This window comes from Brevibacillus dissolubilis (genome assembly GCF_006170445.1).
Classification (GTDB): Bacteria; Bacillota; Bacilli; order Brevibacillales; family Brevibacillaceae; genus Brevibacillus_B; species Brevibacillus_B dissolubilis.
This window is the reverse complement of record NZ_VCNA01000012.1, coordinates 115,343-156,046: the sequence shown is the minus strand read 5'-3', so window position 1 is coordinate 156,046 and position 40,704 is coordinate 115,343. Positions and strand designations below refer to the sequence as shown.

The following is a 40,704-nucleotide window of genomic DNA, read 5'->3' as shown; positions in this document are numbered from 1 at the left end:
CCGCCAGCGTTCGTCCTGAGCCAGGATCAAACTCTCCAATAAAGTTGAAGTTGATCTAGGTCAAAAACTTGTTGCTTGGCTGAATTATCATTTGCTTTCGCTGTTCAGTTTTCAAAGAACATTTGTTCCTGTCGCTTCAAGCGACTTTTATATACTATCATACCGACTTGATCAAATGCAAGTGGTATTTTTTATTTATTCGCTTCAGTTTTGTTGTCCCGAAGCGACGTTTACAAATATAGCACGTTGATATTTATAAAGTCAATACCTTTTTTAATCGAATAGATTTCTTACCAACAGAACAAAAAAGTGTTGCCGAAGGAAATCATCCGGCAACACTCTCATCATTATTTTTTAGCCTCTTGTTGCAGTTGGACCTTTTCTTGGTCTTTCAATTGGTTCTGGCCGTAGATGACCAGCTGCTCCCCTTCTTTGATGCCTAAGAGAACTTCTTGGTTGGTTTCGTTGAGACGGCCCAGCTCCACTTTGCGTTTTTCTACGTGGTCGCCGACAAGGACGAAGACATAGGTGATGCCGCCTTCGCGGACAATGCTGAGGGTTGGGATGGCTACGACGACTTCGTCTTTTTCCTCGGTGAGGAGGATTTGGGCTTTGGAGCCTGGTTTGAGCTTGCGGTCTTTGTTAGGGACTTCGAGCTCAAGCGGGAAAGTTTTGGTGGTGCTGTTCATAACATCAGCGAGATAGGTGACTTTGCCTTTTTGCACTTGGCCGGAGCCGGATACATAGAAGCTGAGCTCCTTTTTGCCGCGGACGAGGTTGGCGGCGGTTTCGGTCAGTTCGGCTTGGATTTTTACCGGGTCAAGCTGCTGGACTTGGCCTGCGGAGGCATCTGCTTGGATTCTCATGCCTTCCTTGATGGTCAGGTCGGTGAGAATCCCGTCGACTGGGGATTTGACTTCCATATTGGAGAGGGCACGTTCGGCTTCTTTGATGTTGAGGTTGGACATTTGCAGTTGGACTTCGAGCGAATCAAGAGATGTGGTGGTTTCGAGGGATTGGTATTCCTTTTTGAGTGTTTCTACCTCGAAACGGGCATTGTTGAGCTGATTGAGAGATTGGTCAAAGGTGTTTTTCGGGATGGCACCAAGCTCGTATTCATATTTGATATTGTTGTGGGTCCGCTCCACTTCCCGCAGGTTGCGTTCGGCTCGCTCGATGGAGTTTTTCAGGTCACGCTTGCCGTTGGTGAGGTCTTCGCGGCCTTTGGAGAGCTGGGCTTGGGCGCTGCGGACACCGAGGACGCCTTTGTCGCGTTGGATTTGCATGTCGGTGGGGTCAAGGCGGTAAATGACTTCCCCTTTTCTGACGGTGTCTCCGCGTTTTTTGAAGACTTGCAAGACGTCGCCGCCGACTTTGGCGATCAGATCAAGCTGGGTGGATGAGACGATGTCGGCGACCTGCTCCAGAGGCTCGCTGATTTGTTGTTTGGTGACGCTGATGACTTTGACCGTTTTGATCTTGGTTTCTTGAGTGGTGGCGGCTGGTGTGGCGGCCGGTTCTGCTTGTGTGCAACCAGCGACAACCGCCGTGCTGAGCAAGAGAATCATCATTGATTTCGACCATTTCATAGTACGTTCTCCTTTTCCCATTAATGAGGGTTGGCGTTACACGACTGGTTTGACGTCGGTTACTGATTTTCGTTTGAACAGGCGGGAGATGCGGTTGCGGGCGGCATAGATCATCTCATAGACGATCGGGACGATCAGAAGGGTAAGGAAGGTAGAGGTAGTGAGACCACCGATTACGACAACGGCCAAACCTTTGGAAATGATGGTTCCTTTGGACAATCCGAGAGCGAGCGGCATCAGGGCGAGAATGGTGGCACCCGCGGTCATGATGATCGGGCGCAGACGGGTCATCCCCGCTTCGACGAGCGCATCACGGACACTATATTCTTTTTCTCTCAGCTGCTGGACGCGGTCAACAAGTACGATGGCATTGGTTACGACAATCCCGATCAGCATGAGGAAGCCGATCAGCGAGGTGATGTTGAGCGATTCATTGGTGAGGAACAGACCGAGCAAGCCACCGATGGCTGCGAGCGGCAGGGAGAAAAGAATCGCAAATGGAGCGCTGGCGTTGCCGAATGCAAGCACCATGATCAGATAGACGATAAAAATAGATGCCCCCATCGCGACGAACATCTGCATGAAGCCTTGATTGATGTCGTCGGATACCCCTTTGACTTGGCCGGTGACTCCTGGCGGCAGTTCGAGCTTGCTCAGTTCAGCGGCGACTTTGTTGCTGATGCCCCCTTTGTCCGCACTGTCGATGTTGGCGGTAACGGAGATCGCCTGGACTTGGGCATCACGGTCGATTGTGGCTGATGCCTCTACTTCACGGACTTTGGCGATATCCTTGAGTTGGATGACCACGCCAGACGGGGTATGCAGGCTGAAGTTTTCGATGGCGCTGATGGTGTTTTTGTACTGGTCATCGATCTCTACTTTGGTTTCGTATTGCACGTCGTCCAAGCGTTTTTTGCCGAGGTCGGTCACATTGATCCATGATGCAACCATCGCTTGGACTTGACCTGAGGTAAGGCCATAGATTTTGGCTTTGGTTGGTTCGACGACGATCTCTACTTCTGATTTCTGATCACCGAGACCATCTTTGATCTCAACCAAATCCGGGAATTCGGTCAGTTTTTCACTGACAAGCAGAGCGGCTTGTCGGAGTTGATTGATGTCCTCCCCTTTTAGCTGGTAGGAGAAGTCCGTTGTTGCGGCACCAGCGCCGCCCGCGATCAGCATGACCTCTGCTTTTGATCCTTGCGGCAGCAGGTAGAGGATTTTTTCCTGATAATCTTTGACTGCCTGCTTGTTATCCGTTCCTTGGGCAAAAGCGAGGTACATCATGGTTTTGTTGGCAATCCGTTCGGTATCGGTCTGGCTGTAGCCGACGAGCGATTGGATGTAGTCGAAGACCGGTTTTCCTTGTGCATCTTTTTCGGAACGCATCATTTGCTCAATTTCTAAGACTTTGGCATCCATCGTCTCAAATGAGGTTCCGAGCGGCATGGTGATCATCCCGATGGCACGTGTGTCCGAATCCTGATCCGGCATGAAGGAGACGGCCAGCTGCGGGGTCACCATCGCGAAGGTCAGGACGAAAATAAGTGCGGCGACTCCCATCGTTTTGAAGCGGTTGTTGAGCGACCAGACGAGTACTTTTTGATAAAAGGCGGCAGACCAGCCGACTTTGGACTCATCGTGGTAAGGGATGCGGCTGTTCATGACGAGCAGCTTGGCAAGCATCGGAATGACGGTAACCGCCACGAGCAATGACGAAAGCAGCGCGACAGCGAGAGTGATGGCAAATGGGCGGAAGACCTCTCCCACCGTCCCGCTGACCATGGCAATCGGTCCGAAAACGCCGACTGTGGTAAGTGTAGAAGAAGTGATCGCAGAGGAGACCTGCTGGGTAGCCAGCTTAATGACGGATTCTCCGCGCTGTTGGGCACGCTGCAGCTGGACATAGATATTCTCGATAACAACGATACTGTCGTCGACGACACGGCCGATGGCGATGGCCATACCGCCAAGCGTCATGATGTTGAGCGAGATTCCGAGTGGGCCCATGAATAAGAGTGTGGTGATGATGGATAACGGAATAGAGACCAGCACGATCAGCGTCATGCGCAGGTTACGGAGGAAAAACAGGATCATCCCGGAAGCGAGAATCGCTCCAAGTGCGCCTTCCTGAAGCATTCCGTGAATGGACTGCTTCACGTCGGCTGCGTCGTTGTAGAACTTGTAGACACTGACGCCCGACATGGTTTGCTCCCATTTGGCGATCTTTTTGTCTACTTCTTCTGCGAATTCGACGGTGTTGGTACTGCGGGCTTTGTATAGATGAACACTGATAGCGGATTGACCATTAAGACGGGAATAAAAATCGGATTCCTGAATCGCTTCGATCCGCCCCACATCACTGAGGCGAAGCACATCGCCGTCCGCCGTGGTGAACTCCAGATTTTCTAGTTCATAGACGGTATTGATGTTGCCTTTGACCCGTACCATCTGGGTGGTGGACATCAGATCAACAGAACCGGCAGGCGCCGAGACGAGGCCCGCCTGAACGTATCCAGTCACTTGCTCTGGAGTGAGGCGGTAGTTGTTGAGTGCATTGACATCCAATTTGATCGAGAGGACTGATTCAGAGTTGCCAATCGATTCGGCCTTGTCGATGCCTTTGATCGAGTTGAGTTCAGGCAGCATGACATCACGGTAGAGCTTGTCGAGCTCGTCTTGGTTCATTCCGTCTTTGCCATAGATCGCCATGTAATAGACAGGCATACTGCCAAACGATTGCGTAATGACTTGCGGGTTGTCTGCGGCATCCGGCAAGTCGACGTTGGAAATCAGACTTTCCACATCGCGCTTCATTTCCTTGGGGTCTTTGTCCTGCTCAAACTCCAAGGTGATGCGGGAGAAGTTGTCACTGGAGCTGGACGTTAGATTTTTGACCCCTTCCATCCCGGAAAAGGCTTTTTCGAGCGGCTTGGTGACATCTTCAAGTACGTCCTTCGGCGGTGCCGGGTAGGTCGTGATGACAGATACAATCGGCATCGACACGTCAGGCATATTCTCTACCTTGAGCGTAGAGGCTGAGTAGGCGCCCCCGCTGAGTAACAGCAGGATGATAATAAACAAAGCCGTGATATTCTTCATCGAAAACTCGGTTAACTTGCTCATCTGCTGGATCCCTCCTATCCATCGAGTATTTGCTGGTACTGGATTTGTTCCTAATTACGCTTGTTGCAGGGCCGCTCTGATCTTCTCCAGATTCTTCACATCCTGGTGGAACATCGTCATGATTGGGAAAATCGTTGATTGATTTGGATCGATATGATACTTGGCAAAGGTAGCAAGCGTTCCGGACGGGCTGATGTCAATATAGGTACCGCCCCCACGGCTCTCTACACTGCGAATCGATTTGGGAAATTCCATCGGCTGACGGGCTACATCCCAGAGATATTGACCAGGTACTGCCTGAATGATTTGCCCGTACAGACCGGATACAACAGGGATCTGCGGGGTGCGGAAGGTCAGTCGGGACAGATAATCACGATACAGCGGTGCAGCAGGATCGATCACGGCGGAGTGGAAGCCTTGGGTGATCGCCAGAGCCTGATGGGTGATGCGGTTTTCCTTGAGATACGCTTCGATCTCCCGCAGTTTCTCCGTCTGACCGGCGATAACAAAATGGGACTCGAAGTTGATCGCCGCAATCTCGCTGTTGCGGTAGAGCAGCGGATTCTCCCGGTACAGGCTTGGATCATGCAAAATCGCGGTCATCGTACCGCTCGCACAGTTAGCCTCCAGCACCCGGGCGTGTGTGATGACGGCATCCAGCCCCTCTTCCAGCGTGAGAACCCCTGCAATCACCAGTGCTGCGAACTCGCCGAGACTGCTCCCCAGCACATAATCGGGACGAATTCCCTCTTCGATCAAGGTCTGTGCCAGCGCAATCTCCACCATAAAAATGGCTGGATGGGTGTACAGGGTGCGGTCGAATGAATCCGTCAACCTTTTCTCCTGATCATAAATACGGTCGATTAACGATTCCCCCAGCCGCTGCTGGATCATCCTGTCGAGCCCATACATCCAACGGTGAAACACCGGATTGTTTTTGAGCAGTTCCTTGCCCATATGAAAGTACTGTGATCCTTGACCTGCAAACATAAAAATGATTGGGTTGCTGCTGCTCATCGTTACAACTCCTCTATATTTTCGGATAATTTAAATAATTTTACTTGAACGAAAATAAATTCTGCTGATTCCTTCTCGTACGGAACGACACAAAGTGATTCGGATCGTCCAGTTGAAAATAAATATTACACCTATACAGATAGCTCAGCTTATGGCCCGGCTGCTGGCCAAACGAGTGACCCGGATAAATATAAACGTCTGGATGAACCCTGCGCTTGATCCGCTGAAAACTGTGATACATGCTGAGCGCCGCCTGTTCATTCGCGCAGATCCCGCATCCCTCGATAAAAACCGTGTCACCGGTAAACATGCTGTTGGAAAGCAGATAGCAGCATCCTCCCGGCGTATGCCCGGGCGTCACCAGACATGTGACCGCTGTCTTGCCTACCCAGATCACATCCTCATCCTGCACAGCATGGAGGTTGGGGGCGGTAAACCCATAGGCGTCAATCTCTTGGGCCGACATATAGACGTTGCAGTTATATTTGTGAGCCAAAGGGGCTGCCAGATTCACATGATCCTCATGCGAGTGGGTCAGCAAAACAGCGGTCAACCGCGCTCCCAGCTCTTCCAGACGGGATGTAATCAGTCCAAAATCCCAGGCAGGGTCCACAATCGCCGCTTCGCGGGTAGCCTGATCAACGATGATGTAGTTGTAGTTGATGATTTGAGCAAACTGAACCCTCAGCTGGTAGACCTCATATGTATTGTTCATCCGTTTCCTCCGTCATTCTCCTACGCTAGAAACATCTTGGGTGCGTATATAACAAAAAGGCACATTACTCCCCTTTCGTGTATAGACAATATACACTCCGAAAGAGCCGGCCTTTTTTCACTTTACACAATGTTTAGGAGATGTTTCATTTATCTACGCTATATATCCATCTAAATTATAAGGTGACAAAATTATCCTTGTCAATTGATGTATGTAAATCGATATCGAATCTTGTAACAAAATGAAAAACGTGTAAAAAGAAAAACAGGTTGCCATTCCAATCAGCGGGTTTTATCGCGGGGACGGTCTCGGATCTGATCGGGCGGCGCAAGGTGATGATGGCGGCCTTGTACTCTTCCTCACTGATCCTGCTAGGGTTCGCGGTGACAACAGAGCCGCTGTGGCTGATGGGCAGGCAGGGCGATCAGAAGCGGCTTGAGTTCTCATCTGCCACTCTCATGCTGCACGGTGATGACGACATTCCCCTTTTTATGTCCAGTCTCTACATATCGGTACGCTTCCGGAATCTGTTGCAGCGGATAGCGTCTGTCTATGACGGATGTGATCTTCCCTGCTTCCATAAGCTCTTTGAGAAAAATCAAATCTTCTGCAAATACCTTGGCGATCCCCTGCCCGTCGACTGTCACATAGGTCCCGGTGGAGGTCAGTGCTTTTTTGCAATGAGATTTGGAGCTTTTCCCAACCGCGTCAAAGATGATATCATAACGCTCTTCTCGGCTCGTAAAATCCTCTTTGGTGTAATCGATGACCTGATCAGCTCCCAGAGACTTCACCAATTCAAAATTAGCGGCACTGCATACCCCGGTCACCTCTGCCCCAAAATACTTGGCAAGCTGAATCGCGGCAGTCCCGACGGCTCCGGACGCCCCATAGATCAGAACTCTATATCCGTTCTGGATATTCGCTTTTCTTAGAAAATACAAGGCGGACGTTCCCCCGAAAGGAATGGCTGTGGCTTCCTCATAGGTCGCATTCTCCGGCTTTAAGGCCACGGCTCCGTCCTCGGGCACACAGGTGTACTCGGCATGTGCACCAAAACGCATGCCATTTAATGCGAAGACCTGATCACCTATCTTAAATTTCGTTACATCTTTGCCTACTGCTTCGATTTGTCCGGCCAGCTCCACCCCAAGTATCGGCTGTCTTGGCTTTCTGAGACCTAAGACGATTCGCATGGGAACCCATAATAGGGGTGGACTATGGAACCCGCGAACCCGGCAGTCCCCTGTGGTTACAGTCGTCGCGTGAATTTTAATCAGTACTTCATTGCTCTTGGGGGTTGGTTTTTCTACCTCTTGAAGCTCCAGCACATCCGGTGATCCGTATTTGGTACAGATGATGGCTCTCATCAGCTTCCTCCTACTCTTTATTTGACAAGGAGTATGGCTGTAGTACGGCACGCTCCTCCTCAACGAATCCTAAGAGAAATTATTCGCCGCAGACTTACGTTATACTTCAATGAAAGATTAATTTTCGATTAAATAAAGAAGGAGCAGCCGCAAAGAATGATCCGTTCTTTGCAGCTGCTCCTTACCTATGGTTACATGTGTGCCGGTGTATGGGTGTTTTTCAGTCCGGCTCCTTTTTGACCGTCTGGATTGTTGCGGTGAAAGAGCTTGGTGAGAAGTGGCATCAGATAGTAGTCGACCCCGAATCGGCCTGCATTCGTACCAGCCACCAGAATAATCCCGCCGATGAGAATAAACCATGGGTTCGTGCTGACTGTACCGGCGAAGAGGAACATGAAGTTCATCAAGAGACCAAAGAAGGCAGCAGCGGTTGTAAGGGCACCAAGCATCAGGCCGAGTCCGACCAGTGTCTCTCCGAGTGGGATCAGGAAGTTGAACAGCTTGGCGTTCGGCAGGGCGAACTGTTCCAAAAAGGCCACGAAGTTCGGGTAAATCAATTCATTCGTTGCTTTATCGAGGACGGGTTTGGCAATCGCCCCGTTGAGGAAGCCTGTCGCATCGAAGGTTCCTCTCAGCTTGTCGATACCGTGGTGGAACCATTCCCAGCCCAGATAGATTCGCAGAAGGAAAAGTAGTCCGGCAGCATATACGTTATTTCGTAACCAATTCATCATGGTAACCATCTCCTTGGATTCAATCATTGAGAGCAGATCCGTTTTTTGGGGTGTAGCGTGTTCTCTCTTGATGTCTTGATCATAACACGGTGAAACCAATATGGTTGTGAAAAAAATCACATGCGACTTGTCCATAAAGATACCGCCCTCTCCTCCCTCATAAGGTTGGAAGTTAGGGCGGTTGTTCTTTTCCTAACGCTCAATATATTCGTACAAAAATGATTCACCGTTCCGCACAAATCTCGGGTCATAAATCCCCAGACGTTGGCCGTCATCAACTACGACCAGCATCGGTGACCAGCGGGAAAGTGTCTTGGCCTCTGGATTCTTGGCAAACAGCTCGGTCAGGTCAGCCTGATCAGCAGATGGAATCGACATCAAAAGCTTGGGCGCTCCCCCGTTCCAGACCGACACCTCGGAGATCTCGACGAGTCCTTCTTTTTTCCCGATCAGATGAAACTGTCCCGGCACGAAACGGGCAAAGAGGACGACCGAATCATAGGAAGCCTTATTGGCCTGATACAACCAAGCCCCTTCTGCCGACTGGATTGCCACATGGGCAACCAACAGAGCGGCTACCGTTCGAAAGATCGTATGCCGTCTCCATTTTTTGAGCCGGAGTGAAAGGTAGCCTCCCAGAATGATCAGCCACATCATCGGATCGACAATCGATATTGTGCCAAAGGTTACCCGCGTCTCGGAAAACGGCTCCAGATAGCCAGTCCCCCAGGCATTAAAATTGTCGATGGTATCATGCACGAATACGGCCAGCAATCCGATCCAGAAAAGCCGTCTGTCACGTACCCGCCAGAACAGATACGCCAGCAGAGAAATCAAAAAAGCCCAGATCGGAACCAAAAATACCGAATGCGTCAGCCCCCGGTGCCACATCAGGTACAAGCCTTCTGTATCCCATGCTTGGGAGATGACATCGATATCAGGAATTTGGCTGCCGACCAGTGAAGTGAAGAGAAAAGCCCGCTTCATCGGTTGAGACATCTCTTCTGTCTTGAGCGTGTTGTAGATAACCAGACCGAATAATGTATGGGTGATCGTATCCATGGTTCCACTCCTATGCTCTGTATACTCTCTTTCCTTCCTTATACTCTAGCTCCATTATCCTGTTCGATCAACCGTTTGACTCGCTTGCGCTCATAGTAGGCAAACCAAAGTAAACCATACAGTGGAAAGATCCCGATGACCCAGCCCGTCCAGTACGGGATGCCCGGCGGCGGAAGTACCTTGAATTGTGGGAGACGTCCAGTCGCTTTACCTTTGGGGCCGTCGATCTCAATCTCCCATGTCCATTGCCCTTCATACGGCAGTCCCGGATGCTGGAGCACCCATGCGTCATCGATCCCCGGGTAAGGAAGCAGATTGCGTTGGTAGAATTTCTCTGCCACACCTGCTGGCGGGATCAGACGGTATGTAGCTTTTTTGCCCGGATAGCCATCGATTGGTTCGACGAAGACCTGCAGGCTTTTTTTCGCGGGGATCGGGTATTCATTAAAACCCATGTCCACCGTGTATGGCCCGACCTGTATCGTCTGGACGTAGACGATCCCCCGTGCTTTGACATCGTGAGCCAGACCTGTACCAGCCGGAAGCAGGACGAGGCAGATGGCAATGCTGATCAACATTCGTAGTAGCATGATGTCTCCCCCCTCCTATCTGTCCGTATAGCGGAATGCAATGCCGATTCGCCAGCCCAGCCATGCTACTATGGCGGCGATGACGGCCGATACCGCTGCGGTCAGCCAGAAGCCCTGCTGGATCGCAGCGAGTATCGTCTCGGTCTGCTCCGGTTTGCTTGTGTTGAGGTAGAGCGTAAATTTGCGGATCCAGTCGGTATCAATCAGACTGCTCGTGAACATACCAACTGCTCCCGCCAAGCTGACTGCTGTGCGGCGCGACCAGCCGAATTTTTCCCCCAGATATAAAATCACATCCATGATGATTGCCACGACCACGATGTACTCCAGCATAAAGCCCGTCACCAGCGGCAAAAACAAAGCATCTTCCTTGTACGGTAATTGCAGCTCGTTGGCCAGCCATTTGACCGACCAGATCGAGTAGGACATCCCCGTCCATTTGAGCGTCAGCACGCACAAGCCTGTCAGTGTGACTGCCCCTGTCCGGCGGATAAAGGAAGCCGCCAGCATCAAGCCGAGCGGCACCACCACAGCCCCCAGCATCGTATAGGTAGACAGGCCGGCGAGCTGCGGAACCTCATCGAGACAGACGACCATGAATACCATCGACGTAGACAGCGGAATCCCGATCTGCAGGATGAATCCCAGTGTCGCTAAGCGTTCGTACAGCTTCAGCCCATGCACCCTCGCCCGATTGACCTCGGAGGCATAGACATACGCCCCGCCTACTCCGTACAACAATCCGCCAAAAATCAAACCAAAATGCGGTGGCGAAAACAATGTCACATCAAATCCGTAAATCTCGTGCCACCACAGGTCATAGCACCCCCCGATGAATACCGAAAGCGAACCAAAGCCTGCGAAGAAAAAGCCCATCGGAGCATGTCCACCGATAAACGGGGTGGTCGTGTTCTCATCGACACCCTCTACCTTCCGCCGAAACTTGCGGGTAGTGGCCATCACCATAAACAGGCTGATAAATCCAGCGCCCCCCATCCCCGAATAGATCAGGGCATGCGGCTCCGTCCAAAAGGTATCTGGTCCCACATCTGCGTGCCATTCTGTATCCCAGCCAAAGCCATAAAACGTGGCAAGACATGCCAAGGTCAGGATGAATGCACCGATCAGGCGAAACCGCGATTCGCGGCGCATCGCCACAAGTGCTTGCTCATTCATGTTGTCTACCATCCTTTTTTTCCAAATAGTGCAACAACATTATACATTTTTAATCAGAAAGAAATAAAGTAAAAAGAAACAGGAAAAGCTGCCCGCCTCTTTTGATGGAGGAGAGCAGCTTTTTCGTTGATTACAGGCTGATCAGCATACCGATTTGGCGGTCGCCAAGGGAGACGACTTCCATGTTGTCTGCTTTGTCATAGGAGACGGTGTTGAGCAGAACGTTTTCACGGAGGACTCCTTCGAAGGACTCAAGTGCTTCTTTGAGCTCGGCATCTACATCGAGGACGATGTTGACACGCGCTTCGATCGGCAGGTCTTTTTTCTTGCGGTAGTCTTGGATCGCACGCACTACTTCACGCACGAGACCCTCTTGCTCCAGCTCACGGGTGATCGTGGTGTTGAGCGCAACGGTCATGTTGGCGTTGGATGCGGAAGCGAAGCCTTCTTTTGCTGTTTTTTCGATCAGCAGGTCTTCTTTTGGAATCGTCAGGGTCTCACCTGCCGGAGTGGTCAGGGTAAGCTCGCCGCTCTCCACAACCGCTTTAGCCCCTGCTGCATCCAGACCTTTGAGGTGGCCTTGGATCGCGCCGACGTTTTTGCCGTATTTCGGGCCGCCGACTTTGAGGTTGAGCTTGAGGGAGAAGTTGACGAAGCCTGCATCATCGTTTTCGATGCGGATTTCTTTGACGTTGATCTCGTCTTTGATGATGTCTTGGTAGCCTGCAAGGTTGAAGTCAGCATCGAGGGAGACGATCAGCTCAGAGAGTGGCTGACGGGTCTTGATACCTGTCTCGTTGCGCACGTTACGCGCCAGCTCAACGATGGAGCGTGCAGTAGCCATTTCTTTTTCCAGTGCTTCATCGATCGCGGATTCGTCTGCCTGCGGGAAGTCAGCGAGGTGGACGCTTGTGCCGTTGCCAGTCAGGTTGCTGTAGATTTCTTCGGAGATGAATGGCATGAACGGTGCTACCATGGTGCTTACTTTGACCAGTACTTCGGTCAGAGTCATGTAAGCGGAGACCTTGTCTTCGGTCAGGCCGCTGCCCCAGAAACGGTCACGGGAACGGCGGATGTACCAGTTGGACAGCTCGTCTACGAAGTCTTCAATTTCTTTTGCAGGGTTCAGGAAGTCGTTGGCGTCGAGGCCTTTTTTGACTACCTTCAGCACGCTGTTGAGGCGGGAGAGAATCCAGCGGTCGAGATAGTTGTTGGACGGCTTTTTCTCGTGTTCAGCCGGGTTGAACTTGTCGATGTCAGCATACAGTGCGAGGAACGCATGGGTGTTGTTGAGCGTATCCACCACTTTGGACTTCGCTTCTGCTACGATGCCTTTGGAGAAACGCTTGGAGTTCCAAGGAGCAGAGTCAGAGAGCAGTGCCCAGCGGAATGCGTCTGTCCCATACTCTCCGATGATTTCCCATGGGTCGATTACGTTGCCTTTGGATTTGGACATCTTTTGTCCGTTTTCGTCCAGGACGTGACCTGTGGAGAGAACTTGTTTATATGGAGCTTTACCTGTGTAGAGGGTAGATACCGCAAGCAGCGAGAAGAACCAGCCGCGTGTCTGGTCGACACCTTCACAGATGATATCTGCCGGATATTGTTTTTCGAAGGTTTCTTGGTTCTCGAATGGATAGTGGTGTTGGGCAAATGGCATGGAACCGGAGTCGAACCATACGTCGATCACCTCGGAGGTGCGCTCCATGGTGCCGGAACATTTGTCACACTTGAGTTTTACTTCATCTACATATGGTTTGTGCAGCTCAAGGTCTGCCGGTACATCACCGATCGCATGGGCACGCAGATCTGCATGGCTGCTCGGTGAATACTCATGGTTGCAGTCTTGGCAGATCCATACGTTGAGCGGAGTACCCCAGTAGCGGTTACGGCTGATGTTCCAATCGACGAGATCTTCGAGGAACTTACCGAAGCGGCCGTCGCGCAGGTGACCTGGGAACCATTCAACGGTTTGGTTGTTGGCGATCAGCTGATCCTTGATCGCAGTTGTTTTGATGAACCAGCTCTCCATTGCATAGTAGAGCAGTGGAGATTTACAACGCCAGCAGAATGGATAGCTATGCTCATATTTCTCTTTGGAGAAGAGCAGGTTGCGTTCTGCGAGGGATTTGACGATATCGACATCACAGTCTTTAACAAAACGGCCTGCGAACGGAGTCACTTCCGCTGTGTATTTACCGGACAGGTCGACGACGTTCACGACGTTGATGCCGTGTGCTTTGGCTGCTTTGTAGTCGTCTTCACCGTGCGCCGGGGAGATGTGTACGATACCGGTACCGCTGGTGTCGCTGACATAATCAGCATCGATGACGCGGTGACCGTTGTTGAATTCTACATATGGGAATGGCGCCTCATAGCTCATGCCGACGAATTCAGAACCTTTGTGGGTGGATACCACTTCGTATTCGCCTTCGAACAGCTTCTCAACGAGCGCTTTCGCTACGACATAAGTCTCACCGTTTTGCTTCACGCGTGCGTACTCGATGTCATTGTTCATCGCAAGTGCTGCGTTGGCAGGAAGCGTCCATGGTGTGGTCGTCCATGCGATGAATACATCGTCAGAGTCTTTGCTGCGGAATTTGGCTGTACAGCTGAGGTCTTTGACATCCTCGTAGCCTTGTGCCACCTCGTGGGAGCTGAGCGTAGTCTGGCAATCCGGGCAGTACGGGCTTACGCGGTGACCTTTGTAGAGCAGACCTTTTTGGTGGATGGTGGAGAGGATGTTCCAGACGCTCTCGATGTAGTTGTTATCGAGGGTGACATATGGATGATCCATGTCGGTCCAGTACCCGATCGCTTCGGTCAGCTCGCGCCATTGTTTTTCATAGGCGAATACGCTGTCCTTACACTTCTCAACGAATTCACGCACACCATATTTTTCGATCTCTTGCTTACCGGAGATGCCCAGCTCTTTTTCTACGCCGAGTTCTACCGGCAGACCATGTGTGTCCCAGCCTGCTTTACGCAGAACCTTGTAGCCGTCCATGGTTTTGTAGCGGCAGATGAAGTCCTTGAGTACGCGGCCCAGTACGTGACCGATGTGTGGGCGTCCATTGGCAGTTGGGGGGCCTTCATAAAATACGAAGTGCGGCTTGCCTTCGCGGTTCTCGATTGATTTGGCAAAAGTATCTTCGGTGCGCCATTGTTCCAATACGCGCAGTTCTCTGTCGCGTGCTTTTTCTTTGACATCAATGCGTTTCATGCAGAGCGTCATCCTTTCGAACTGATATATTAATGAAATGATGGCAATAAAAAAATCCCGCCCCCCATAAGGGACGAGATGTGCTTTCTCGCGTTACCACCCTTGTTCCACAGCTCTAATCCCTATTACCATGCTTGACAAAACCGCTGTCAACCAAACATAGAGCAGCCGTGGCACTCGACCAACGTACGACTTCATACGCGTTCCCTGTAACGGGGGACAACCGGTAAAGCTTACTTGCGGCATGCCAGCATGACGGGTTCGGCCTTACTTCTCAGAGATGATTTTCCGTTAGGGCTTGAACATTGGCTTTCAGCGGGGTGCCAACTCTCTTGGGATCAGGCACATAACGTACTCGTTCTCTTCACAGAATGTAAGTCGGGTATCCAATTACTATTCTTTATATCCTATCTGTCGGAAAAAGTCAATTATGACGCGAATTCCATTCTTTTAGTACTATATACCCACATGAAACTTCTGCCTAACCTAATAAAAAAGTACTAAAAAATTTTATAAATATGCCGATAATGGTAGTAACATCCTTTCCAAACATAAGGAGCCATAATGAACGAGAACCAACAAACGGAAATGCTGTTCCCCACTGCGTTCAATGAAGCGGTAGAGGCGTTCCACCTCCTCAAACAACAGCATCAACAGACGAAAATCGGAATTTTTGTGCTGCACCTCGGTGGCTTGACCCGGATTCACAGTACCTACGGGTTTTCTGTCGTTCGCCAAGCCTTCCAGAAGGTGAACAAGCGCTTAACGGCATACACCACCGGATTGGGACATTACTTCTCGATCCAAGAGACCAAGTACTATCTGTATTATGCAGAACAGGACGGCCTCACCCTCCAGCAGTTTGCCGAGGGGGTCATCAATCTTTTCGCGGAGCCGCTGCGGTTTGCCGCTTATGAATTTTATCTGCAGGCAAAAGTCGGGCTGTCCGTCCTCCCTGACGACGGTTCTGACCTTGAAACCCTGCTCAAAAACGCGGAGGCTGCCAGCTATTATCTCAAGAATGAGAAAATCAAGCGGGTCGGTGTCTTCACCCCCGAAACAAATGCACTGCTGTTCAAGAAGGTTTTCTATGAAAACAACCTGATTGACGCCGTGAAAAATAAAGAATTCCTGCTCTACTATCAGCCCAAGATCTGCGCCCACACTGGACGGATCATCAGTCTAGAAGGCCTCGTCCGCTGGGATCACCCGCTGATGGGCCTCGTCCCTCCCGGCGAATTCGTCTCTCTCGCTGAAGAGAACGGACTGATTCACCTGCTCGGCGAGATTGTTTTGGAAAAAGGGGTTCGTTTTCTCAGCCTCCTGCAGTCCAAGAATCTCGACATCTCGATCACCATCAACGTCTCGGCAGAGCAGCTGCTATCCGGCAATCTGCTTCCCTACATACAGAACCTGCTCGCAGCCAATCCGATTCCGACTCACCGGCTGGGCTTGGAGATCACGGAAAACATCAACCTCTATGATCTGGAATATGTGATCGAACAGCTTCATACATTGCGTGACATGGGCATCAAAGTCTATCTCGACGACTTCGGCACTGGTTACTCCTCCCTGCAATATCTGCAGCAGCTGCCGCTGGATGTCTTAAAAATCGACCGTGCCTTCGTGATGAATCTGGAGGAACGCGAGGTAGACCAGCTCATCATCCGCTCCATCGTCGGGATCTCCAAAAAGTTGGACCTCGAAATCGTCGCAGAGGGTGTAGAAAATCCCCGCCAGCTGGAAATCCTGCGCAGCCTCGGATGCAGCCAGCTCCAAGGCTATCTGTTCAGCAAGCCTCTGCCCGAAGACGATATCCTGTCCTTCATCGAAACCTACTCCCCCGTCTACTTTAGCTGAAAGGACATACGGAATGAGAACGAACACCCTCCACATGAGCTTTCATGATCTCAAAGGATATCAGGTGACACGTGACTGTATGCAAATCTATCTGGAAGCGTACGCGGGTGAGCAGGCCAGCCTCGTCTTCATCGCTGCCAATGAAGCCATCTACAATGCGCTCGTCCACGGCTGCCGTATGGACCCGGCCAAAAGGGTAGAGATCAAGCTATCGATTCAAAACCAAAAAAGACTCCTGTTACGGATTCAAGACGAAGGGACCGGCTTGCAACGCATCGACTTCGCCTCACTTCAGAAGGATGACTATACCCCGGACGATACCGCGCTCTACGGCGAATCTGGCCGGGGTCTGCTCATTATCTCCAAGGTGTTTGATCGTGTGCTTGTGGGAAGAGAGTCCAACCAGCTTTTGCTGATCAAAAATTTCCCTAATGGTTAGGAGACCACCCCTCATGATTGAGATCGTTTATGATCAAGAAACGACGATCATAAAAATATGCAAGGAGAGAATCTACATTGAAGAATCCACCATCCTGCGGAATGCACTGTTAGGCGAGTTGGATAAAGGAAACAACAAGATTACGGTTGATCTGTCCCACGTGCAGTATATGGACAGCTCCTGTCTCGGGGTGCTGGTTGGTGTATATAAACGGGCGAAGGAACGCGGCGGGTACCTGAATCTGCGGGCGATTAATCAGACGATCTCGGATTTGTTGGAGATTACGCATTTGAACCGGGTGTTTGCGGTTACGGAATAGGTGGGGTCTCCGGCGGGGGAGTGTGAGAAGCATCTGTTTTTCAGTCGCCTTTCCCCCTCGTGCGAGGGGCCGGTCTCCTTACAAACAGATGCTTCTCACACTCCAGGCGGACACACAACCTCTTCCGTTGAAGGATTATGTAATAGATGAAGAGACCTAAATAATGAAAAAAGAATGCCCTTGATCCCAGCTATTTCGTACTGGAATCAAGGGCTTTTTGCTTTATACACCGTAAGAGGCCTGAATTCATTTTAAGTCCCTATCAGCTTCATAAACATTGTTGTAACGCTATTCCATCGGTTTGGCCCTCTTTATTACTATGGTCTGACTGTGGAAGAGCGTGAGAGGAAACTGTTTGTAAGGAGACCGGCCGAACGAAGAGAGGGAAAGGCGACTGGAAAACAGTTCCCTCTCACGCTCCTGCCAGAGCCACCTCCCAAATAAAAAGGCTGCCCACTAATGGACAGCCCCTTGCATCAAGCTTACTTAAAACTGCATTTTCTCTTGGATATAAGCCTTCAGCTCGCTAATTGGCAGACGAACTTGTTCCATAGTATCGCGGTCACGCACAGTCACTTGCTGGTCTTGCTCGGAATCGAAGTCATAGGTGATGCAGAATGGAGTACCGATCTCGTCGTGGCGGCGGTAACGTTTACCGATGGAGCCCGCATCGTCGAAGTCTACCATGAAGTCTTTGGAGAGGTCTTCGAACACCTTAGTTGCAGACTCAGACAGCTTTTTGGAGAGCGGGAGGATCGCTGCTTTGAACGGTGCGAGTGCCGGGTGGAAGTGCAGCACGGTACGGCTGTCGCCTTCGCCGAGTTCTTGCTCTTCATAGGCATCGATCAGGAAGGAGAGCGTCACGCGGTCAGCACCAAGGGATGGCTCGATGCAGTATGGGATGTAGCGCTCGTTGGTTTCTGGCTCGATGTATTGGAAGTCTTCACCAGAGTGTTCTGCGTGCTGTTTGAGGTCGAAGTCAGTACGGTCTGCGATACCCCAGAGTTCACCCCAGCCGAACGGGAATTTGTACTCGATGTCAGAAGTTGCGTTGGAGTAGTGGGACAGCTCGTCTGCTTCGTGGTCGCGCATGCGGATGTTTTCTTCTTTGATACCAAGCTTGAGCAGCCAGTCAAAGCAGGTGTTTTTCCAGAACTCGTGCCATTTGAGGTCTTCGCCTGGTTTGCAGAAGAATTCAAGCTCCATCTGTTCGAACTCACGGGTACGGAACGTGAAGTTACCAGGGGTGATTTCGTTACGGAAGCTCTTACCGATCTGGCCGATACCGAATGGAAGCTTTTTGCGCATGGTGCGCTGTACGTTCTTGAAGTTAACGAAAATACCTTGTGCCGTCTCAGGACGCAGGAAGATTTCGTTGGTGCTGGATTCGGTTACACCTTGGAAGGTTTTGAACATCAGGTTGAACTGACGGATTTCGGTGAAGCTGTGGCTGCCGCACTCTGGGCAAGCGATGTTGTGCTCTTGGATGAGGTTCGCCATCTGGTCAAAAGAAAGACCGTCGACGATCATCTCGATGCCTTTAGCCTGAAGAGCATCTTCGATCAGTTTGTCTGCGCGGTGGCGGGCTTTACATTCTTTACAGTCGATCATTGGGTCGTTGAAGTTGCCGACGTGACCAGATGCGACCCAAGCGCGCGGGTTCATCAGGATCGCTGCATCAAGACCTACGTTGTATGGGGATTCCTGGATGAATTTTTTCCACCAAGCTTTTTTGATGTTGTTTTTCAGCTCAACGCCGAGTGGGCCATAGTCCCATGTGTTGGCGAGACCGCCGTATACTTCAGAACCCGGGAAAACAAAGCCGCGGTGCTTGGCGAGTGCTACGATTTTGTCCATAGTGACGCTCATGATTCATTCTCTCCTTTTGTGTATGTAGTGAATCTAGCAATAATAAAAGCCCTCACCCCTAAGGCAAGTGAGTGACTTGCCTAGGGACGAGAGCTTGTGCTCACGCGGTTCCACCCTAGTTGATGCACACTGTAGACCTCGCGTCCGTCTGTTACAAGCCGATACGCGCTTCGTGCATCCCCTTTTCCAAAAGGTACAGCTCCAGATTGCCTTTTCCCTGATCCTTCGTCCGGGCTTTCACCATCCCCGGTTCGCTATGTCGAGTGGGTCATCAGGTACTATTGATCCTTCATTGCCGATTCCTTATTCCATTTGGCTATATAGTACCGAAGTGTCTTGGAAAAATCAAGTCTGGAAAAAATCGAGCCAGATTTTCACCGCTGTCCCGAGGATCAGGGCAGCCAGCACGCCTTGGAGGAAGCGGGTGTTAAGCTTTTTGCTGACGATAGCTCCCAAGGGGGCGGCGAGGATGCTGGCGAGAACCATGACGGCGGACGGCCAGAGCAGTACTTCTCCCGCCATGAGCTTGCCAGTGGTAGCCCCGATCGAAGAGATGAAGGTGATCGCAAGCGACGATGCAATCGTGATCCGGGTCGGGATGCGCAGGATCAGCAGCATGATCGGCACGAGGATAAAAGCACCTGCGGCTCCGACGATACCGGAGGCAATCCCGACGAGCAAAGCGGAGAAGACAGCGATGGGGCGGTTAAAGGTGAGATCTGTGAGCGGCTTCTCTTCACAGTTCTTTTTCGGGACAAACATCATCACGGCGGCCAGTGTGGCGAGGATCGCGTAGACCAGATTGATCGTGTCTGCGGACAGGTATGTCCCGCTGTATGCCCCGGCGAAGCTGCCGATGATGATCGCTCCGCCCATATAGCCGACCAGTGGATAGTGGATCAGATTGTCCCGGCGCAGGGCCCAGACTCCGGAGATGGTAGCGAAGAAGACTTGTACCGCGCTGATCCCGGACACATCATGGGCCGAGTAGGCAGCTACTCCGAGCAGCGGTGGGATGTAGAGGAGCATCGGATACTTGATGATCGAGCCGCCGATCCCCACGAGACCAGAGATAAACGACCCGACAAAGCCGATGGCAAACAAGGTGACGAATAGAGCGAGTGACATCCTCTCCCCTCCTTTTTGGTACAAAAGGCGATGTCTGTGTGAATCAAACAGGACTTAAAAGGCCAGATCCAAGTATTTATTTTTGATCGCGTACTGGATCAGCTCGCGTTTGGATGTGAGCCCGAGCTTTTGCATGATGTTGGTTTTGTGGTTCTCTACGGTTTTGACACTGATGGAGAGTTCATCTGCCATCTCTTTGTTGGAGAAGCCGAGCACGGTCAGGCGGACGATCTCTTTTTCGCGGTCGGTCAGCTGGGACGGAATCGTTCTGGATTCTTGTTCGTGGGCGAGGGACATCCATTCCTTGATCTTGTCGTCAGCAACAGACGTCTTGTAGAAGTGCTGTCCGCGAAAAACGGCTCGGATGGCATCGATCAGGGTCTCGCCGTGGCTGTTCTTGAGAATATAGCCGTCGATGCCCTGTGTGAGCGCCTGTTGGACATAGATTTCTTCGTCATACATGGTGAGCAGGACGATTTTGGGCTGGGGGGTGTTTTTGCGGATTTCCTTGGAGGTCGCAAAGCCATCCAGTCCACCAGGCATAGACAGATCGAGGAGAATCACGTCAGGGGTGAGCTGATTGGTTTTGATAATCGCATCGTTGCCGTCCGCGCACTCCCCTACGATCTGGATATCGCTGTACGCCTGCAAAAGCATGCGGATTCCCTTGCGCACCATCGTGTGGTCATCGACCAACAGCACTTTAATCAAAGGGCTTCCCCCTCTTTATACGGAATTACGGTCTGAATGCGGGTGCCGCGACCGGGCTTGGACTCTAGCTGGAACTGGCCGTTGATCTGATGAACCCGCTCCTCCATATGCTTGAGGCCAAGCCCCTCCTCGACATCGTCTTTTGCAAAACCGAGACCGTCATCCTCGATGGTGAGGGTAAGCACGTCTTCGGTAGCTGCCAGCTTAATCGAGATATGGCTGGCGTGCGAATATTTCAAGGCATTGTGCAGAGCTTCTTGGATCACGCGGTAGAGATTGATCTCGATGACGGGTGACAGCCGGGTGGTATCCGGAAGTTCATCTCGGCTAAACGAAAAGTGAATGTCGCGGTGGGTCTTCGCCAATGTCCCGACGAGATGATTTACTGTCGGGATCAGTCCCAATCGGTCAAGGGAATGCGGACGGAGCTGGAGCGAGTACAGCTTCACGTCCTGAATGACTTTGTCCAATTCGTCTACAATCTCGCGGACATATTCTTTGAACCGCTCATCCTGCTGGATCTGGGCCTGAATCGCTTGGAGGCCGACGGAGATGGAGTAGAGCGACTGCCCCACTCCATCATGCAGCTCTTGGGCTAGGCGTTTGTGTTCGTTCTCTTGGCATTCCAGCGTTTTTTGCAGAACCAGCTTGGAGATGCGGGCCTCTTCTTCTTTTTTCTTGACGGTCAGGTCTTTGAGGACGAGCAGGACTTCATGCTGGCTGCCCTCTTCATTCTCATAGATGACGGCAGTGCTCATCTCCATGTCGATGTATTGTCCTTCGTAGGTAGGCATCGCGGAGAGAAAATACGGGACTTCCCGCTTGGCCATCAGGTAGCAGCGGTCTTCTCCCGGCATGATCTCACGGGTCTGACAGTAGGAGCAGTAAGGGACATGGCCGCCTACTCTCCAGCCTGTCATGCGCTCTGCGGACGGATTCATCACGAGGATTTCACGTTCGTGGTTCATGATGATGATGCCGTCTTGGATATAGTCAAAAATCTGCTTGAGATATTTGGGCTCGGTCTGGCGTTGCTCTCTTTTGCGGAGCAGCTTGGTACGAAAGCGGCATTTGCGCTTGTTCATGTGACGACACTCCCTGCTGATCGATCCTTTTTCCTGTATTTTACTATAGCGTCAGCATCGTCGCATGGCGGTACCGATTCGATCCAGATTAGACGAGGATCAAGCCTTCTTTTTCCCAAGCGAGGTAGCCTCCGGTCAGGTTGGTTACGTTCTTGATTCCGTTGGCTTGGAGGATGCTGGCGGCAATCGCAGAACGTGCGCCGGAGCGGCATTGGACGACGATTGGTTTGTCTGTAGCGATCTCATCGAGGCGGGATGCGAGAGTGCCCAGCATGATGTGTTGAGCGCCCGGGATATGGCCTTCCTCCCATTCTCCTTGGTTGCGGACATCGATGAGGGTGACTTCACCGGATGCGATCACGTCTGCGACTTCGCGCGGCAGAGCGGTTTGGTAGGTTTCGGTCAAAAGGTCTGGTGACTGCGCAAGCACAGCGAGGTCCATGTAGCCAGCCACATTGTCGATGCCGATGGAGCGCAGATCCCGCAGGATAGCAGGTATGGTGCCGGCATCAGCGAGCAGGTAAAGCGGACGGTTATAGTCGACGATCCAGCCTGCCCAGCTGACGAAGGATTTGTTATACGGGATGTTGATCGTTCCTTCGGCGTGGCCCTGTGCGAAGGCTTGAGTGGTGCGGGTGTCGATGATTTGTTCACCCTGATTGATCAAAGCCTGCAGGTCAGCGGCGGATGCGATGGACACCGGGGTGGCAAGCTGTTCGAACAAGTTCGGGCCTGTTTTGTTCACCTGTTTCATCACGGCAAAATACTTCGGTGGCTCAGGCTGGCCTTGGAGCAGAGCCTGTACGAATGCTTCCTCCTCGGTGTATTGCAGGGCCCAGTTGAACAGCTTCTCGTAGCCGACCGTGGTTGACGGCACAGCACCGAGCGCCTTACCGCATGCGCTGCCTGCCCCGTGAGACGGCCAGACCTGCATGTAGTCAGGAAGTTGTTTGAAACGGTTGAGCGAGTGGAACATCTGACGGGCACCGATATCGGCTGTACCGTGTACGCCTGCCGCTTTTTCCAGCAGGTCAGGACGGCCTACGTCTCCGACGAACACGAAGTCACCGGTAAAAATCCCCATCGGTTTATCCGCCTGTCCGCCACGGTCAGTGAGCAGGAAAGAGATGCTCTCTGGTGTGTGACCCGGTGTGTGCATGACGCCGAACACGAGGTTGCCGATGGTGAATTGGTCGCCGTCCTTGAGCAGCTGGTGGCTGACGGAGTCGAGATAGAGGTATTTCCAGTTCTCATCACCTTCATCAGAGAGATAGAGCTTGACTTGGTGCTCCTCAGCTAATTGACGTGCACCGGAGACGAAGTCAGCATGGATGTGGGTCTCGGTGGCGGCTACAATCTTGAGCCCCTCTGCTTTTGCTGTCTGCAGATACGGTGTGATATCGCGGCTAGGCTCGATGACGATCGCCTCGCCTGTACGTTGGCATCCGACGAGATAAGAAGCGTGGGCCAGTTTTTCATCATAGAAGTAACGAAGCAGCATAATGGTAGATCCCCTTTCTATATCTACTGCAAAAGTTGGTTGGTTTACATCAGACCTTTGAGCATTCCGTTCCAGTACATGATGGGCAGCAGGTCTTTTTTCACGACATACATGCTCCAGCGCTCCTTGGACTGGTCGATCGGGAAGGTCTCCTGCGGTTGTTGGTTATAATCGAATTCCGCCATCACCAGTCGGTTATAGCCTGTTACCAGTGGGCAGGAGGTGTAGCCATCGTACGTGGCGGTCAGCGGACTGCCTTGCATATGGGCGAGCAGGTTCCTCACCACGACTGGTGCTTGCTTGCGGATCGCCGCTCCGGTCTTGGAGGTAGGCAGATTGCTGCAGTCGCCGAGGCTGAATACATTGGCGTATCGCTTGTGCTGAAGCGTATACTTGTCGACATCCACCCAGCCTGTTGCGTCTGCCAGCGGGCTTTCTTTGAGAAAAGCTGGCGGCCCCATCGGTGGTGTGACATGGAGCATGTCGTATTGGACGATTTTTTGCTCCTTGGTATCTACGTGTTCGAAGACGGCTTCCTTGGTGGCTGACCGAACCTCGATGAGATGATTACGAAAATGCGGCTGGATGTTCTTGCGCTTCACTACCTCACTGAGTGTCGCGGCATAGCGTGGAACCTGAAAAATCGATGCATTCGCGGAGAAGAACTGTACCTCTGCCTGATCGCGTACGCCTGACTTGCGGAAATAGTCATCTGCCAGATACATGATCTTCTGTGGTGCACCCCCGCACTTCACTGGGCTGTTGGGGTGAGTGAACAGGGCTGTGCCTCCCTTGAAGCTTTGGATACACTGCCAGGTATAATCTACGGTATTGTAATCGTAGTTGCTGCACACGCCGCCTTTGCCGAGAGCGTCCTTGAGTCCTTTGACGCCGTCCCAATTGATCTGGATCCCGGCAGCCACGACGAGGTATTCATAGGTTAGCTTTTCCCCAGAACTGGTGATGACGCTGTTCTCTTCCGGGTGAAAGGTGCTGACGGCTTCTTTTCTCCACACGGCTCCATCTGGGATCAGCGAGGCCATCTGGCGGCCTGAGGTTTCTTTTTTCACCGCTCCGCCTCCTGCCAATGTCCATAGCGGCTGGTAATAATGCATCGTCGCCGGATCGATCACCGCGACTTGCCCCCGCAATTCCCCAGACGCTCTCACCAGACGGGCCGCTACCGAGATACCGGCCGTACCTGCTCCGACAATCACAACTTTATAATGGGCTGACATGAGATCCCCCTTTTTCTCCATCAGGTAACGTTTGTTGATAACGTATGTGTTATGGGCTTCGGTGTTGATATGTACATTTTACATACGAGTAGGGGTATGTATAATAGGGGAATTTCCCTATCTTGAGCATACGAGTGGAGCGGGTGATGGAAAAACCATAGAAAAATGCAAAACAGACCCCTCGCCGCGTTAGCAAAGGGTCCGGGTTGGATCTCATGTAACCTAATAGCAAGGCATTGCGTGTAACAACAAGCATAGCGCACAGCTCTATCCCTGCATGCTGTACCAGCTTTCGTAGAGCTGCTCTACTTTCTTTTCACACGCATCATATTCGGCTTGGAGCTGCATCAGTGCTTGGTAATCCTGACCTCCGTCGGCTAATTGCTGTGCCAGCTCCTCGCGTCTTGCTTCGAGGGTGGCGATCTCTTGCTCCAGCTGTTGCAGCTTGAATTTGTTGATTTTTTTCTCGGGAGCGGGTTTGGCCGTATTGGCAGTTGGTTGGTTGGGGGCTGTTTCAGCTTTGGTCTGTGGAGTCATCCCGTCGGTTGATTGGACGGCTGCTGATTTCCCCGTCTCCACTGCCGATCCCGAGCCGCTCCGCATCTGTCGCTGCTTCTCTCTTGACTCCTCATAGGTCCCTTCATAGCGGACGATCTGATTGTTCTCAATCCAGAAGACGCCCTTCACCGTTTTTTGCAGGAAATAACGGTCATGCGAGACGATGAACAGCGAGCCTTGGTACTCCGCGATGGCTTCCTCCAGTGTCTCACGTGCAGGGATGTCCAGATGGTTGGTCGGCTCGTCGAGGATCAGCAGGTTGATCTCCTGATGCATCAGCTGGGCCAGACGGAGTCTCATCCGCTCACCGCCGCTGAGGCTGCCGACTTTTTTGAAGACGTTCTCTCCATAGAATAAAAACCGGGCCAGCTTATGGCGCGCCTCTGCCTCCGTGACGTGGACAATCTCGCGGAAGGCATCGATGACTCTGCGCTTCGGGTCGCCTTCGAGGGCCTGCTGGGAGAGATAGCCGACTTTGACATTGCTGCCGATCTTGACCGTGCCCCTGTCTGGCTCCAGCTCTCCCAAGAGCATCTTGATAAACGTAGACTTGCCGCTGCCATTGACGCCTAGCAGAGCCTTTCGCTCCCCATAGCGCAGCGTCAGCCCGGTACCTGTGAACAGCTCTTTTCCGGCAAAGGACTTGTGAACCCCATCTGCCACCAGTACATCCTGCCCGCTGCGGTCGATCTTCTGAAACTGGAGTCCCATCCGATCCACTTCCATGCGTGGACGCTCGATCTTCTCCATCCGCTCCAACGCCTTTTCCATGCTTTTGGCGCGGCGGTGGAATGCTTCGTTGGGTGGGTTGGACTGGTTGCCCCATTCCTTGAGGCGCTTGATCGTTTCCTTCATCTTTTTGATCTTCTTCTGCTGCTCTTGGTACTCGGCGAAATGACGGAGCAGGCGCTCTTCTTTTTCTTTGACGAAAGCGCTGTAGTTGCCGTGGTAAAAGGCCGCCTCTCCCCCATCCACTTCATAGATGGAGGTCACGACAGCATCGAGGAAGTAGCGGTCATGCGAGATGATCACGACGACACCCGCATAGTCCCGCAAAAACTGCTCCAGCCACTCCATCGACTCCACGTCCAGATGGTTGGTCGGCTCGTCTAACAAAAGCACATCGCTCTGCTCACACAACAGCTTCGCCAGCCCCACCTTGGTCTTCTCGCCGCCGCTCAGCTGGGCAAAGGGAGTAGACAAGATGGCAGCTGAAATCCCCAGACCCTCGATCACCTTGTTCATGCGGACATCTGTCTCATAGCCGCCGAGGCGTTCGAATTCCTCTTGGAGTGCTTGGTATTTATGCAAAAGCTGTTCTGGCTGTTGGGATGCAGAGGCTCCTGCGGGCTGGAGGTTGGAGTCAGTGGTGGAAGAACGATCAGACATAGCCGCCATCGCCTGCTCCACATCACGCATCGACTGCGACAGCTTACCCACTGCCTCAAAAGCACTCTGAATCACATCCCGTCCACTCCACTCTACCGGGTATTGCGGAGATTGCGGCAGGTACGCCCATTTGCTGCCTTTGGCCCGGAAAATCTCGCCTTTGTCAGCGGTTTCAATTCCGATCAATAGTTTAAACAGGGTGGTCTTCCCCGCGCCATTCGGCCCGACGATCCCGACTCGGGAACCGGAGTGGATTTCCATGGTGATATCTCCTAGCACGGGGTCTGCTCCGTACGTTTTGGTGATTTCTTTGGTCGCTGCTACAATCATGGGAAAAGTCCCTCCTCCATGCTCCCCTTTTGGATATTTTTCCTATTATATCTCATGTTCTCAGTCGGAAAAAGACACAGAAAAAAGAAGCCACCCCTGATTCAAAAGGAAGAATCATCGGGATGGCTTCTATCATGATTCGCAGGGTAATCGAGTCAGATGATTAGTTAGTCACCGGGATTTGGTTCGGAGCTTGTGCTGCTTCTTCCGCTTCCACAATCACTTCGCGGTTCGGATCGAATTCATTTTCCATTTTGGAGACAACGACCGTCGCTACACCGTTACCGATCAGGTTGGTGATGGCACGCGCTTCGGACATGAAGCGGTCTACACCGAGGAGGAGCGCCATCCCTTCTACCGGGATCATCGGGAAGGCTGCAAGAGTTGCCGCCAGAGTGACGAAGCCGGAGCCAGTGACACCCGCCGCACCTTTAGAGGTGAGCATCAGGATACCGAGCAGGGTCAGCTCTTGCCAGATCGTCAGGTCGATTCCGTACGCCTGAGCGATGAAGATCGCCGCCATGGACAAGTAGATGGAGGTACCATCGAGGTTGAAGGAGTAGCCAGTCGGGATCACCAGACCTACAACGGATTTGGAACAGCCGTAGCGCTCCATTTTTTCCATCATTTTTGGTAGAGCAGATTCAGAAGAAGAGGTACCGAGTACGAGCAGGATCTCGTCTTTGATGTATTTGATGAAGGAGAAGATGTTGAAGCCATAGTATTTGGTGATCGCGCCAAGAACCAAGACGATGAAGAGGAACATGGTCAGGTATACGGAAGCCATCAGCTTACCGAGTGTGAACAGAGACACGATTCCGAATTTACCGATGGTGTAGGACATCGCACCGAATGCGGCGATTGGGGAGAGCTTCATGATCATGTTTACCATGCCGAAGAATCCGTGTGCCAGCTTGTCGAACAGTTGGATAACCGGCTGAGATTTTTGGCCCATCGCAGCCAGAGAGAGACCGAACATAACGGAGAAGAGCAGGATTGGGAGGAGTTCACCTTTGGCCATCGCACCTACTACGTTTTCAGGGATGATGCCGACGATGAAGTCAACGAATCCATGGCTGGTCTCGGCTGCCTGCTCCGTGTATTTGGAGACGTCAGCGTTACCGGCGATGCTCATGTCGATGCCACTGCCTGGCTTCATCAGGTTCACGACGAGGATCCCGATCGCAAGTGAGATCGTGGTAACGATTTCAAAATAGAGCAGTGCTTTACCACCGATGCGCCCTACTTTTTTCAGGTCACCCATGCCCGCAATCCCGTTCACGACGGTGAAGAAGATGATTGGCGGGATTACCATTTTGATCAATTTAATAAAGATGTCAGCGAGCACCTTCAGCTCTGTGCCGAACTTCGGAAAGAAATGACCGACCAAAATACCGATGATGATAGCGATCACGACCTGTACGGTCAAGTTTTTGAAATTTAATTTCACCTTTATCTCTCCCCTTTATATCGTTACATGTTTTGAAAACGCTTTCGTTTCTGTAACACAATTGTAGAAGTTCGGGGAGAGAAAAGAAATGATATGGTCTTATTGTTCATATTGGTTGTTTTGGTCTTGAATTTTGGTCATTTTGGTCACGGCGTGTACTTATTCTGAAGCTTTCTGATGTTGCCGATCAGCTCTGCTCCAATCTGCCCTCCATATTGCTCATACACGGGCTCAAAGCTCTTCATCCAGCGCTGCTTCTCCTGCGGGGTCAGCTCGTAGATGCGAATCCCGGATTTGCGCAGCTCGATCAATTGCTGCTGGTTCATCAGCACGGCCTCTCGATTGATCCATTCGGTGGTTTCTGTCATCGCTTCGCTGACAGAGTCTCGCAGATCAGGCGGAAGCTCCGCCCAGAAGGCAGGGTTGACGATGACCGCATAGCCCAGATAGCCGTGATCAGACAAGGTCATATAGCGCTGCACCTGATACAGCCGCTTGGTGGTGATGTTGGAGAGGGTGTTCTCCTGTCCGTCGACCAGTCCTGCTTCGAGATTACGATAGACCTCGTTGAACGGCATCTCCACCGTGGTCGCACCCAGCTGGGCAAACTGCGATTCTAACAGTCGGCTCGGCAGCACCCGGAACCGCAGCCCTGCAAAATCCTTTGGCTCCTTCAGTGGATTGCGGTTGTTGGTCATCTGCTTGAATCCGTTGCTCCAGAAGGCAAGCCCCTTCATCTTCCGCCGCTCCAGTGTCTCGAACAGAATCTGGCCCACTTCTCCGTCAAAGGCCTCCTCCACTGCCTGCTGGTTGGGGAAGGCATACGGCAGATCCATCGCCGACCACGCCGGAATCATCGTGGAGATATTGGAGTAAGCCGGAGCAATCATCTGGACGTCTCCTTCGATGAGCGCATCCATCTCATTTTCTTCGTTATAAAGAATGCCGTTGGGGTAGACCTGCACCTCGACCCGCCCGTTGGTTTTTTCCTTGACCAGCTGGGCGAATCGTTCGGCAGCCCGTCCCTTTGGCGTATTTTCCGCGACGACGTGGCTGAATTTGAGGATAATCCGCTGGTTCATGCCCTCCTGAATCTCGTCGTACCCCACCTGATCCGTTGCCAGGTCAGGGCGAAATCCGATGAAATAAGCTGCGAGCAGGCCCACGACGACGAACATTCCAATGCTTACAAATGATTTCACAGCGTATCCACCCACCGCTCCATTGATTATTTACCTGTATTATTCCACAATACAAGAGAACCGTACAACGCACAAAAGGAGACTCTTCTCTTGAAACATATCAAAATTCACTGGAAGATTACCCTGCTTTCGTTTGGCATCGTGCTGTTTTCGATGCTGATCGGCGGGATTATCATCATCGGAGGTTTTATCAAGATCACCGAGGATGAGCTGAGCCAGCGCCTCTTGATAACGGCGCGCACCGTAGCCGAAATCCCCCTGATCCGTGACAATGTCCAAGCCCCGGGCAGCTCCCAAACCATCGAGCCAATCACTCGACGTATCCGCATCATCAATGATGTCACCTATATCATCGTCATGGACATGAACCGCACCCGACTCTCCGATCCCCTGCCCGGTCGCATCGGCCAGAGCTTTCTCGGGCGGGATGCCGAGCCTGCTTTTGCCGAGCATTCCTATGTGACCAAAGTGAAGGGCGAGATGGGGACAGCCCTGCGCGCATACGTCCCGATCATGAGTGCGGAGCATCAGCAGGTCGGAGTTGTGCTGGTGGGTCATATCCTGCCGGGAATCGATGAGATCGTGTTCGCTCAGCGTGAAAAGATTTTTATCACACTCTTCCTCTCGCTTCTGTTCGGGATTCTAGGCTCAGGTATGCTGGCCGCTCATATGAAAAAGCAGATGTTCGATCTGGAGCCGCACGAGATTGCCCGTATCCTGCAGGAGCGGACGGCTGCTTTTCACGCAATGCATGAGGGTGTCATCGCTGTCGATAATCTGGAGCGCATCACGATATTCAATGACACCGCCAAGCGCATCTTCGGCATCCAAGACGAGGTGCTGGGCAAGCCCATCCGCGAAGTCCTCCCCGATACCCGGCTGCCGGAGATCCTCTATTCCAAGCAGCCGATCTACAACCGCGAGCTGCATGTCGGACGCGCCCTGATCTGGTCCAACCGCATCCCGATCAAGGTCGGGGAAAAGATCGTCGGTGCCGTCGCCATCTTCCAAGACCGCACAGAGGTAGCACGCATGGCAGAAGAGCTGACAGGTGTCAAAGCCTTCGTCGAGGCCCTGCGTGTCCAGAACCACGAGCATCTCAACAAGCTCCACACCATCGCCGGACTGCTCCAGCTCGACCATAAGGAACAAGCCCTCGACTACCTGTTCCAGATCACCGAGCAGCAGGAGGAGCTTACATCGTTTCTCAAAAGCCGGATTCAGCACGAAAGCATCGCCGGTCTTCTGCTGAGCAAAGTGACCCGTGGCAAAGAGCTTGGCATCGAGGTACATATCGACCGCCGCTCCAGGTGGAAGCAGTTCCCACGGTTATTGGACCAGCATGATTTTGTGCTGATCTTAGGCAATCTGTTCGAGAATGCGTTTGACTCGTTCACTGATCCCAAGCAGGAAAACAAGCAGGTCTACGTCAGCATCGAGCAGGACGAGACGACCCTCTCCATCATGGTGGAGGACAACGGCAGCGGCATGACCGAAGAAGTCCAGACCCGCATCCTGCAAAAAGGCTTCTCCACCAAAGGCTCGGCCAACCGCGGCTTCGGCCTGCACCTCGTCCACCAGATCGTCGAAAAAGGCCACGGCGACCTGCACTGGGAGTCAGAGCCCGGCATCGGCACCAGCTTTATCGTCACATTTCCCATGGAAAGAAGGTGAATCCTGATGAGCACAAATACAACCAGACACCGTGTCGTCCTGATCGAAGACGACCCCATGGTTCAGGAAGTGAACCGCATGTTTATCGAAAAAGTAACGGGCTTTGAAGTGATCGGAATCGCTGGCAACGGCGTCGAGGGCGTCAAGCTTGTCCAAGAGCTCCAGCCCGACCTCGTCGTCATGGACATCTATATGCCCGCCCAGAATGGCATGGAGACCCTGCAGCAGCTCCGCACCGCCAACGAACAGGTAGATGTCATCGTCATCACCGCCGCCAAGGACACCGCCACCATCCAGCACATGCTTCGGTATGGGGCACGCGATTATATCATCAAGCCTTTTAAATTCGAACGGATTCAACAAGCATTGGAAAACTACGCCCAATACCGCGAGCAGCTGCAACCGGAAGGCGAGCTGACCCAAGACCAGCTAGACGGTCTGTTGAACCATGCCAATTCTCCACAGCCCGTCACCGCCAAACCGGTAGCCGCCGCACCACTGGACATCCCCAAAGGACTCAACGAACAGACCCTGTCCCAAGTGATGAACCTGATGACCGAATCAAGTACAGCCCTGACCGCCGAAGCCGTTGCAGAAGGCGTCGGGATCGCCCGCGTGACCGCTCGCAGGTATCTGGAGTATCTGGAGAGTCTGGGCAAAGTGCAGCGGGAGATCCGCTATGGCGGTGTGGGCAGGCCGACGCATTCGTATATCATCCGACGCGGTTGATGATGCACTGATTCAAAATAAATACGAAAAGAACCCCAGTCGTCGCTGGGGTTCTTCTGTGTAACTGACTCGTATGGCGATTAGTAAAACAGGCTATCTGGAACGTAATAGATTTTTTGCGTATTTTGCTTATTTACCGGGTCTGTAACGATCGTAAAGTAAACGTTACCGTCTTTGGTTTGTACTCCCTCAATTTCATGTGTTCCCACATTCGTAATTTTCACGAGGGTTTTGTATGCACCTGTGTTGGACATCATAGCGATCTGCGGTGTTTCACCTTCTGCACCGCCGGAAGTATAGATTTCCGTACTGCCGAGCATATCAAGACCTTGGAAAGATCCGTTCGGTCTGACAATACCAGTGCCGGTCTGTGTAAAGCCAGTCACGTAAGCACTTTGCGCAGCAGCAGTATTCAATTGTACCTGTTCATTACTGTCAAGAAGCTTGTTCAATGCAACCGTGTCATAAATCGCCCAAGTTACAGGTCCAGTTGAACCATCCGTTTGTACGCGGAAAAGTGTATGGGTACTGTTACCACCGCCATCAACACGGTATGTCGTCCCTAAACTCGCACCGCTTTTATTAGCGTAATTCATATAGGTGATCCGATGAAGATCGGTATAATCGTATGTCGCGCCAGGCGTGTATTGCAGTCTTGCTACCTGGAGGGACCAGTAGTAGGTTGTGGAAGGATCTGCTTTGGAACTGAAATAGAAGTAGTTAATACCGTTGTACGTGTACATATCCAATGTTTGGCAATGGCCGGTATTGGTTACGGTCATTTCATCCACATATGTAGCATTATTTCCGTTGATGAGAAGTCTTGAAAGATAGCATGTTCCTCCAGAGCGTTGCGTTACGTACACATACGTTGAAGCGATGTAAGCTTTTTGAACAGCCACGTTGTGTTTAAGTCCCAAGAGGTTGTAAGCCAGTGTTGCCGAAGCGCTTACCGTTCTTGCAGGAGTTGCCGCATCTACCGACAAACCAGACATCCCGAACATAAGAACGGCGAGAACAAACGATGTAATCATTTTAAAATGCCTCATAATTGCTACCTCCATCATAATAGATTTAGATCAACTAAACTCCATAACACATTTACCATTATCTAGCATTCGTTCATTATTTTAAATAGTCTTTTAGATTCAATTCAGAGGTTCTCTTACTCGGATGTCTATCGATTAAAAGATAGAAAAACATCCGGGCAATGCCACAATCCGATGCCCTTTGATTAAATAAATAGGAAAAAGTATACATTTTAGTTTTAGAAATAAATAAAAAGACAACGAACTGTTTAACCAAAATGAAACAGCAGAAAAAAATCCCCTGAGCATCCAGTTAAGATGTCCAGGGGTTTCTCCATCTATAGAGAATATTCGTTTTAGAAAGGGGTTTATAGCAAAGGGTGGTAAAACCAAGAGTTGAGATTACATCAAATCGTAGCCTTGGTTTTCGATCAGCGTCTTGATGGATTCGATCGAAGTGCGGGCTTCATCATATTCAACCGTTACTTCTTTGTTAGCGAGATTGACTTTGGAAGTGACGCCGAGTTCTTTTGCAAGGGAACCTTCAATGGTTGCTACGCAGTGACCGCAAGACATGCCTTCTACTTTCAGTACCTTCTGTGTCATTGAACATCTCTCCTTATCATCTATTAAGATTGAATGTGTTGGTTGATTCATTGTGCTTGCCTTATGTCTATATACTATACCCCTCTACCCTATATTGTCAACCCGTTTGAACAAGTTTTTTTAACGGGTCAGTTTTCCGAGGGTGACGAGGAGCTCATCGATGACTGCTTTGTCTCCCCCTTCGATACGTCCAAGTACACAGCTTTTCAGATGCTGCTCCAGCAGAAGACGCCCTACGGAATGGAGTGCGGATTGGATGGACGCGATCTGGTTGAGGACATCGTCGCAATACTGCTCCTTTTCAATCATGCCTTTGACTCCTCTTACTTGCCCTTCGATGCGGTTCAATCTGGCTGTCAGGTTATTCTTCATCTTGGCAGACCTCCTTTGACCACAACTTGATGATTCAGTTCAAAACGTAAGCGACAGTCCGACTCCCACTTCCTGCACGTTGACCACTTGGGCGAGTGCTATCTTGGAGGCGAAGTCTGTGCAGTGACAGGCATGGATCGCCTGAGGGCCTAGCTTGCGGAAGTACTCAACCGTGCCTTGCAGCTGATGTGCGGATGGTTCGAGCAGATGAAATCCACCGATCACGTCAAGCACCCGGTCATCGCCGCAGATGCGTTTGGCCTGTTCAATGATATTGCAGATGCCGGAGTGGGCGCAGCCAGCCATGATGACAAGCCCGTCTGGTGTCTTATACACAAGCGCGGTGTCATCAAGCAGATAATCGTCCTCGGTATTGCCCTCCTGATCCAGCACGACCTCACCGATCGGCGGCTGGTCCTCGAAGTCGAATACCCGGTCGATCTGGCCCAAGAATACGAGGTTCTCCGTAATCCAGACCGGCTCTTTGGAAAAACGCAGGCCGAAGTGGCGCTGCAGCTTGGAGACGGAAATCATGCTGCCAATCTCCCCTTCTTCATACAGCTTAGTCTTCAGCACTCGGGGATGGGCGATGATCGTCGGAGCTTTGCAAAAACGCTTCTCCAGCTTCGCCTCAGTGAACAACCGGATGATCGGATCAAGACCCCACGTATGGTCCATGTGCCCGTGCGAAAAGGTGATGATATCGACCTCACGCAGATTGATCCCCATTTTCTCCGCATTACGGATAAAGATGTCCGAGTATCCGAGGTCAAACAAAATATTCGTCCCATCCGCTTCAATATAAAAGGACAGACCCGGCTCCCCGTAAAAATAACGGTCGATAAATGTGTTATTGTCCACCAGGACGGTGACTTTCATAGGCTTTCACTCCCTGCTCGCAGCCGGATCACTCGTAACCAGAAGCATAAAGCGATCTTTGCTATTGTATATATAATACTATACCCCTCTACCCTATACAGTCAATTTGTTTTTCGGTTTTTTCCAGGTAGTAAAATGACCCCTTATTTTTGATCGAAAAAACCTCTATTTTAGTGGTACCATTTAACAAGAGCGACCCCATATCATTAACACAAATCACATTCATTTATCTTGAAGGGGGCTTTTTTATGAATATGCAAGTGAATGCCAAGTTTCTGTTATTGGGTCGCATCCTGATCGGTGCAGTCTTTGCTTTTATGGGGCTTTACAAAATCCTCAACTGGGGCATGACTGCTGGCTGGATGGGCATGAAGGGTGTACCGATGGTTCCAATCGCATTGGTGGTTGCGATCATCGCTGAGCTGGGTGGCGGTCTGGCGATCATGTTCAACATCAAACTCCGTGTGGTCGCTGTCGCACTTGCCCTGTTCATGATCCCGGTCAACTTCATCATGCACAACTTCTGGGCACTGCCGCCTGAGATGATGGCAAGTGAGTTCCTCAGCTTCCTGCAAAACGTGATGATCATCGGAGGTCTGTTCGGTCTCGCTGCTGTCACCAAGGCCCAAGACCAAAGCCTGTCCTCACCTGCTTCCCGTTAATTGGTGAAGTAACCGGTCCTATCTAATCTACGAAAAAGGAGGGTGACCATTGATGCAAAACATCCAGAACCAAGCGACCCTAACCCGTCCTCAAGTGAAGTCGGGTTTATCGCAGGGGATGACCTTATTCACGTTTTTGATGGGGATTTTCCTGGGCGCCCTAGACCATAGCGTCATCGGTCCTGCACTCAGCTCGATCCTGGCTTCCTATGAGATGGTACCTGCTTGGGGGAGCTGGAGCTTCTCCGTCTATACCCTGGTTTTTGCCGTAAGTATCCCTGTCTTGGGGAAATTGTCTGACCGATTTGGCCGGAAACAGACCTTTATGTTTGGGATTACCTCTTTTGCGGTGGGTTCCCTGATCTGTGCGCTGGCTCCTAACTTTACTGTCTTTTTGCTTGGCCGTGCGGTTCAGGCAATAGGGGCAGGGGGTATCTTCCCGATTACCGCTTCCCACATCGCTGTCACCTATCCACCGGAGCAACGGGGGAAAACGATGGGAATGATCGGGGTCGCCTTTGGTCTTGGTTCCATCCTCGGACCGACGATCGGCGGTATGATCATCGCTTATGCGGATTGGCAATGGGTGTTCCTAATCAACATTCCGCTGTGTGCTATCATTCTTCTGATGATGTCGCAGTTCAAATCCGAGCAGCAGACCATGAAAAAGCCAATTGACTACGTCGGGATTATGCTGCTGGCTCTGATGATCGTCTCCATCATGCTGGGGATTACGCTGGGCAGTTCCTTGTTCTTCCTCGTCGGCGTCGTCATCGCACCTGTCTTGTTCTTCTATGAGCGCAAGCAGGCTGACCCGGTGATGAACATGAACTATGTCACCAAGCTCCCGATCCTGATTCTTCTGATCGGTTCCCTCTTGTCTGGTCTGGTCATGACCGTGATCAACATCATCCCGCTGTTTGCCGAATCCCATCTCGGGTTTGCCAAAGGGAACGCCGGGCTGAGTATCGCTCCACTCGCGATTGCCTCCATGGCAGCCTCCCTGTATGGCGGAATGCTGGTCGATAAGATCGGAGCGAAAAAAGTATTGCTTGCGGGCTTTGCCCTAACCGCACTGGCAACTGTTGGGCTGGCTACCGGAATCGAAAATCTCGCACTCTACTACGCGGTGACTATCGTATTGGGCTTTGGGATCGGGATCGTCATCGGGGCGCCGCTTAACATCCTGCTGCTGCAAGTCATTGACATCAGAGAAGCTGGAGCAGCTGTCGGTTATCTGAGCTTGTTCCGCTCTCTCGGCTCCACGATCAGCCCGGCGGTAACCGGTAAGCTAATCACCCTCTTTGCAGCAAGCGGCTTAAGCTTTACGTACGCCTTTTCGTTTACCCTGACCGTTTCCGTAGTCAGTCTGGTGTTACTGCTTGTGTTTGTCAAAGCAAAAGCTGTTGCCAAGTCTTGATGAGGTTGAAATAAGAACACGCATTGTTGCGTAAGCGAATGATGCGTGTTCTTTTTCATATAAAAGCTTCACTGAGGAGGAACTTTTCGGATGAATCAACATTTCGAAGTGATTGTCATTGGTGCAGGCTCAGTCGGTATGGCGGCAGGTTATTATCTCTCCGAGCAGGGTGTCTCTACCCTATTGATAGATTCGTATGATCCCCCGCATGAAAACGGCAGCCATCACGGCAATACCCGTATCATCCGCCACGCGTACGGTGATTGCAAAAGTACAATGGAAGACGTACGCAAGCAGCCCTATATCCCTCTCTCCCTTCAAGCCAACAAGTTGTACCTACAACTAGATGCTAGAGTAGAGACCCAACTCTTCTATCCGAGTGGGTTATTGGATATAGCGCGTGCAGACTCTTCACGGTTGGCTGGAGTGATTCAGACCGCGAATGCTTTTGACATCCCCATCGAGGTGCTGACAGCAGATGAGATCAACCATCGCTGGCCTGGCCTGCAAGTACCTGAAGGCTATATCGGGGTGCTGGAGCTGCGCTCTGGGACGCTGATGTGCGATGATATCATCCGGGCCTATCGCGATCTGGCTATTACGCAGGGGGCTGTCCTGCAGGGGAACACACCTGTGCGGGACATCCAGATCCACTCTGACGGGGTAACGGTTACGACCGATGAAGCCACCTATACCGCTGACAAGGTCATCGTCTGTGCGGGCGGCTGGACCGAAAAGCTTGTGCGTGACGCGGGTATCCGCTTCCAGCACATCCGCAAAACCGTCGCTCTGTTCGCAGCCGACGAAGCCCTGTACGATGTCCATCACTTCCCTGCCTTTTTCTTCGACCTCGGTGCTGAACAATACTACTCACTCCCAAGCGTCAACGGCATGGGCCTCAAAGTAGGCCGTCACGATGCCGGTCAAGAGTTCGATATCACCGCTCCGCTCCCGCCGTTCGGTTCCTATCCGGAAGATATGGGTGAGATCGGGCAGTTCATGGCGGCACATATGCGGGTGCCTGCTTCTCAATTGATCAAAGGCGGTACTTGCCAGTATACGATGACCGCTGATGAGGATTTCATCGTGGACTTCCATCCTGAGCATCGTCATGTGATGGTGGCAGCGGGTCTGGCCGGGCATGGGTTTAAGTTTGCCAGTGTGCTTGGGCAGAAGCTCGGGCAGATGGCGGTGACAGGGGAGCGGGATGAGGAGCTGGCGATCTTTTCGATTGGACGTCCGGGGCTGCAGGATAAGGTTAGATTGGGCTAAGAACGAAATGAGTCGAAACCTCCACTAGGTAAGCGAGAGTAGGCCGATCCTTTTTATGAGGGTCGGCTTGCTTGTTTGTTTTTCTTGTTTGTTTTTCTTGTTTGTTCTATTTCTGTATCGATCCTCTTAGAGCCCCCATAGCAATTGCATCTGCAGGAATATAGCTTAAGGCAAAGTTTACGCCATTCCCCAAAATACCAATATTTAACCCAACCAGAATTATCCCCAAGGAAATTCACTCTCGTGCTTGTAATTTTAAAGAATCCCTTTCTCATTAATGGGAGTGTAAGTTGTAGGATCAGCTCCAACGTGCAGTGCGTTAAACATCTTGATAAACGCTATTATCGTGTGAAATACGATGTATTTGAGCAAAGCAGTCGAGCATACAAGAGAACCTGGTCTATACACGAAGAGTTTCTTCAATATAGCTACTCTTAGCTGGGAACACATCAATTTCTTAAGAGAATACAAATTTAATCTAGAACAGCCGACCGCCCTCCAATCGTTACGCACATATCGGAAATAAATTATAAACGATAATTTAAAATACTTTCAAAAGTGGTTTTTCTATCAAATAAAGTGTAGTATTGTATATTTTATCCAAAATATTTGTATAGTTAATTTGAGGACTCTACGGTAAAAAAACAGTTTCCTAATATTTACATTTAATCATAAATTTGGTAATATAATAATTGTATTTTGAATACCAAATTATGAGGAGGAATCACTATGTGGAAGAAACTTACGACAGGAGCTTTGGCTTTGGCATTTGTTCTGAGCATTGGTACTACCCCTACATTCGCACAAGAATCAGTTAAATCTACTAACGTAGCAACACCGGATGCTACTGTAGTCAAATACGTGGGCAATTGGGAAGTACTCTTTGGTGAAGGCTTCACATTTACACAAGGCGCAAGCCTAGTTGGGAATGTGAGTTTTATTGATCGTAAGCTAACGTTTCAATTCCAAAAACCTGGATATGTTACGGTCAAAATGATAGAGGAAGATGGTAGTTCGTCCTATTATTACTATTCGGTTAAGTAGGATAAAAAGTATCCTATGTAACACAAGATAATTGAAGCCACTGACGGACAGTTCCGTCGGTGGCTTTAGTTAGTTTGCAAACAATGCTGCTAGAGCGCAGGCAATTAGCACTTATTTTAGACGATGATTGACAATGAGAAAACGTATAGTTGACGATTAATTGCGCATCTTGACTGTTTGATTACGCTAAATGTAAGCGTCTACCGTAATCAGCGAGTTCCTTGATATAAATCACCGGTACGATTATCGTGACCTCCTCTCGCCGTAAGTTCCCTCCTGAACCGGGTCTCTAGGCAAGCCATTCGCCAAAATTACGGATGAGTTCCCCAACCCGTTCCGTCCAGTGAGATGATCCACATTCGATTGGTAATCTTGCGGTTTTTCTCTTTTAAACTTACCACTGCTCTCTTTTATTTATGCTCTTCATCCATCACTTGAAACGTGCATGCTGATTATCGTTTGCTGTTTGTTTTAAAAACGCGCATACCAAAAAACCGCATCCTGTGTAAACAAGATACGGCTTTTATATTTCCATTACGATTACGACTACCACTTATTTAATTGTTTCAAACGCATTACGAACGGAATAAAAATACTCCTCAAAAGACTGAACCTCCATAGAAGGAGTAGGCAATTGGTTAAACCGGTCCGCTTGTTCCTTCAAAAAAGCAAGTTCCTCTGGCTGAACCCCTTTCGTCTCATCGAACTGATCGATAATCTCTCTGAACCGTTCCACATTTACAATCTTGTCGTAATCTCCTCGAAATGTCTCAAACTCACTCGTCGGCACATAACCGGACGTGGAAGAAAACACATTCATGTAGTAGGTGGCCCGTTCCATATGCGCGTAGGCTTTTACCAGATCTTCTGTGCTGCCATCCGATTTGCTCATGATCGCAGTGTATTCTTTGAGCGGCAGGATCGGATTGTTTTTGGCCAAAACGGCAAAGAGAGTGGTATTCTCTTGTTTTTCGGAGTAGGAAGTAAGATAGATGGTCATGGAACCCAGTAGGAAACCAAGCGTCAGAATCAGGATGTGAGTGATCCAGTTTGGTTTGAGGTTCGGCATAATAGATGACACCTCCTATTAGCTGTGGATGGTATGCCAGTGAACTACGTCTGCGGTATAAGGGTAAATGAAAATCGTTTGGCTATTGATTAACATAGATGCGCTGTACTGCACATTACCATACGCCTTGATTGGGATAGAAGAACCAGTCCACGGTTGATCGAATAAAAATCTTCCGTCAAACCCATAAAGTTTGCCACTGGTATTACCGTCTGCCTCATTGTATTTAATGGCATTGGGTAATGAAACGGTCGATGGCAGACCT

Annotated in this window: 33 protein-coding genes, 1 pseudogene and 1 other annotated feature (1 of these 35 running past the window's edge); of the genes and pseudogenes, 9 read left to right on the top strand and 25 right to left on the bottom strand. The window is 51.1% G+C overall.

Annotation, left to right across the window (positions count from 1 at the left end; all coding sequences use genetic code 11):
* Positions 1-347: 347 nt before the first annotated feature.
* From FGI41_RS20190 to ileS, 10 genes are all read right to left on the bottom strand, one after another.
* Positions 348-1,589, bottom strand: a complete 1,242-nt coding sequence (locus FGI41_RS20190) for an efflux RND transporter periplasmic adaptor subunit (protein ID WP_255298556.1) — start codon at positions 1,587-1,589, stop codon at positions 348-350.
* 36 nt (positions 1,590-1,625) lie between these two features.
* Complete coding sequence (locus FGI41_RS20185; protein WP_139492119.1) at positions 1,626-4,718, bottom strand: efflux RND transporter permease subunit; 3,093 nt, start codon at positions 4,716-4,718, stop codon at positions 1,626-1,628.
* A 54-nt stretch (positions 4,719-4,772) separates the two neighbouring features.
* Positions 4,773-5,735 carry an acyltransferase domain-containing protein gene (locus FGI41_RS20180; protein WP_139492118.1) on the bottom strand — a complete coding sequence of 321 codons (963 nt, stop codon included), beginning with the start codon at positions 5,733-5,735 and terminating at the stop codon, positions 4,773-4,775.
* 40 nt (positions 5,736-5,775) lie between these two features.
* The gene (locus FGI41_RS20175) at positions 5,776-6,450 is read right to left on the bottom strand and encodes an MBL fold metallo-hydrolase (RefSeq protein ID WP_139492117.1); all 675 of its coding nucleotides are present in this window, start codon (positions 6,448-6,450) and stop codon (positions 5,776-5,778) included.
* A 443-nt stretch (positions 6,451-6,893) separates the two neighbouring features.
* Complete coding sequence (locus FGI41_RS20170; protein WP_139492116.1) at positions 6,894-7,820, bottom strand: NAD(P)-dependent alcohol dehydrogenase; 927 nt, start codon at positions 7,818-7,820, stop codon at positions 6,894-6,896.
* A 191-nt stretch (positions 7,821-8,011) separates the two neighbouring features.
* Entirely contained in the window at positions 8,012-8,554 is a 543-nt protein-coding gene (locus tag FGI41_RS20165) for a DoxX family protein (RefSeq protein ID WP_176560362.1), read from the bottom strand.
* 192 nt (positions 8,555-8,746) lie between these two features.
* On the bottom strand, positions 8,747-9,616 hold the full coding sequence (locus tag FGI41_RS20160; RefSeq protein ID WP_139492115.1) for a metal-dependent hydrolase: 870 nt from the start codon (positions 9,614-9,616) through the stop codon (positions 8,747-8,749).
* Positions 9,617-9,654: 38 nt separating this feature from the next.
* The gene (locus FGI41_RS20155; RefSeq protein WP_139492114.1) at positions 9,655-10,206 is read right to left on the bottom strand and encodes a hypothetical protein; all 552 of its coding nucleotides are present in this window, start codon (positions 10,204-10,206) and stop codon (positions 9,655-9,657) included.
* Positions 10,207-10,221: 15 nt separating this feature from the next.
* Positions 10,222-11,382 (bottom strand): hypothetical protein, encoded by a 1,161-nt coding sequence (locus tag FGI41_RS20150; RefSeq protein WP_139492113.1) that lies wholly within the window; start codon positions 11,380-11,382, stop codon positions 10,222-10,224.
* A 130-nt stretch (positions 11,383-11,512) separates the two neighbouring features.
* The gene (ileS, locus tag FGI41_RS20145; protein ID WP_139492112.1) at positions 11,513-14,605 is read right to left on the bottom strand and encodes an isoleucine--tRNA ligase; all 3,093 of its coding nucleotides are present in this window, start codon (positions 14,603-14,605) and stop codon (positions 11,513-11,515) included.
* A gap of 66 nt (positions 14,606-14,671) precedes the next feature.
* Positions 14,672-14,982 (bottom strand) — a binding site (T-box leader).
* Positions 14,983-15,169: 187 nt separating this feature from the next.
* Between ileS and FGI41_RS20140 the strand changes: the two genes are divergently transcribed.
* The 3 genes from FGI41_RS20140 to FGI41_RS20130 are packed head-to-tail and all read left to right on the top strand — an operon-like array spanning position 15,170 to position 17,223.
* On the top strand, positions 15,170-16,465 hold the full coding sequence (locus FGI41_RS20140; protein WP_139492111.1) for a bifunctional diguanylate cyclase/phosphodiesterase: 1,296 nt from the start codon (positions 15,170-15,172) through the stop codon (positions 16,463-16,465).
* Positions 16,466-16,478: 13 nt separating this feature from the next.
* On the top strand, positions 16,479-16,904 hold the full coding sequence (locus tag FGI41_RS20135) for an ATP-binding protein (RefSeq protein ID WP_139492110.1): 426 nt from the start codon (positions 16,479-16,481) through the stop codon (positions 16,902-16,904).
* 13 nt (positions 16,905-16,917) lie between these two features.
* Positions 16,918-17,223 carry an STAS domain-containing protein gene (locus FGI41_RS20130; RefSeq protein WP_176560361.1) on the top strand — a complete coding sequence of 102 codons (306 nt, stop codon included), beginning with the start codon at positions 16,918-16,920 and terminating at the stop codon, positions 17,221-17,223.
* Positions 17,224-17,709: 486 nt separating this feature from the next.
* Here the strand turns inward: FGI41_RS20130 and FGI41_RS20125 are convergent, their stop codons facing one another.
* The 9 genes from FGI41_RS20125 to FGI41_RS20085 form a co-directional block, all read right to left on the bottom strand.
* A complete protein-coding gene (locus FGI41_RS20125; RefSeq protein WP_139492108.1) occupies positions 17,710-19,092 on the bottom strand; it encodes a glycine--tRNA ligase in 1,383 nt (460 codons plus the stop codon).
* A gap of 345 nt (positions 19,093-19,437) precedes the next feature.
* Positions 19,438-20,220, bottom strand: a complete 783-nt coding sequence (locus FGI41_RS20120; RefSeq protein ID WP_139492107.1) for a sulfite exporter TauE/SafE family protein — start codon at positions 20,218-20,220, stop codon at positions 19,438-19,440.
* 54 nt (positions 20,221-20,274) lie between these two features.
* Entirely contained in the window at positions 20,275-20,931 is a 657-nt protein-coding gene (locus FGI41_RS20115) for a response regulator transcription factor (RefSeq protein ID WP_139492106.1), read from the bottom strand.
* Complete coding sequence (locus FGI41_RS20110; RefSeq protein WP_139492105.1) at positions 20,928-22,016, bottom strand: PAS domain-containing sensor histidine kinase; 1,089 nt, start codon at positions 22,014-22,016, stop codon at positions 20,928-20,930. Before FGI41_RS20110 ends, FGI41_RS20115 begins: the two co-directional genes overlap by 4 nt.
* 88 nt (positions 22,017-22,104) lie before the next feature.
* A complete protein-coding gene (locus tag FGI41_RS20105; protein WP_139492104.1) occupies positions 22,105-23,517 on the bottom strand; it encodes an MBL fold metallo-hydrolase in 1,413 nt (470 codons plus the stop codon).
* 44 nt (positions 23,518-23,561) lie between these two features.
* Positions 23,562-24,755, bottom strand: a complete 1,194-nt coding sequence (locus tag FGI41_RS20100; protein WP_139492103.1) for an FAD/NAD(P)-binding oxidoreductase — start codon at positions 24,753-24,755, stop codon at positions 23,562-23,564.
* 267 nt (positions 24,756-25,022) lie between these two features.
* Positions 25,023-27,032, bottom strand: a complete 2,010-nt coding sequence (gene abc-f, locus FGI41_RS20095; protein ID WP_139492102.1) for a ribosomal protection-like ABC-F family protein — start codon at positions 27,030-27,032, stop codon at positions 25,023-25,025.
* A gap of 163 nt (positions 27,033-27,195) precedes the next feature.
* Positions 27,196-28,482 carry a dicarboxylate/amino acid:cation symporter gene (locus tag FGI41_RS20090; RefSeq protein ID WP_139492101.1) on the bottom strand — a complete coding sequence of 429 codons (1,287 nt, stop codon included), beginning with the start codon at positions 28,480-28,482 and terminating at the stop codon, positions 27,196-27,198.
* A gap of 146 nt (positions 28,483-28,628) precedes the next feature.
* On the bottom strand, positions 28,629-29,684 hold the full coding sequence (locus FGI41_RS20085; RefSeq protein WP_139492100.1) for a TRAP transporter substrate-binding protein: 1,056 nt from the start codon (positions 29,682-29,684) through the stop codon (positions 28,629-28,631).
* 90 nt (positions 29,685-29,774) lie between these two features.
* Between FGI41_RS20085 and FGI41_RS20080 the strand changes: the two genes are divergently transcribed.
* Together FGI41_RS20080 and FGI41_RS20075 are read left to right on the top strand one after the other, a co-directional pair.
* A complete protein-coding gene (locus tag FGI41_RS20080) occupies positions 29,775-31,358 on the top strand; it encodes an ATP-binding protein (protein WP_438358041.1) in 1,584 nt (527 codons plus the stop codon).
* A gap of 6 nt (positions 31,359-31,364) precedes the next feature.
* Positions 31,365-32,087, top strand: a complete 723-nt coding sequence (locus FGI41_RS20075) for a response regulator (protein ID WP_139492099.1) — start codon at positions 31,365-31,367, stop codon at positions 32,085-32,087.
* Between the two features lie 80 nt (positions 32,088-32,167).
* On the opposite strand, the gene FGI41_RS20070 is transcribed toward FGI41_RS20075, so the two are convergent.
* The 4 genes and pseudogenes from FGI41_RS20070 to FGI41_RS20055 all read right to left on the bottom strand — a co-directional run bounded on the left by FGI41_RS20070 (position 32,168) and on the right by FGI41_RS20055 (position 34,972).
* Positions 32,168-33,136 carry a helveticin J family class III bacteriocin gene (locus FGI41_RS20070; RefSeq protein WP_255298555.1) on the bottom strand — a complete coding sequence of 323 codons (969 nt, stop codon included), beginning with the start codon at positions 33,134-33,136 and terminating at the stop codon, positions 32,168-32,170.
* Between the two features lie 381 nt (positions 33,137-33,517).
* Entirely contained in the window at positions 33,518-33,721 is a 204-nt protein-coding gene (locus FGI41_RS20065) for a cation transporter (RefSeq protein WP_139492097.1), read from the bottom strand.
* 120 nt (positions 33,722-33,841) lie between these two features.
* A pseudogene (locus FGI41_RS20060) lies at positions 33,842-34,102 on the bottom strand (metal-sensitive transcriptional regulator); the annotation flags it as partial.
* A gap of 30 nt (positions 34,103-34,132) precedes the next feature.
* Complete coding sequence (locus FGI41_RS20055; protein WP_139492095.1) at positions 34,133-34,972, bottom strand: MBL fold metallo-hydrolase; 840 nt, start codon at positions 34,970-34,972, stop codon at positions 34,133-34,135.
* A 248-nt stretch (positions 34,973-35,220) separates the two neighbouring features.
* Between FGI41_RS20055 and FGI41_RS20050 the strand changes: the two genes are divergently transcribed.
* The 4 genes from FGI41_RS20050 (at position 35,221) to FGI41_RS20035 (ending at position 39,370) form a co-directional block, all read left to right on the top strand.
* The gene (locus FGI41_RS20050) at positions 35,221-35,634 is read left to right on the top strand and encodes a DoxX family protein (RefSeq protein WP_139492094.1); all 414 of its coding nucleotides are present in this window, start codon (positions 35,221-35,223) and stop codon (positions 35,632-35,634) included.
* Positions 35,635-35,686: 52 nt separating this feature from the next.
* Positions 35,687-37,054, top strand: a complete 1,368-nt coding sequence (locus FGI41_RS20045; RefSeq protein ID WP_139492093.1) for an MFS transporter — start codon at positions 35,687-35,689, stop codon at positions 37,052-37,054.
* Between the two features lie 90 nt (positions 37,055-37,144).
* Entirely contained in the window at positions 37,145-38,326 is a 1,182-nt protein-coding gene (gene solA, locus FGI41_RS20040; RefSeq protein WP_139492092.1) for an N-methyl-L-tryptophan oxidase, read from the top strand.
* A gap of 729 nt (positions 38,327-39,055) precedes the next feature.
* Positions 39,056-39,370, top strand: coding sequence for a hypothetical protein (locus tag FGI41_RS20035; RefSeq protein ID WP_139492091.1), 315 nt, complete (start codon positions 39,056-39,058; stop codon positions 39,368-39,370).
* A 553-nt stretch (positions 39,371-39,923) separates the two neighbouring features.
* Here the strand turns inward: FGI41_RS20035 and FGI41_RS20030 are convergent.
* Positions 39,924-40,439 (bottom strand): hypothetical protein, encoded by a 516-nt coding sequence (locus FGI41_RS20030; RefSeq protein WP_139492090.1) that lies wholly within the window; start codon positions 40,437-40,439, stop codon positions 39,924-39,926.
* Positions 40,440-40,457: 18 nt separating this feature from the next.
* Positions 40,458-40,704 carry the final stretch of a hypothetical protein gene (locus FGI41_RS20025; RefSeq protein ID WP_139492089.1) on the bottom strand. Its footprint extends 521 nt past the window's final position, so 247 of the gene's 768 nt are visible here — the last part of the coding sequence; the start codon falls outside the window, past its right edge — the gene reads right to left on this strand; it ends in the stop codon at positions 40,458-40,460.

Coding starts and splice junctions, on each gene's coding strand:
- FGI41_RS20125 (WP_139492108.1), bottom strand. CDS start 19,092: ATGAGCGTCACTATGGACAAAATCGTAGCACTCGCCAAGCACCGCGGC.
- FGI41_RS20175 (WP_139492117.1), bottom strand. CDS start 6,450: ATGAACAATACATATGAGGTCTACCAGCTGAGGGTTCAGTTTGCTCAA.
- FGI41_RS20180 (WP_139492118.1), bottom strand. CDS start 5,735: ATGAGCAGCAGCAACCCAATCATTTTTATGTTTGCAGGTCAAGGATCA.
- FGI41_RS20135 (WP_139492110.1), top strand. CDS start 16,479: ATGAGAACGAACACCCTCCACATGAGCTTTCATGATCTCAAAGGATAT.
- FGI41_RS20035 (WP_139492091.1), top strand. CDS start 39,056: ATGTGGAAGAAACTTACGACAGGAGCTTTGGCTTTGGCATTTGTTCTG.
- FGI41_RS20055 (WP_139492095.1), bottom strand. CDS start 34,972: ATGAAAGTCACCGTCCTGGTGGACAATAACACATTTATCGACCGTTAT.
- FGI41_RS20170 (WP_139492116.1), bottom strand. CDS start 7,820: ATGAGAGCCATCATCTGTACCAAATACGGATCACCGGATGTGCTGGAG.
- FGI41_RS20070 (WP_255298555.1), bottom strand. CDS start 33,136: ATGAGGCATTTTAAAATGATTACATCGTTTGTTCTCGCCGTTCTTATG.
- FGI41_RS20165 (WP_176560362.1), bottom strand. CDS start 8,554: ATGATGAATTGGTTACGAAATAACGTATATGCTGCCGGACTACTTTTC.
- FGI41_RS20065 (WP_139492097.1), bottom strand. CDS start 33,721: ATGACACAGAAGGTACTGAAAGTAGAAGGCATGTCTTGCGGTCACTGC.
- FGI41_RS20120 (WP_139492107.1), bottom strand. CDS start 20,220: ATGTCACTCGCTCTATTCGTCACCTTGTTTGCCATCGGCTTTGTCGGG.
- FGI41_RS20150 (WP_139492113.1), bottom strand. CDS start 11,382: ATGAATGAGCAAGCACTTGTGGCGATGCGCCGCGAATCGCGGTTTCGC.
- FGI41_RS20030 (WP_139492090.1), bottom strand. CDS start 40,439: ATGCCGAACCTCAAACCAAACTGGATCACTCACATCCTGATTCTGACG.
- FGI41_RS20105 (WP_139492104.1), bottom strand. CDS start 23,517: ATGCTGCTTCGTTACTTCTATGATGAAAAACTGGCCCACGCTTCTTAT.
- FGI41_RS20050 (WP_139492094.1), top strand. CDS start 35,221: ATGAATATGCAAGTGAATGCCAAGTTTCTGTTATTGGGTCGCATCCTG.
- FGI41_RS20185 (WP_139492119.1), bottom strand. CDS start 4,718: ATGAGCAAGTTAACCGAGTTTTCGATGAAGAATATCACGGCTTTGTTT.
- FGI41_RS20100 (WP_139492103.1), bottom strand. CDS start 24,755: ATGTCAGCCCATTATAAAGTTGTGATTGTCGGAGCAGGTACGGCCGGT.
- FGI41_RS20190 (WP_255298556.1), bottom strand. CDS start 1,589: ATGAAATGGTCGAAATCAATGATGATTCTCTTGCTCAGCACGGCGGTT.
- FGI41_RS20155 (WP_139492114.1), bottom strand. CDS start 10,206: ATGCTACTACGAATGTTGATCAGCATTGCCATCTGCCTCGTCCTGCTT.
- FGI41_RS20160 (WP_139492115.1), bottom strand. CDS start 9,616: ATGGATACGATCACCCATACATTATTCGGTCTGGTTATCTACAACACG.
- FGI41_RS20045 (WP_139492093.1), top strand. CDS start 35,687: ATGCAAAACATCCAGAACCAAGCGACCCTAACCCGTCCTCAAGTGAAG.
- FGI41_RS20110 (WP_139492105.1), bottom strand. CDS start 22,016: ATGAACAAGCGCAAATGCCGCTTTCGTACCAAGCTGCTCCGCAAAAGA.
- FGI41_RS20140 (WP_139492111.1), top strand. CDS start 15,170: ATGAACGAGAACCAACAAACGGAAATGCTGTTCCCCACTGCGTTCAAT.
- FGI41_RS20075 (WP_139492099.1), top strand. CDS start 31,365: ATGAGCACAAATACAACCAGACACCGTGTCGTCCTGATCGAAGACGAC.
- abc-f (WP_139492102.1), bottom strand. CDS start 27,032: ATGATTGTAGCAGCGACCAAAGAAATCACCAAAACGTACGGAGCAGAC.
- ileS (WP_139492112.1), bottom strand. CDS start 14,605: ATGAAACGCATTGATGTCAAAGAAAAAGCACGCGACAGAGAACTGCGC.
- solA (WP_139492092.1), top strand. CDS start 37,145: ATGAATCAACATTTCGAAGTGATTGTCATTGGTGCAGGCTCAGTCGGT.
- FGI41_RS20130 (WP_176560361.1), top strand. CDS start 16,918: ATGATTGAGATCGTTTATGATCAAGAAACGACGATCATAAAAATATGC.